Origin of the sequence: Burkholderia sp. MSMB2157WGS (assembly GCF_001532755.1) — a bacterium.
In the GTDB taxonomy this organism is placed as follows: Bacteria; Pseudomonadota; Gammaproteobacteria; order Burkholderiales; family Burkholderiaceae; genus Burkholderia.
Genome location: NZ_LPJG01000005.1, coordinates 56169 through 113207, shown reverse-complemented (window position 1 = coordinate 113207; position 57039 = coordinate 56169). Strand labels below are relative to the sequence as shown.

General features: G+C 66.0%; 53 protein-coding genes (2 of these 53 running past the window's edge). 15 read left to right on the top strand and 38 right to left on the bottom strand.

Translation table 11 applies throughout. From position 1 onward, the window contains the following. Nucleotides 1-491: the 3' portion of a transporter substrate-binding domain-containing protein gene (locus tag WT53_RS01960; RefSeq protein ID WP_060258295.1), read on the top strand. Its footprint begins 310 nt before the window's first position; 491 of the gene's 801 nt are visible here — the last part of the coding sequence; the start codon falls outside the window, past its left edge; the stop codon is at nt 489-491. Between the two features lie 746 nt (nt 492-1237). On the opposite strand, the gene WT53_RS01955 is transcribed toward WT53_RS01960, so the two are convergent. The 26 genes from WT53_RS01955 to WT53_RS01835 form a co-directional block, all read right to left on the bottom strand. Beyond that, nucleotides 1238-2965, bottom strand: a complete 1728-nt coding sequence (locus WT53_RS01955) for an AMP-binding protein (RefSeq protein WP_060258292.1) — start codon at nt 2963-2965, stop codon at nt 1238-1240. A gap of 253 nt (nt 2966-3218) precedes the next feature. After that, nucleotides 3219-3644 (bottom strand): F0F1 ATP synthase subunit epsilon, encoded by a 426-nt coding sequence (locus WT53_RS01950; RefSeq protein ID WP_006477288.1) that lies wholly within the window; start codon nt 3642-3644, stop codon nt 3219-3221. A 121-nt stretch (nt 3645-3765) separates the two neighbouring features. Next, nucleotides 3766-5160: a F0F1 ATP synthase subunit beta gene (gene atpD / locus WT53_RS01945; protein WP_011882816.1), complete on the bottom strand. Its 1395-nt coding sequence runs from the start codon at nt 5158-5160 to the stop codon at nt 3766-3768. 66 nt (nt 5161-5226) lie between these two features. Continuing rightward, entirely contained in the window at nt 5227-6102 is an 876-nt protein-coding gene (gene atpG, locus WT53_RS01940) for a F0F1 ATP synthase subunit gamma (protein ID WP_034209645.1), read from the bottom strand. Nucleotides 6103-6220: 118 nt separating this feature from the next. Continuing rightward, the gene (atpA, locus tag WT53_RS01935) at nt 6221-7762 is read right to left on the bottom strand and encodes a F0F1 ATP synthase subunit alpha (RefSeq protein ID WP_034209646.1); all 1542 of its coding nucleotides are present in this window, start codon (nt 7760-7762) and stop codon (nt 6221-6223) included. A 44-nt stretch (nt 7763-7806) separates the two neighbouring features. After that, nucleotides 7807-8346, bottom strand: coding sequence for a F0F1 ATP synthase subunit delta (locus WT53_RS01930; protein WP_034188172.1), 540 nt, complete (start codon nt 8344-8346; stop codon nt 7807-7809). Nucleotides 8347-8348: 2 nt separating this feature from the next. After that, complete coding sequence (locus WT53_RS01925) at nt 8349-8819, bottom strand: F0F1 ATP synthase subunit B (protein WP_006477283.1); 471 nt, start codon at nt 8817-8819, stop codon at nt 8349-8351. 129 nt (nt 8820-8948) lie between these two features. Next, entirely contained in the window at nt 8949-9218 is a 270-nt protein-coding gene (gene atpE, locus WT53_RS01920) for a F0F1 ATP synthase subunit C (protein WP_006482730.1), read from the bottom strand. Between the two features lie 75 nt (nt 9219-9293). Then, on the bottom strand, nt 9294-10145 hold the full coding sequence (gene atpB, locus WT53_RS01915; RefSeq protein ID WP_034209647.1) for a F0F1 ATP synthase subunit A: 852 nt from the start codon (nt 10143-10145) through the stop codon (nt 9294-9296). 109 nt (nt 10146-10254) lie between these two features. Continuing rightward, nucleotides 10255-10776 carry an ATP synthase subunit I gene (locus WT53_RS01910; RefSeq protein WP_034209648.1) on the bottom strand — a complete coding sequence of 174 codons (522 nt, stop codon included), beginning with the start codon at nt 10774-10776 and terminating at the stop codon, nt 10255-10257. 566 nt (nt 10777-11342) lie between these two features. Beyond that, entirely contained in the window at nt 11343-12473 is a 1131-nt protein-coding gene (locus WT53_RS01905) for an SLC13 family permease (RefSeq protein ID WP_034209649.1), read from the bottom strand. A 10-nt stretch (nt 12474-12483) separates the two neighbouring features. Further along, entirely contained in the window at nt 12484-13377 is an 894-nt protein-coding gene (locus WT53_RS01900; protein WP_006482728.1) for a ParB/RepB/Spo0J family partition protein, read from the bottom strand. Between the two features lie 31 nt (nt 13378-13408). Continuing rightward, on the bottom strand, nt 13409-14188 hold the full coding sequence (locus tag WT53_RS01895) for a ParA family protein (RefSeq protein ID WP_011546804.1): 780 nt from the start codon (nt 14186-14188) through the stop codon (nt 13409-13411). Nucleotides 14189-14239: 51 nt separating this feature from the next. After that, nucleotides 14240-14926 carry a 16S rRNA (guanine(527)-N(7))-methyltransferase RsmG gene (gene rsmG, locus WT53_RS01890; protein ID WP_034209650.1) on the bottom strand — a complete coding sequence of 229 codons (687 nt, stop codon included), beginning with the start codon at nt 14924-14926 and terminating at the stop codon, nt 14240-14242. Continuing rightward, nucleotides 14923-16893, bottom strand: coding sequence for a tRNA uridine-5-carboxymethylaminomethyl(34) synthesis enzyme MnmG (gene mnmG, locus WT53_RS01885; protein WP_034209651.1), 1971 nt, complete (start codon nt 16891-16893; stop codon nt 14923-14925). Before mnmG ends, rsmG begins: the two co-directional genes overlap by 4 nt. 534 nt (nt 16894-17427) lie before the next feature. Further along, the gene (locus tag WT53_RS01880) at nt 17428-18183 is read right to left on the bottom strand and encodes an ABC transporter ATP-binding protein (protein WP_034209652.1); all 756 of its coding nucleotides are present in this window, start codon (nt 18181-18183) and stop codon (nt 17428-17430) included. Continuing rightward, on the bottom strand, nt 18183-19967 hold the full coding sequence (locus WT53_RS01875; protein ID WP_059829862.1) for an ATP-binding cassette domain-containing protein: 1785 nt from the start codon (nt 19965-19967) through the stop codon (nt 18183-18185). The genes WT53_RS01880 and WT53_RS01875 overlap by 1 nt, the downstream gene beginning before the upstream one ends. Before the next feature lie 4 nt (nt 19968-19971). Continuing rightward, entirely contained in the window at nt 19972-21027 is a 1056-nt protein-coding gene (locus WT53_RS01870; protein ID WP_060258289.1) for a branched-chain amino acid ABC transporter permease, read from the bottom strand. Nucleotides 21028-21227: 200 nt separating this feature from the next. Continuing rightward, nucleotides 21228-22385: an ABC transporter substrate-binding protein gene (locus tag WT53_RS01865; RefSeq protein WP_060258286.1), complete on the bottom strand. Its 1158-nt coding sequence runs from the start codon at nt 22383-22385 to the stop codon at nt 21228-21230. 82 nt (nt 22386-22467) lie between these two features. Beyond that, a complete protein-coding gene (locus tag WT53_RS33300) occupies nt 22468-23232 on the bottom strand; it encodes a hypothetical protein (protein WP_156447846.1) in 765 nt (254 codons plus the stop codon). Between the two features lie 212 nt (nt 23233-23444). Further along, entirely contained in the window at nt 23445-24422 is a 978-nt protein-coding gene (locus WT53_RS01860; RefSeq protein WP_034209655.1) for a branched-chain amino acid ABC transporter permease, read from the bottom strand. Next, nucleotides 24422-25306, bottom strand: a complete 885-nt coding sequence (locus WT53_RS01855; RefSeq protein ID WP_012327599.1) for a branched-chain amino acid ABC transporter permease — start codon at nt 25304-25306, stop codon at nt 24422-24424. The genes WT53_RS01860 and WT53_RS01855 overlap by 1 nt, the downstream gene beginning before the upstream one ends. A 128-nt stretch (nt 25307-25434) precedes the next feature. Next, a complete protein-coding gene (locus WT53_RS01850) occupies nt 25435-26634 on the bottom strand; it encodes an ABC transporter substrate-binding protein (protein WP_034209656.1) in 1200 nt (399 codons plus the stop codon). Between the two features lie 77 nt (nt 26635-26711). Next, the gene (locus WT53_RS01845) at nt 26712-27467 is read right to left on the bottom strand and encodes an ABC transporter ATP-binding protein (RefSeq protein WP_034209657.1); all 756 of its coding nucleotides are present in this window, start codon (nt 27465-27467) and stop codon (nt 26712-26714) included. Then, nucleotides 27464-28243, bottom strand: coding sequence for an ABC transporter ATP-binding protein (locus tag WT53_RS01840; RefSeq protein ID WP_027783147.1), 780 nt, complete (start codon nt 28241-28243; stop codon nt 27464-27466). The genes WT53_RS01845 and WT53_RS01840 overlap by 4 nt, the downstream gene beginning before the upstream one ends. A 431-nt stretch (nt 28244-28674) precedes the next feature. Continuing rightward, nucleotides 28675-30360: a GMC family oxidoreductase gene (locus tag WT53_RS01835; RefSeq protein ID WP_059827090.1), complete on the bottom strand. Its 1686-nt coding sequence runs from the start codon at nt 30358-30360 to the stop codon at nt 28675-28677. A gap of 369 nt (nt 30361-30729) precedes the next feature. Here WT53_RS01835 and WT53_RS01830 point away from each other — a divergent pair, with 369 nt between their 5' ends. Next, nucleotides 30730-31629, top strand: coding sequence for a LysR family transcriptional regulator (locus WT53_RS01830; protein WP_060258283.1), 900 nt, complete (start codon nt 30730-30732; stop codon nt 31627-31629). 194 nt (nt 31630-31823) lie between these two features. Next, nucleotides 31824-32357: a class IV adenylate cyclase gene (locus WT53_RS01825; protein WP_059780430.1), complete on the top strand. Its 534-nt coding sequence runs from the start codon at nt 31824-31826 to the stop codon at nt 32355-32357. A gap of 64 nt (nt 32358-32421) precedes the next feature. Here WT53_RS01825 and WT53_RS01820 read toward each other — a convergent pair whose 3' ends face one another. Beyond that, a complete protein-coding gene (locus tag WT53_RS01820) occupies nt 32422-32907 on the bottom strand; it encodes an Lrp/AsnC family transcriptional regulator (RefSeq protein ID WP_006408082.1) in 486 nt (161 codons plus the stop codon). A gap of 138 nt (nt 32908-33045) precedes the next feature. On the opposite strand from WT53_RS01820, the gene phhA reads away from it, so the two are divergent. Further along, nucleotides 33046-33939 carry a phenylalanine 4-monooxygenase gene (gene phhA / locus WT53_RS01815; protein WP_060258385.1) on the top strand — a complete coding sequence of 298 codons (894 nt, stop codon included), beginning with the start codon at nt 33046-33048 and terminating at the stop codon, nt 33937-33939. Nucleotides 33940-34012: 73 nt separating this feature from the next. Then, a complete protein-coding gene (locus tag WT53_RS01810) occupies nt 34013-34390 on the top strand; it encodes a 4a-hydroxytetrahydrobiopterin dehydratase (RefSeq protein ID WP_257127321.1) in 378 nt (125 codons plus the stop codon). 93 nt (nt 34391-34483) lie between these two features. Here WT53_RS01810 and WT53_RS01805 read toward each other — a convergent pair whose 3' ends face one another. After that, nucleotides 34484-34714: a DUF3717 domain-containing protein gene (locus WT53_RS01805; RefSeq protein WP_006401493.1), complete on the bottom strand. Its 231-nt coding sequence runs from the start codon at nt 34712-34714 to the stop codon at nt 34484-34486. 122 nt (nt 34715-34836) lie between these two features. Here WT53_RS01805 and WT53_RS01800 point away from each other — a divergent pair, with 122 nt between their 5' ends. Together WT53_RS01800 and WT53_RS01795 are read left to right on the top strand one after the other, a co-directional pair. After that, on the top strand, nt 34837-35529 hold the full coding sequence (locus WT53_RS01800) for a response regulator transcription factor (RefSeq protein WP_006401494.1): 693 nt from the start codon (nt 34837-34839) through the stop codon (nt 35527-35529). A gap of 117 nt (nt 35530-35646) precedes the next feature. After that, nucleotides 35647-37131, top strand: a complete 1485-nt coding sequence (locus WT53_RS01795; RefSeq protein ID WP_034209861.1) for a sensor histidine kinase — start codon at nt 35647-35649, stop codon at nt 37129-37131. A 135-nt stretch (nt 37132-37266) separates the two neighbouring features. On the opposite strand, the gene WT53_RS01790 is transcribed toward WT53_RS01795, so the two are convergent. The 7 genes from WT53_RS01790 to mnmC form a co-directional block, all read right to left on the bottom strand. After that, nucleotides 37267-37797, bottom strand: a complete 531-nt coding sequence (locus WT53_RS01790) for an SET domain-containing protein (protein WP_060258280.1) — start codon at nt 37795-37797, stop codon at nt 37267-37269. Between the two features lie 177 nt (nt 37798-37974). After that, nucleotides 37975-39087, bottom strand: coding sequence for an NADH:flavin oxidoreductase/NADH oxidase (locus tag WT53_RS01785; protein ID WP_059827086.1), 1113 nt, complete (start codon nt 39085-39087; stop codon nt 37975-37977). Nucleotides 39088-39297: 210 nt separating this feature from the next. Next, nucleotides 39298-40008 (bottom strand): glutamine amidotransferase, encoded by a 711-nt coding sequence (locus tag WT53_RS01780; RefSeq protein ID WP_060258382.1) that lies wholly within the window; start codon nt 40006-40008, stop codon nt 39298-39300. A 28-nt stretch (nt 40009-40036) separates the two neighbouring features. After that, nucleotides 40037-40675: a MarR family winged helix-turn-helix transcriptional regulator gene (locus WT53_RS01775; protein ID WP_034209663.1), complete on the bottom strand. Its 639-nt coding sequence runs from the start codon at nt 40673-40675 to the stop codon at nt 40037-40039. A gap of 507 nt (nt 40676-41182) precedes the next feature. After that, nucleotides 41183-42298 carry a YbdK family carboxylate-amine ligase gene (locus WT53_RS01770; protein ID WP_060258277.1) on the bottom strand — a complete coding sequence of 372 codons (1116 nt, stop codon included), beginning with the start codon at nt 42296-42298 and terminating at the stop codon, nt 41183-41185. 14 nt (nt 42299-42312) lie between these two features. Then, nucleotides 42313-43527, bottom strand: a complete 1215-nt coding sequence (locus WT53_RS01765) for a cation:proton antiporter (RefSeq protein ID WP_034209665.1) — start codon at nt 43525-43527, stop codon at nt 42313-42315. 669 nt (nt 43528-44196) lie between these two features. Continuing rightward, nucleotides 44197-46128, bottom strand: a complete 1932-nt coding sequence (mnmC, locus tag WT53_RS01760; protein WP_060258274.1) for a bifunctional tRNA (5-methylaminomethyl-2-thiouridine)(34)-methyltransferase MnmD/FAD-dependent 5-carboxymethylaminomethyl-2-thiouridine(34) oxidoreductase MnmC — start codon at nt 46126-46128, stop codon at nt 44197-44199. Between the two features lie 388 nt (nt 46129-46516). Between mnmC and WT53_RS01755 the strand changes: the two genes are divergently transcribed. Continuing rightward, the gene (locus WT53_RS01755; RefSeq protein ID WP_006401505.1) at nt 46517-46795 is read left to right on the top strand and encodes an HU family DNA-binding protein; all 279 of its coding nucleotides are present in this window, start codon (nt 46517-46519) and stop codon (nt 46793-46795) included. Nucleotides 46796-46926: 131 nt separating this feature from the next. On the opposite strand, the gene WT53_RS01750 is transcribed toward WT53_RS01755, so the two are convergent. Both WT53_RS01750 and WT53_RS01745 read right to left on the bottom strand, forming a co-directional pair. Next, nucleotides 46927-48237 carry a GTP-binding protein gene (locus tag WT53_RS01750; protein WP_060258378.1) on the bottom strand — a complete coding sequence of 437 codons (1311 nt, stop codon included), beginning with the start codon at nt 48235-48237 and terminating at the stop codon, nt 46927-46929. A 158-nt stretch (nt 48238-48395) separates the two neighbouring features. Beyond that, nucleotides 48396-48881, bottom strand: coding sequence for a lytic transglycosylase domain-containing protein (locus WT53_RS01745; RefSeq protein ID WP_034209667.1), 486 nt, complete (start codon nt 48879-48881; stop codon nt 48396-48398). Nucleotides 48882-49261: 380 nt separating this feature from the next. Here WT53_RS01745 and gspD point away from each other — a divergent pair, with 380 nt between their 5' ends. The 3 genes from gspD to gspF are packed head-to-tail and all read left to right on the top strand — an operon-like array spanning nt 49262 to nt 54322. Then, nucleotides 49262-51604: a type II secretion system secretin GspD gene (gspD, locus tag WT53_RS01740; protein WP_060258270.1), complete on the top strand. Its 2343-nt coding sequence runs from the start codon at nt 49262-49264 to the stop codon at nt 51602-51604. Then, a complete protein-coding gene (gene gspE, locus WT53_RS01735; protein ID WP_034209669.1) occupies nt 51601-53100 on the top strand; it encodes a type II secretion system ATPase GspE in 1500 nt (499 codons plus the stop codon). The genes gspD and gspE overlap by 4 nt, the downstream gene beginning before the upstream one ends. A 4-nt stretch (nt 53101-53104) precedes the next feature. Further along, nucleotides 53105-54322 carry a type II secretion system inner membrane protein GspF gene (gene gspF, locus WT53_RS01730; RefSeq protein ID WP_034209670.1) on the top strand — a complete coding sequence of 406 codons (1218 nt, stop codon included), beginning with the start codon at nt 53105-53107 and terminating at the stop codon, nt 54320-54322. 31 nt (nt 54323-54353) lie between these two features. Here gspF and WT53_RS01725 read toward each other — a convergent pair whose 3' ends face one another. Continuing rightward, entirely contained in the window at nt 54354-54764 is a 411-nt protein-coding gene (locus WT53_RS01725; protein ID WP_034209671.1) for a type II secretion system protein N, read from the bottom strand. A 175-nt stretch (nt 54765-54939) separates the two neighbouring features. Here WT53_RS01725 and gspG point away from each other — a divergent pair, with 175 nt between their 5' ends. The 4 genes in view from gspG to WT53_RS01705 are tightly spaced (at most 39 nt apart) and all read left to right on the top strand, a layout consistent with a single transcriptional unit that may run on beyond the window. Further along, complete coding sequence (gene gspG, locus WT53_RS01720; protein WP_027783126.1) at nt 54940-55392, top strand: type II secretion system major pseudopilin GspG; 453 nt, start codon at nt 54940-54942, stop codon at nt 55390-55392. A gap of 39 nt (nt 55393-55431) precedes the next feature. Beyond that, complete coding sequence (locus WT53_RS01715) at nt 55432-56001, top strand: GspH/FimT family pseudopilin (RefSeq protein WP_034209672.1); 570 nt, start codon at nt 55432-55434, stop codon at nt 55999-56001. Between the two features lie 2 nt (nt 56002-56003). Then, nucleotides 56004-56405, top strand: a complete 402-nt coding sequence (gene gspI / locus WT53_RS01710) for a type II secretion system minor pseudopilin GspI (protein ID WP_012492988.1) — start codon at nt 56004-56006, stop codon at nt 56403-56405. A 7-nt stretch (nt 56406-56412) separates the two neighbouring features. Further along, nucleotides 56413-57039, top strand: partial view of a type II secretion system protein J gene (locus tag WT53_RS01705; protein WP_060258267.1) — the 5' portion only. It continues 42 nt past the right edge of the window; only the first 627 of its 669 coding nucleotides appear in the window; the start codon lies at nt 56413-56415; its stop codon lies off the right edge, out of view.

Genomic DNA, 57039 nt, shown 5'->3' with positions numbered 1-57039 from the left:
ACATCGCGGTGGGCGGCGTGTCGACGACGCTCGAGCGCCAGAAGCGCGTGTTCTTCACGCAGCCGTACGCGGTCGACGGCAAGACGCCGATCGTGCGCTGCGCGGATGCCGACAAGTACCAGACCGTCGCGCAGATCGACCGGCCCGAGACGCGCGTGATCGTGAATCCGGGCGGCACCAACGAGCGCTTCGCGAAGCAGTTCTTCACGCACGCGAACCTCGCTGTCTATCCGGACAACGTGACGATCTTCAAGCAGATCCTCGCGGGCAAGGCCGACGTGATGGTGACGGATGCATCCGAGACGCTGTTGCAGCAAAAGCTGAATCCGGGCCTCTGCTCGGTGCATCCGGACAAGCCGTTCCAGTTCGGCGAGAAGGCGTACATGGTGCCGCGCGGCGACGTCGTGTTCCAGCAGTACGTCGACCAGTGGCTGCATCTTGCGCTGTCCACCGGCGAATATCAGGCGATTTCGGACAAGTGGCTGAAGTAGGCGCGCCCGCGCCGCGGCGGCCGGACACGGGCACCGCCCCCGCGGCCGCCGGGCGCCGACATCTCGCGAGGCCCGGCAGCCGGCGTGCCGTCGTTACACTTTCCCTTCGCGCCGCAGCGCCCGCCCTCGGCGCAAGATTCGCGGGATTGGCCGAACGGCCGACTTTCGCGCATTCCGATCACGTTTCAAAATCTTTCCGACGAATGAATCGTCGTGCGCGGTATCGATCACGCCGTGCACTTTCTCGCGTGCAAATCGGCAATTCATCGCGCCCGATACGCGTGAAAAACGCATCGCGCGCATACCTTGAAAACGAGACGGAAAATATGGGTAAAAATGACCTTTTTCAGGACCCCGAAAACAGCAAAAAATCCCGGAAAGCCTTATCTGGCGGGCGTTACAACCTGAAACACTTTGTTACCGCGACGGGTCATTAATTCGCCCACAATGGCCTCAACGGTTTCAACACGGATGCGGTCTCGTGTGCCAAGTGTGAGCGGACGCGAAGCGCTGCGAGCCAGTCGGTCACGTACCGAAGCCCTTCCGAGGGGCATCCCTGTTGGAGTCGTTTCCGGCCCCCCGCCGGATCCGGTTTCATCTTTGGTCTCCTCGCGCTAACCCCGTAGCGTGTGGTTTTTAGCGGGCTAATAAGCCCGCTTTTTTTCGTCCATCGAAAACGTAGCGACTTGCACCGGGCGGCCCGCAGGCCGCCCTGTTTGTTCCGCACGTTCCCGCATCGTCGCGCTTCACGCGGTCTTCTGCACGTCGAGCTTCAGCTCCTCGATCATCCGCTCGCGCATCACGAACTTCTGCACCTTGCCCGTCACCGTCATCGGCAGTTCGTCGACGAAGCGGATATAGCGCGGAATCTTGTAGTGCGCGATCTGCCCGTTGCAGAACGCGCGCACGTCGTCCTCGGTCATCTGCTCGTCCGCGCGCAGCACGATCCACGCGCACAGCTCCTCGCCGTACTTCGGATCGGGCACGCCGAACACCTGCGCGCTCTGGATCTTCGGATGCCGGAACAGGAATTCCTCGATCTCCCGCGGATAGACGTTCTCGCCGCCGCGAATCACCATGTCCTTCAGGCGGCCGACGATGTTGCAGTAGCCGTCCTCGTCGAGCGTCGCGAGGTCGCCCGTATGCATCCAGCCGTCGACCAGCACCTCGCGCGTCTTCGCATCGTCGTCCCAGTAGCCGAGCATCACCGAATAGCCTTTCGTGCACAGCTCGCCCGTCGCGCCGACCGGCACGATCTCGCCGGCCGGATCGACGATCTTCACTTCGAGATGCGGCTGGATGCGGCCGACCGTCGTCGTGCGCTTTTCCAGCGGATCGTCGGTCGAGCTCTGGAACGACACGGGGCTCGTCTCCGTCATCCCGTACGCGATCGTGATTTCGGAAAGATGCATCTGCGACACGACGCGCTTCATCGTCTCGATCGGGCACGGCGAGCCGGCCATGATCCCGGTACGCAGCGTCGACAGGTCGAATTTCGCGAATTCCGGATGGTCGAGCTCCGCGATGAACATCGTCGGCACGCCGTGCAGTGCGGTGCACCGCTCTTCGGCCACCGCCGCGAGCGTCGCGACCGGGTCGAACGCTTCGCCGGGGAACACCATCGCGGCGCCCTTCGACACGCACGCGAGCACGGCCAGCACCATCCCGAAGCAGTGATAGAGCGGCACCGGGATGCAGAGCGAATCCTGCTCGGTGAAACGCATCGCCATCGCGATCGAGCGCGCGTTGTTGACGACGTTGCGGTGCGTGAGCGTCGCGCCCTTCGGGCTGCCGGTCGTGCCGCTCGTGAACTGGATATTGATCGGATCGTTGGCCGCGAGCGTCGCGCCGATCGCATCGAGCAGCGCCGGATCGACGGCCTGGCGGCCGCGCGCCATCACGTCCGCGAAGCGGAACATGCCGGCGGGCGCCACCTCGCCCATCGACACGATCGTGCGCAGGCTCGGCACGCGCGCCGCGTGCAGGTCGCCCGGCGTCGCGGTCGCGAGCTCCGGCGCGATCGTCTGCAGCATCTCGACGTACGCGGACGTCTTGAAGCGCTCGGCCGAGATCACGGCCTTGCAGCCGACCTTGTTCAGCGCGTATTCGAGTTCCGACAGCCGGTAAGCCGGATTGATGTTGACGAGCACGGCGCCGATCCGCGCGGTCGCGAACTGCGTGAGCAGCCATTCGCTGCGGTTCGGCGACCAGATGCCGACGCAGTCGCCCTTCACGATCCCGAGCGCCGCGAGCCCGGCGGCCAGCACGTCGACCTCGTTCGCGAACTCGCGCCAGGTCCAGCGCACCTGCTGCTCGCGGAACACGACGGCCGGACGGTCGGGAAAGCGGCCGGCCGTGTCGAGCAGGAACCGGCTGATCGTCGCTTCGGATAGCGGCACGTCGGTTGCGCCGCGCACGTAGGACAGTCCGTTTTCGGGCGCGATCAGCGCCCCCTTGCCAAGGTCTGCTGCCATCGATGTCTCCGTCCGTTTTTGTCTGATCGGCCCGCGCGCGCACCGCGCCCGCCGCCGCCGCAACGATCGCGACGGCCGGCCTCACCGCGGATGATGCCGCGCTTCGCTGACGATACTCTGACATCGAATCGCGGCGCACGGGTGAAATAGCACGACCGGACGATACGATCCTGCCCGCAAAAAACGGACGAAAACGACGGACGAAAAAAAGCAGCCCGAAGGCTGCTTTCTTTCGCGAGATACGCGTCGCGGCTCAGTGCCGGCTGCGGATCTTCGCCAGACGCTGGATCGCCTCGAGCTGCGCCATCGCGGTCGCGAGCTCGGATTGCGCTTTCGCGAGGTCGAGATCCGACTTCGCGTTCTGCAGCGTTTCCTCGGCACGCTTGCGCGCTTCCTCGGCTTTCGCCGCGTCGAGGTCCTTGCCGCGGATCGCGGTATCGGCGAGCACCGTCACGGCGCCCGGCTGCACTTCGAGAATGCCGCCCGCGACGAACACGAATTCGTCGTTGCCGCCCTCGACCTCGATGCGCACCGCACCCGGACGAATCCGGGTGATGAGCGGCGTGTGGCCCGGCAGAATGCCCAGCTCACCCGTTTCGCCCGGCAGCGCGACGAATTTCGCCTCGCCCGAGAAGATCTGCTCTTCCGCGCTGACGACGTCTACTTTGATGGTTGCCATATCGACTCCAATCTCATCCACGGGTTGAGCGTATTGCGACCGGCGCGGGCGGCCGGAATACGAGTCATCGCTGACTCATTGCTCCGGCCGGCACACGCCGGCTTGCGACTCACTCAAGCCCTTACTGGATCTTCTTGGCCTTTTCGAAGGCTTCGTCGATCGTGCCGACCATGTAGAACGCCTGTTCCGGCAGGTGGTCGCACTCGCCGTCGACGATCATCTTGAAGCCGCGGATCGTTTCCTTCAGCGGCACGTACTTGCCCGGCGAGCCCGTGAACACTTCAGCGACGTGGAACGGCTGCGACAGGAAACGCTGGATCTTACGCGCACGTGCGACCGACAGCTTGTCTTCCGGCGACAGTTCGTCCATGCCCAGAATCGCGATGATGTCGCGCAGTTCCTTGTAGCGCTGCAGCGTCTGCTGAACGCGACGGGTGATCGTGTAGTGCTCTTCGCCGATCACGTTCGGGTCGATCTGGCGCGACGTCGAGTCGAGCGGGTCGACCGCCGGGTAGATACCCAGCGAAGCGATGTCACGCGACAGAACGACGGTTGCGTCCAGGTGGCCGAAGGTGGTCGCCGGCGACGGGTCGGTCAAGTCGTCCGCAGGGACGTACACGGCCTGAACCGACGTGATCGAGCCCTTCTTCGTCGACGTGATGCGCTCTTGCAGCTTGCCCATTTCTTCAGCCAGCGTCGGCTGATAGCCCACTGCCGACGGCATACGGCCGAGCAGTGCCGACACTTCGGTACCGGCCAGCGTGAAACGGTAGATGTTGTCGACGAAGAACAGCACGTCGAGGCCTTCGTCACGGAAGTGCTCGGCCATCGTCAGGCCGGTCAGCGCGACGCGCAGACGGTTGCCCGGCGGCTCGTTCATCTGGCCGTACACCAGCGCGACCTTGTCGAGAACGTTCGAGTCCTTCATTTCGTGGTAGAAGTCGTTCCCTTCACGGGTACGCTCGCCCACGCCCGCGAACACGGAGTAACCGCCGTGTTCCTTCGCGATGTTGTTGATGAGCTCCATCATGTTGACGGTCTTGCCCACGCCTGCACCACCGAACAGGCCAACCTTGCCGCCCTTCGCGAACGGGCAGATCAGGTCGATGACCTTGATACCCGTTTCGAGCAGTTCGGTCGACGGCGACAGTTCGTCGAACGCCGGCGCCTTCTGGTGGATCGAACGCGTATGTTCGCTTTCGATCGGGCCGGCTTCGTCGATCGGACGGCCGAGCACGTCCATGATTCGGCCGAGGGTCGGCTTGCCGACCGGCACCGAGATCGGCTTCGCCGTGTTCTTCACGGTCAGGCCGCGGCGCAGGCCGTCGGATGCACCCAGACAGATGGTACGGACCACGCCGTCGCCCAGCTGCTGCTGGACTTCGAGCGTCAGTTCCGAGCCATCGAGAATGAGCGCGTCGTAGATCTTCGGCATGCTGTCGCGCGGGAATTCCACGTCGATAACGGCGCCGATGCACTGTACGATCTTGCCTTCTACCAAAGCAGCAGTACTCATCGCTTTTCCTTTAAATACCTGATTCTTTACTCGCGCAAAGGCGCAGTTGTCGTCCCGGGCGCGCGCTTAAACAGCGGCTGCGCCGCCGACGATCTCCGACAGTTCTTTCGTGATCGCGGCCTGACGGCTCTTGTTGTAGACGAGCTGCAGTTCGCTGATCACCGTCTTCGCGTTGTCGGACGCGGCCTTCATCGCGACCATGCGCGCCGATTGCTCGGACGCCATGTTTTCCGCGACGGCCTGGTACACCAGCGCCTCGACGTAACGCACGAGCAGTTCGTCGACGACGGCCTGCGCGTCCGGCTCGTAGATGTAGTCCCACGACGTCGCCGGCGTACCGTCATCGGCTTCGAAGTGTTCCGACGACAGCGGCAGCAACTGCTCGATCACGGCTTCCTGCTTCATCGTGTTGACGAAGCGCGTGTAAGCGATATAAACCGCCGACAGCTTGCCTTCCGAGTACAGATCGAGCTGCGTCTTCACGGCGCCGATCAGCTTGTCCAGGTGCGGGGTGTCGCCGAGGTGCACGACCTGCGACATCACCTTCGCGCCGAAGCGGTTCAGGAACCCGAGGCCCTTGCCGCCGATCGCGGTGGCTTCGACCTTCTGGCCCTTCTCTTCCAGCTCCTTGAACTTCTGCACCGTCGCACGCAGCACGTTGGTGTTCAGACCGCCGCACAGCCCCTTGTCGGTCGTGACGAGGATGATGCCGGCCGTCTGCGCGCCGTCGTTCGCCACCATGAACGGGTGGCGGTACTCCGGGTTCGCACGGCTCATGTGCGCGGCGATGGCACGGACCTTGTCCGCATACGGACGAGCGGCGCGCATGCGTTCCTGCGCGCGACGCATCTTCGATGCAGCCACCATCTCCATCGCCTTCGTGATCTTGCGCGTGTTCTGCACGCTCTTGATCTTGCCGCGAATTTCCTTCATTCCAGCCATAGCTTGCTCCTTTGCGCCCCGTGTTAGCGCTTCAGCGCTCACTCGGGGCTCATGCATCGCTCACCGAAGCGGCGCGGGCACATCAGCCCCCGCGCGGCCTCGGTGTGTCACTCGCGGATCAATAGGCACCGGACTTCTTGAAGGATTCGATCGCCGCGCGCAGCGCGCCTTCGTCGTCCTTCGAGAGATCCTTGGTGTCTTCGATGCGCTTGATGAGGTCAGCGTGGCTGGTCTTCAGGTTGTCGCGCAGGCCCTTCTCGAACGGCAGCACTTGCTTGACGTCGAGATCGTCGAGGTAGCCGTTGTTCGCGGCGTACAGCGACACGGCCAGTTCCCACACCTGCAGCGGCTGGTACTGCGGCTGCTTCAGCAGTTCCGTCACGCGGCGGCCGCGCTCGAGCTGCTTGCGGGTCGCTTCGTCGAGATCCGAGGCGAACTGCGCGAATGCCGCGAGTTCACGGTACTGCGCGAGGTCGGTACGGATACCGCCCGACAGCTTCTTCACGACCTTCGTCTGAGCGGCGCCACCGACGCGCGACACCGACACGCCGGCGTTGATTGCCGGGCGGATGCCTGCGTTGAACAGGTCGGTTTCCAGGAAGATCTGGCCGTCGGTAATCGAGATCACGTTCGTCGGAACGAACGCGGTCACGTCGCCGGCTTGCGTTTCGATGACCGGCAGTGCCGTCAGCGAGCCGCTCTTGCCCTTCACTTCGCCGTTCGTGAACTTCTCGACGTACTCTTCCGACACGCGAGCCGCACGCTCGAGCAGACGCGAGTGCAGATAGAACACGTCACCCGGGTACGCTTCACGGCCCGGCGGGCGGCGCAGCAGCAGCGAGATCTGACGGTATGCCCAAGCCTGCTTGGTCAAGTCGTCATAGATGATCAGCGCGTCTTGGCCGCGGTCGCGGAAGTATTCGCCCATCGTGCAGCCGGCGTACGGTGCCAGGTACTGCATCGCAGCCGAATCCGATGCCGAAGCGGCGACGACGATCGTGTATTCGAGCGCGCCCGTTTCTTCGAGCTTGCGCACCACGTTCATGATCGACGAAGCCTTCTGGCCGATCGCGACGTAGATACAGATCAGGTCCTTGCCCTTCTGGTTGATGATCGCGTCGAGCGCCACCGCGGTCTTGCCGCACTGACGGTCGCCGATGATCAGCTCACGCTGGCCACGGCCGATCGGCACCATCGCGTCGATCGACTTGATGCCCGTCTGCACCGGCTGCGACACCGACTTACGCCAGATCACGCCCGGGGCGATCTTTTCGATCGCGTCGGTCAGCTTCGCGTTGACCGGGCCCTTGCCGTCGATCGGGTTGCCGAGCGCGTCGACCACGCGGCCGACGAGTTCCGGGCCAACCGGGACTTCGAGAATGCGGCCCGTCGTCTTGACGATGTCGCCTTCCGAAATGTGTTCGTATTCGCCGAGAATCACCGCGCCGACCGAGTCGCGCTCGAGGTTCAGCGCGAGACCGAACGTGTTGCCCGGAAACTCGAGCATTTCGCCCTGCATCACGTCCGACAGGCCGTGGATACGCACGATACCGTCGGTCACGGAGATCACGGTGCCCTGGTTGCGAACGTCTGCGCTCGCTTCAAGGCCCTGGATCCGGCTCTTGATCAGCTCGCTGATCTCAGAGGGATTGAGTTGCATTATTCGCTCCTGATAGTCAATTCTGTTGCGTGCCGGCGTGGCGCTCAGGCGGTCAAGGCAGCCTGCATCGATGCGAGGCGCGCGCGAACCGAGGTGTCGAGCACTTCGTCGCCGACCGTCACGCGCACGCCGCCGATCAGCGACGAATCGACTTCGACCGTCGGTTTCAGCTTGCGCTTGAACTTGCGTTCGAGGCCCGAGACGAGACTGTCGAGATCCGCGCCGTTCAGCGGGAACGCGCTCACGATCTCGGCGTCGGCTGCGCCTTCACGTTCGTTCTTGAGCGCCTCGAACTGCTCGGCGATTTCCGGCAGCAGCGCGATGCGATGATTGTCGACCAGCATCTGCACGAAGTTCTTCGCTTCGGCGCCGGCCGCGAGCGGCGACTTCACCGCAGCAAGCAGCAACTCGGCTACTTGCGTGCGCGTCACCTTCGGGCTCGACGCGACCGACAGCACTTCCGGCAGACGCGCAACCTGGGCCAGCTCTTGCACGAGCGTGGACCAGGCGGCGATGTCACCGCCCTCGGCCACGCGGAACAGCGCTTCTGCGTAAGGGCGGGCGATGGTTGCAAGTTCGGCCATGATCAGAGCTCGGCTTTCAGTTGATTCAGCAGTTGGGCGTGGGCCGTTTGATCGACTTCGCGCTTCAGGATCTGCTCGGCGCCCTTCACGGCCAGCGCGGCGACTTCGCCACGCAGCGCTTCGCGCGCCTTCACGATTTGCTGTTCTGCTTCCGCCTTCGCCTGGGCGACGATGCGGGCGGCTTCAGCCTGGGCGTTGGCCTTGATTTCCTCGGCGACCGCCTGTGCACGCTTTTCGGCGTCGGCGATGCGCTGCTGGCCGTCGTTGCGGGCCTGCGCGAGTTCCTGGTCCACGCGCTTGTGCGCTGCGTCGAGTTCCGCCTTGCCCTTCTCGGCGGCGGCGAGGCCGTCGGCGATCTTCTTCGAACGTTCGTCGAGGGCGTTGATCAACGGCGGCCACACGAATTTCATCGTGAACCACGCGAGGACCAGGAACACGACCATTTGCGCAAACAGAGTTGCGTTGAGATTCACGGTGTTTCCTTATCTGCTATTCCGGAAAAATGAAACGGTAAGGCGCTCATCGAGTTGCATTCGATCAGCGCCCCAAGTCTCCGTTCCGCCCTGCGCCGGCTCACGCCGGACGCATATTTCCGAGGAACCTTAGCCTGCGAGCTTCGACAGGAGCGGGTTCGCGAACGCGAACAGCATTGCGACACCAACGCCGATCAGGAATGCAGCGTCGATCAGACCAGCCAGCAGGAACATCTTCGTTTGCAGCGGGTTGATGAGTTCCGGCTGACGTGCGCAGGCTTCGATGTACTTGCCACCCATCAGCGCGATACCGATACAGGCGCCGATTGCACCCAGGCCGATGATGATGCCGATACCGATGGCGGTCAGACCCTGGATGTTGGCGATGTAAGCTTGCATGATCACTCCTTTGTGAAAAGACTTGGAACTGAGATTTAAAAAACTAAAACGAAGACTCTTTCTTGCACGCCGCGCTTAGTGCTTGTCGTGCGCCTGGCCGAGATACACCAGCGTCAGCATCATGAAAATGAATGCCTGCAACAGAACAATCAGAATGTGGAAGATTGCCCAGACGCTACCCGCGATCACATGACCAACGAAGCCGAGGAACGTTGCGTCGCCACCGAAGCTCCACATGCTGCCGAGCAGGGCGATCAACAGGAACAACAGCTCACCCGCGTACATGTTGCCGAACAGCCGCATGCCGAGCGAAACGGTCTTTGCAACGTATTCGACGATGTTGAGCGCGAGGTTCGGGATCCACAGCAGCGGGTGGCCGCCGAACGGGGCCGACAGCAGCTCATGCGCAAAGCCGCCCGCGCCCTTGATCTTGATGCTGTAGTAGATCATCAGGACGAACACGCCGAGCGCGATGCCGAGCGTGCCGTTCAGGTCGGCCGTCGGGACGATGCGATGGTGGGAAATCACGTCCGACAGACCGAGCAGGCCGATCACGCGGCCCGGCAGGTCGACCGGGAGGAAGTCGAGGGAGTTCATCAGCGCAACCCACACGAACACCGTGAGGGCGAGCGGCGCGATGAAGGTACGATTGCCGTGGACGATGGCCTTCGACTGGTCTTCGACCATTTCGACGAGCATCTCGATCGCGCACTGGAAACGGCCCGGCACGCCCGACGTCGCCTTGCGGGCGGCCAGACGCAGCAGGATGATCGTCACGATGCCGCAAACGATCGACCAGAACAGCGTGTCGAGATTCCAGACGTGGATGTCGAAAATCGACGTCTGATGCGAGGTGGAGAAATTCTGCAAGTGGTGCGCAATGTACTCGGACGGATCCGGACCGCGCGTGCCTTCGCTAGCTGCCATATCGTTAATGCCACCCAAATTGTCGAAAATCGTTTTGCCCGTTCCGCAACACGCTATTGCGGGAACGAGCCGGTGCGGTTCGTTGTCGAACCCGCACGCTGCTTGTTCCTTACCGCCAGGCCAGCGCGATCCAGTACGTCTTCAGCACGACGAGGTACGTGACGAGGAACGGCACCCAGTGCACGCCGGCCCAGCCGAACGCCACTGCGGTGAACATTCCGATCGTCAGAGCCAGTTTCAGGGCTTCGCCCATCACCCAGCTCATCACGGTGGCCGAGCCACCGGCCTTCAGTCGCGCCACGAATACCGCACTTGGCACCCAGCCGATCGCTCCGCCCAGAAACGCGGATTGCGCAGCGGCGCCCGGCGACTTCGAAAACAGCCACCACGCCAGCGTTGCAACCAGGGACAGGACCACTTGCGCGAACACCACCTTGTAGGGGGTCACGCGCGAGGGCTTGCTCACGTTCGGGCCGAACAGCCTTTCGGCCTCTGCCCGCGTCAGCGGAACGATGTTGTTATCTTGCTGCTCGACATCCCAGTCGTCGGATTCACGCCGCTCGCAGGCCGCCGAAGCGGTGCGTTGCGTGCGCTGATCATCGTGCCTGTCGTCCGGCGCCTGACCCGCCATCGCAATCTTCCGCAGAATCCTTGAACCCGACCCCAAGCTTTCTGAAAGCTTTCAGGGGTGCCTAGCTAACAAATCCGGGCGATTGTAAGCGATAGTTGCAAGTGATTCAAGGCTTTAGACGCGACAAAACCTGCATAAAACGACGCCTCATGATGTGAAAAAACACCCGATTCGACGACGTACGATGACAGTTGTAAGGTCAGTTTTTTGCACCGGTATTTCTTGCGCGAAAAAGTCCGGCGACGAGGGGAAATCGCGGGAAACGATGCCCGATGCGGACCGGGAGGAAGCGGTGCGATCGCTGCCGCGAATTCGCTGCAATGCAACCGTCGGGAACGGCTCGGTGCGACGCTGCGGAAGGAGCACGACATCGTGACCGAACCGCCGCACGCGACGCGCGAAATTCGACCGGTTGTTCGCGCATCGATTCATCCAATCAGTTGTCGCGCCGCCACAGAGGTTCGATTGTAGATTGCAGCACTTATCAACAGCCGTCGATCACCTCGAACGCTGTGCGCCCCGCCACTGCCCGAACGATACGCCCGTGCCGCACCCACCGGCCTCGCTCAACCGTGCATGAGCAGCCACGCGCCGAGCGCCGCGCTCGCCAGCGCGAACGGAATCGAAACGAGGTGGAACGGCAGCCACATGCGCGGCTCCTTCGCGAGACGTACCGCGATCAGGTTCGCGAGCGAGCCGATCGCGAAACCGAAGCCGCCGACCGATACGCCGAATGCAAGCGCGCGCCAGTCGTGCGTGAATTCCGACAGCAGGATCGCGGCCGGCACGTTGCTGATCGCCTGTGACAGCACGGCGCCGGCGGCATAGACGCGCAGCGGCGAATCGAGCTGCGCGTGCGCAATCGCGTCGTGCACGACAGGCAGCGCAGCCGCACTGCGCAACACGACGAACATCAGCACGAAGATCAACAGCAGCAGCCAGTCGATCTTCAGGACTGCATCGCGTTTGACGGCGAGCAGCACGATCGCGACGCCGACGAGGCCCGGCAGCGGACGGTGCGCATCGGCGAGCAGCACGAACGCGGCGAACAGGACCGCCGCGATCAGCGCGTGCATGCGTTGTACGGGAAAGGCGGCAGCGTCGCCGGACAGGTCGAGCGGCTTCGCGCGAAACATCAGTGCAGTCAGCACGAGCAGCAGCGCCATCGTCGCGACGGCGAGCGGCCCCAGCGTGACCACGAAGCGACCGAACGACACGCCGCTCAATTGCCACAGGAAAAGATTCTGCGGATTGCCGAGCGGTGTCGCAACGGACCCCGCATTGACGGCCAGCGCGACGACGATCACGAGCCGCCGGAACGGCAACGGTGTCAGCGCGCGCAGCGACACCATCAACGGCACGACGACGAACAGCGCGACGTCGTTGGTGAGCCACATCGACAACACCGCGGCGAAGCCGACGAGCAGCATCGCAAGCCCGCGCTCGGAGTGCACGTGATGCACGATGCGATGCGCGAGCCACATCAGGCAGCCGGACAGCTCGAGCGCCTTGGTCAGCATCAGCAGGCCCGCGAGCGTCGCGACCGTCTGCCAGTCGACGCGCTCGGCGAGCACCGAAAATGGTTGCGGACGCACCCATTGCAGCACGATCAGGCCAAGCGCGAGCACCGACAGCACCGGTTCCTGCGCAAGCCAGCCGAGCCACCGGCGCGGCGCCGGTGTGCCCATCTGTTCCATGGATTGCCCGTTACTCTTCGGTCGCGACGTTGCCGCGCAGTCGCGCGAGAATGCCTTCGAGCGCATCGAGGTTGCCGAAGTCGATCAGCACCTGCCCTCGCCCGCGGCGGCCGAGCTTGATCTTCACCGTCGACGCGAGCAGATCGGACAACTCCTCTTCGAGGCGACGCGTATCGCGGCCGCCGTCGTCCTTCGCACGCGCCTTCACGGCCGGCGCTTCCTTCGTCGTGTGCGCGACGAGCTTCTCGGTCTCGCGCACCGACATGCGCTTGTTGACCACCTGATGCGCGAGCGTGATCTGCGTGGCCGCATCGACGGCGAGCAGTGCGCGTGCGTGCCCCATGTCGAGATCGCCGGCCAGCAGCATCGTCTGCACCGGCGACGCGAGGTTCAGCAGGCGCAGCAGGTTCGACACCGCACTGCGCGAACGGCCGACCGATTCGGCAGCCTGTTCGTGCGTGAAACCGAACTCGTCGAGCAGGCGCTGAATTCCGTGCGCCTCTTCAAGCGGATTCAGATCCTCGCGCTGGATGTTCTCGATCAGCGCCATCGCGGCGGCAGCCTGATCGGATACGTCCTTCACGAGTACCGGCACCTCATCGAGACCGGCCAGACGTGCGGCACGGAAACGCCGCTCGCCCGCGATGATCTCGTATTTGTCTGACGAAATAGGCCGTACCAGAATCGGCTGCATCACGCCCTGCGCGCGAATGCTTGCCGCGAGCTCCTGCAGGCTACCCTCGTCCATCCGCGTGCGCGGCTGGTACTTGCCGGCTTGCAGCTTGCCGAGCGCGAGCGTGTTCGGCGCCCCTTCGATCTTCACCGCTTCGGTGATATCGGCACTGCCGCCGAGCAGCGCTTCGAGGCCACGTCCCAAGCCCTTCTTCTTTGGTACCGCGTTCATGTCTTTCTTCCTCGCTTCGCTCATGTCCGGATCACGACACCTCGAACGCGCGCACGCGCTCGATCATCTCGGCACCGAACTGGATATACGCCTGCGCGCCGCGCGAACTGCGGTCGAACACGACGCCCGGCAACCCGTAGCTCGGCGCTTCGGCCAGGCGCACGTTGCGCGGAATCACCGCGTCGAACACCTTGTCGCCGAAGTGCGCCTTCAGTTGATCGGAGACTTGCTGCTGCAGTGTGATGCGCGGATCGAACATCACGCGCAGCAAGCCGATGATCTTCAGGTCGCGGTTCATGTTTGCGTGAACCTGCTTGATCGTGTTGACGAGGTCCGACAGCCCTTCCAGTGCGAAGTACTCGCACTGCATCGGGATCACGACGCCATGCGCCGCGCACAGCCCGTTCAGCGTCAGCAGCGACAGCGTCGGCGGGCAATCGATCAGCACGAAATCGTAGTCGTCGGCCACGCGCTCGAGCGCGGCCTTCAGGCGGCGCTCGCGGTTGTCGATGCTGATCAGCTCGATCTCGGCGCCGGACAGCTCGCGGTTCGCGGGAAGCACGTCGTAAGTGACGCCCTCCGGACGCACACGTGCGTCGGCCACCGACACGCCGTCGACCAGCACTTCGTACACGGTCGCTTCGCAGGCGGCCTTGTCGATCCCGCTGCCCATCGTCGCGTTGCCCTGCGGGTCGAGATCGATCAACAGGACTCGTTGCTCCTGCGCTGCAAGGCTTGCGGCGAGATTGACCGATGTCGTCGTCTTGCCGACGCCCCCCTTCTGGTTCGCAACGCAGAAGATCTTTGCCATCGTTGGTGTGTTCCCTTTACCTTCAAACAAACGGCGCGCTACCGCGCGCCTTCAATTCGCCTCGTCGACGGCCACTTCGAACAGATGCCGCTCTGCATCGAGCATCGGCACCGCCAGCCGGATCGTCTGCTTCACGCGGCTGCCTTCCGGCAACCGCGCAATCTCGTCATCCGGGTGAACGCCCTTCATCGCCCAGATCGACCCGCCCGGCGCGACCAGATGTCGAGCAAGTTTAACGAAGTCGGACAGGTCCGCGAAGGCGCGGGATACGATCATGTCGAATTTTTCCGGCACTTCGACACCCGGCTGCAGCGATTCGACCCGCCCGGTGACGACCGACAGGTTCGCGAGCTTCAGCTCCGCGCGCATCTGCGTCTGGAAGGCAGACTTCTTCTGCACGATATCGTTCAGCGTGACCTGCCAGCCCGGCTCGACGATCGCCAGCACGATACCGGGCAGCCCGCCGCCCGAGCCGACGTCGAGTACGCGTGCCGACGTCCGGCCGCGCAGATGCGGGACGATGGAAAGCGAATCGAGGATGTGCTGAATCAGCATCTGCTTCGGGTCGCGGATCGCGGTCAGGTTGTAGACCGCGTTCCACTTGCCGAGCAGCGCGACATAGTCGAGCAGCTGGTTGCGTTGTGCATCCGTCAGCGTCAGGTCGAGTGCCGCCGTACCTTCGACGAGCATCTGTTCCAGTACGTCCCGATTCACCGCCGGCGCGCGACGCGCCGTCATTGTTGCGTCGGGACGCTGCCGTCCCCCTGCTCCGCGGCTTCCGCGACCGTGCCGTTACGGCGGCCCAGGCCGCGACGCTTCAGATGCACCATCAGCAGCGAGATTGCCGCCGGCGTGACGCCGGAAATGCGCGATGCCTGCCCGATCGTTTCCGGGCGGAACTCGTTGAGCTTCTGGCTTACCTCGAACGACAGGCCTCGAACGTCGCGGTAATCGATACCGTCCGGCAGGCGCGTGTTCTCGTTCGCGTCGTTGCGCTCGATCTCGGATGCCTGGCGCTCGATATAGCCCTGATACTTGATACCGATTTCGACCTGCTCCTTGATCTGCTCGAGCAGCACCGGATCATCGGTCAACGGCTCCGCAGGGCCGCACTCGCCGCCCTTCAGCCCGCACACGCCGTCGTAGCTCACGCCCGGCCGGCGCAACAACTCGGCAAGGCTGTATTCGTGATCGATCGCCTTGCCGAGCAGCGCGGTCGCCTCTTCCGCGGGCAGCGTCTTCGGCGTCACCCACGTCGACTTCAGGCGTTCGGTTTCACGTGAAACAGCGTCGCGCTTCCGGCTGAAGGCATCCCAGCGGGCGTCGTCGACCAGTCCAAGCTCGCGGCCGATCTCGGTCAGGCGCATGTCGGCGTTGTCTTCGCGCAGGCTCAGACGATACTCGGCCCGGCTCGTGAACATCCGGTACGGCTCGGCCACGCCGCGCGTGACGAGATCGTCCACCAGCACGCCCAGATAGGCTTGATCGCGACGCGGGCACCACGCGTCCTTTTCCTGCACGTAGCGGCCCGCATTGAGGCCGGCCAGCAGCCCCTGTGCTGCCGCTTCCTCGTAGCCGGTCGTACCGTTGATCTGGCCCGCAAAGAACAGCCCATTGATCGCCTTCGTCTCGAGCGACGCCTTCAGCGCGCGCGGGTCGAAATAGTCGTATTCGATCGCGTAACCGGGGCGCAGGATATGCGCGTTCTCGAGGCCGCGCATCGAATGCACGAGCTCGAGCTGGACGTCGAACGGCAGGCTGGTCGAGATCCCGTTGGGGTAGAACTCGTTGGTCGTCAGCCCTTCCGGCTCGAGAAAGATCTGGTGCGATTCCTTCGACGCGAACCGGTGGATCTTGTCCTCGATCGACGGGCAATAGCGCGGCCCGACCCCTTCGATCACGCCTGTATACATGGGCGAACGATCGAGACCGCCGCGAATGATGTCGTGCGTGCGTTCGTTCGTATGCGTCACCCAGCACGGCAGCTGTTGCGGATGCTGCTCCGCGCGGCCCAGGAACGAGAATACGGGGATCGGATCGAGGTCGCCCGGCTGCTCGTCGAGCTTCGAAAAGTCGATCGTGCGACCGTCGATACGCGGCGGCGTACCGGTCTTCAGCCGGCCCTGCGGCAGCTTCAGCTCCTTCAGGCGCGACGACAGCGACACGGCCGCCGGATCGCCCGCGCGGCCGCCCGTGTAGTTGTTCAGGCCGACGTGAATCTTGCCGTCGAGGAACGTACCGGCCGTCAGCACGACTGCGCGAGCGCGGAAGCGGATGCCGATCTGCGTGACGGCGCCCACCACGCGGTCGCCTTCGACCATCAGGTCGTCGACGGCCTGCTGGAACAGCCACAGGTTCGGCTGATTTTCGAGCCGGTGGCGGATCGCGGCCTTGTACAGGATACGATCGGCCTGCGCACGTGTCGCGCGCACGGCCGGGCCCTTCGACGAATTGAGGATCCGGAACTGAATACCGCTTTCATCCGTCGCGGCGGCCATTGCGCCGCCCAACGCGTCGACTTCCTTGACCAGATGGCCCTTGCCAATGCCGCCGATCGACGGATTGCAGCTCATCTGCCCAAGCGTTTCGATGTTGTGGGTCAGCAGCAGTGTCTTTGCGCCCATACGGGCGGACGCCAGCGCGGCTTCCGTGCCGGCATGACCGCCACCGACGACGATGACGTCAAATTCTGTGGGAAAAAGCATGGTGGATTCCGTACGCAGAGCAGCGCACGAACCTATCTGAGAAATGTATGGGCCGAATTATAGCGGGTTCGCTTTTCGCCCGAAGGCCGTCCGAATGGTAGGGTCTGTGCATTTCGGCGATTTTTTGCTGTGGGCGCGCGAATTTGGCGTGCCGGGCGGCTTCGGCGGTGCTCACGACCGGTTAAACGCACGTCATCGTGCCTGTGCCAAACCCGGTTAATCACCACGCCAGCATGCGCGGAACCGCTGACCTGACCGATGTCTGTGCCCCCGCAATCCACCGGCCGCGACGCCCTGTGCCCTCCTCCACACAGCGTTTCCGATGGTTGTCCGGAGACTTGTCCACTGAAGCCCAACGCATCGGCGACCTGTGGAACAAGCCTGTGCGGCGTCGCACAGCGCCTCCGACTATTCCTGCGCGACTTATCCCCGGTCCCGAACCGGCGATACTTCGACACCTTGCGATCTCGCCAAACAAAAACGGCGTGTTTCACGTGAAACACGCCGCTCGTTCCCCCCCACCACCTCAAATAATCAAGCCGTCTTTTTCGCCAGGCCGAGATATGTCTCGATCACCCGCGGATTCCGGGCGAGTTCGGCCGCAGGCCCTTCCAGCGCAAACTCGCCCGTCTCCAGCACATAGCCGTAGTCGGAGATCTGCAGCGCCGCCCGTGCGTTCTGCTCGATCAGCAGCGTCGCCACGCCGGTACCGCGCAACGCGCTGATGATATGAAAGATCTCCTTCACGATCAGCGGCGCCAGCCCCAGGCTCGGCTCGTCGAGCATCAGCAGGTCGGGCTTGCCCATCAGCGCACGTCCGACCGCCAACATTTGCCGCTCGCCGCCCGACAGCGTACCGGCCGCCTGCCTGCGGCGTTCCTTCAGCCGCGGAAACAGCGCGAACACGTGATCGAGTTGATCGAGGAAGTTCGCTTCCCCCGCCTGCTTGCGCCGATATGCGCCCAATACGAGGTTGTCCTCGACCGTCATCGTGCTGAACAGCTCGCGCTTCTCCGGTACGAGACACATTCCGCGCGCGACGCGCTGCTCGACCGGCAGCGCACCGACATCGTTGCCGCGATACACGACCGCGCCCGACGCGTGCCCCGTTATCGGCAGCGCGCCCATGATCGCGTTCAGCAGCGTCGATTTACCGGCCCCGTTCGGGCCGATCACGCTGACGATCTGCCCCGCTCCGACCTTGATGGCAGCACCGTGCAGCGCCTCCACCTTCCCGTACCGCACTGCCAGGCCGCGTACTTCGAGAATCGGCATCGTCGTGTCCGTCATCACTCCACCCCGCCCAGATACGCTTCGAGCACGGCCGGGTCCTGCTGCACATCCTGCGGCAGCCCTTCCGCGATCCGCGTACCGAACTCCATCACCACCAGCCGGTCGGTGAGGTTCATCACGAAATCCATGTCGTGTTCCACGAGCAACACGCTCATGCCTTCGGCCTTCAGCCGCCGCAGCAGGTCGGCGAGTTGCTGCTTCTCCTGGTAACGCAGGCCGGCAGCCGGCTCGTCGAGCAGCAGCAACGTCGGATCGCAGCACAGCGCCCGTGCGATTTCGAGAATCCGCTGCTGGCCGAGTGCCAAGCTGCCCGCTTCGTCGTACATGTGCTTCTCGAGCCCGACGCGGCGGATCTGGCGCGCGGCTTCGGCCAGCAACTGCGCTTCCTCGCGCGCATTGAGCCGCGCGATGCTGCGCCACACGCCCGTATGGCCGCGCAGATGGGCGCCGATCGCGACGTTCTCGAGCACCGTCATCGCCGGCAACAGCTTCACGTGCTGGAACGTGCGACCGATGCCGCGGCGGACGACCTGACGCGACGTCAACCCGTCGATGCGCTCGCCACGAAACGTGATCGCACCGCCGGTCGGCTTCAGCACGCCGGTCACGAGGTTGAACGTGGTCGACTTGCCCGCGCCGTTCGGGCCGATCAGCCCGACGATCTGCCCCGCTTTCACGTCGAAGCTGACATCGTTGACGGCCACGAGCCCGCCGAACTGCTTGCGCGCGCCGTCGACGACGAGCAGCGGCTCGCCGGGCACGGGCTTCGCGCGCTGCGGCAGCGGATCGGCCTGCTCCGGCACATGCGCACGCGGCCCGCGCGGGAACAGTCTCGCGACGAACGGCCATACGCCCTGGCGCGCGTACTGCAGCAGCAGCACCATCAGTACGCCGAACACGATGATCTCGAAGTTGCCTTCCGAACCGAGCAGCTTCGGCAGCAGCGTCTGCAGGTAGTCCTGCAGCACGGTGAGGATCGCCGCGCCGAGTACCGCGCCCCATACGTGCGACACGCCGCCCACCACCGCCATGAACAGGAATTCGATCCCGTGGTTCAGGCCGAACGGCGTCGGGTTCACCGCGCGCTGCAGGTGCGCGTACAGGAAGCCCGATACCGCCGCGAGCACGGCCGCGTAGACGAAGATCACCACGCGCATCCACGCGGTGTTCACGCCCATCGCCTCGGCCATCACGCCGCCGCCGCGCAGCGCGCGGATCGCGCGGCCGGGCCGGCTGTTGAGCAGGTTCTGCACCGACACGATCGCGGCCAGCACCACGGCCCAGATCAGGAAATACAGGCTGCGGCCGCTTTCCAGCCGGATGCCGAACAGGTTCAGCGCCGGAATCCCGTTGATCCCGTCGTACTTGCCGAGCAGTTCGAGGTTGCCGAACAGATAGAACAGCGCGAGGCCCCACGCGATCGTACCGAGCGGCAGGAAGTGCCCGGACAGCCGCATCGTCACCGCGCCGAGCATGAGCGCGACGAGCGCCGTCAGCACGACGCCGACGATCAGCGCGAGCCACGGCGACACGCCGTACCGCGTCGTCAGGAACGCGGTCGCATACGCGCCGATGCCGACGAACGCGGCCTGCCCGAAGCTCGTCATCCCGCCGACGCCCGTCAGCAGCACGAGCCCGATCGCGACGATCGCATACAGGCCGATGTAGTTCAGCAGCGTGATCCAGTACTCGGGCACCTGTAGCGCGCCGGGCAGCACCGGCAGCGCGAACAGCACGACGAGAAACAGCCAGAAGGTCTTGTTGCGTACCATCGTCTTCATCGCATCACTCCTCTTCCTCTTCCGCATGCGGCGTCGCGAAGCTCCGCCACAGCAGCACCGGAATGATCATCGTGAACACGATCACCTCCTTGTATGCGCTCGCCCAGAACGACGAATACGATTCGAGTACGCCGACGAGCAGCGAGCCGGCGGCCGCGAGCGGGTAGCTGACGAGCCCGCCGATGATCGCGCCGACGAAGCCCTTCAGGCCGATCAGGAAGCCCGAGTCGTAGTAGATCGTCGTCAACGGGCCGACGAGGATCCCCGACAGCACGCCGAGCCCTGCCGCGAACGTGAACGCGAGCCGCCCGGCTTCGGTCGTGCCGATGCCGACGAGCCGCGCGCCGAGCCGGTTCACCGACGTCGCGCGCAGCGCCTTGCCGGCGATCGTGCGGCCGAAGTACACGTAGAGCGCGCCGATCAGCACGAGCGCCGTGACGACGACCAGGATGCTCTGCACCGAGACCGTCATGCTGCCGATCGCGAGCGACGCGTCCGAGAATCCGGCGGTGCGCGAGCCCTCCGCACCGAACATCACGAGGCCGAGGCCGACCATCGCGAAATGGACGGCGACCGACACGATCAGCAGCAGCAGCGTCGTGCCTTCGGCGATCGGCTGGTACACGAGCCGGTAGACGAACGGCCCCATCGGCACGACGATCGCGAGCGTCAGCGCGATCTGCGCGAGCATCGGCAACGGCTGCGCGGCAAAGCTGCGCGTGATCGCGAACACCGCGAGCGGCAGCAGCACGTAGCGGCTCGCCAGCGTCGCGAGCGTGCGGCCGAGCGGGTGACGGCGTTCGCGATGGCGGATCAGGCCGCCGACTTCCAGCAGAAAGCACGCGATGCCCATCACGAACAGCAGCCAGCAGGTGGCGGGGAATTTCTGCGCCTGCAACGCGGCCAGCGTCAGCGCACCGTAGGCGACGAATTCGCCTTGGGGAATGAAGATCACCCGCGTGACGGAAAACACCAGCACGAGCGCCAGCGACAACAATGCATAAATGGCGCCGGTCGTGATGCCGTCTTGCGCGAGGATCGCCGCAATCGAGAGATCCATACGTTTCGTGTATCGAGAGAATGCTGCGGAGAAACGAAAGGGGGAAAACGCTCGGGGCGCGCGCGAAGCGATCGGCACGTCGCGCGCCATGCGGCGAGCCCGGCGGTTCCAGGCGGCATGGGTGCGGCCGTCAGGCGCGCGACCCCGCCGACGGCACAGGCGGCGCCGTTCGCGCCGCGTGTGCCGGTTTCACGTGATGCTTACTCGGCCTGCAACTTCCACTTGCCGTCGACGATCTGCACCATCACGCGCGCACGCGTGTCGAAGCCGTTGTGATCGGTCGCCGTCATGTTGATCACGCCGTGCGAGACGGGCAGGTCCTTCACGCTTTCGAGCGACGCGCGCAGCGCTTCGCGGAACGCCTCGGTGCCCGGCTGGCCCTTCTTCAGCGCTTCCGGGATCGCCCGCTGCAGCAGCAAGCCCGCATCCCACGCATGGCCGCCGAACGTCGACAGCGAGCCCGCGCCGTAGGCCTTCTCGTACGCGGCCTTGTAGCCGAGCGCCGGCTTCTTCACCGGATTCGAATCGGGCAACTGGTCGGTCACGAGTACGGGGCCGGCCGGCAGGATCTCGCCTTCGCAATCCTTGCCGCACACGCGCAGGAAATCGTTGTTCGCGACGCCGTGCGTCTGATACACCTTACCCTTGTAGCCGCGCTCCTTCAGCGTCTTGGCCGGCAGCGCCGCCGGCGTGCCCGAGCCCGCGATCAGCACCGCATCCGGGTTCGAGCCCAGCAGCTTCAGCACCTGCCCCATCACCGACGCGTCGGTCCGGTTGTAGCGCTCGTTCGACACCAGCTTCAGCCCGTTCTTCGCGGCCGCCGCGTCGAACGTCTTGTACCAGCTGTCGCCGTACGCATCGGCGAAGCCGATGAAACCGACCGTCTTCACGCCGTGCTTCGCCATGTAGCCGGCGATCGCGTCGGCCATCAGCTGATCGTTCTGCGGCACCTTGAACATCCACGCGCGCTTCACGTCCATCGGCGCGATGATCTGCGCGCTCGCGGCAAGCGAAATCGCCGGCGTCTTGCCCTGCGACACGGGATCGAGCATCGCGAGCGAGTTCGGCGTGACGGAGGAGCCGATGATCGCGTCGACGTGGTCCTCGTCGATCAGCTTGCGCACGTTCTGCACCGCGCGGCTCGTGTCGGAGGCGTCGTCGAGCACGATGTACTGCACGCTCTTGCCCGCGATTTCCTTCGGCAGCAGCGCGATCGTGTTCTTTTCCGGAATCCCGAGCGAGGCGGCCGGGCCCGTCGCCGACAGCGTCACGCCGATCTTGACCTGCGCCGACGCCGTCGCCGCCGCACACACGAGGCCCGCGGCAAGCATGGCCTCCATCCATCGATTCATCTTCATTTACGTTGTCTCCAAACGCTGCTCGAAAAAACCACGGGTCGCTCGGGCGGCTCCCGGTCCCCAGAAACAGTTAATATCTTAATTATCCGATCCACCCGCGCCCATGCTCGTTTTCCCGTGACGCCGCGCCCATGCGCCGCATGCCGGCCGAAACGGTCATTCGGCCATCACGATGCGCAGCAGCAATGTCGTCAGGATGAAGAAGGCGAATAAAGGCGGGATCGCGCGGAAAATCGGTGCGTGCGCAACGATGGCGGAAACGGCCGCCATACCGGCCCGATGCGGCCCGGTACGCGCGCGACGAAACGTCGGAAAACCGGCGGCTCATGACGATGCGGATACGGGTGCGAGCACAACGATCGCCGGGGCGTGCATACAGGCCGCAGGACGGCTCGGGACTGCCGCGACGACCCGTCGCGCACCCGATGACGAACGAGCGGCGCCCGCCGCCTCTCCTGCCCCGATCCACCGCGCTGCGCTGCTCATCCAACCGTACTCCCTCTTCTGCATTGTGCTTGTAGGAGAACTGCCGACCGATTTTCCCGACCGCACGGTCGGCGAAAGCCGAGTGTAACGGACGCCTTTCGCGCACGCCAACCGGGTAAGCCCGAAGCGGCTGTGCAGGATTGCGCACCGTCCGTGAACGATCGCGGAAAGGGAAAACGGGGGACGCGGCGAAGCGCGGAAAAGACGCGGTGCGAATGCAAACGCGAGAGACGGCCGTCACGCGGGCCGATGCACCATCGATGGAATCCGTGCACGCAAATGAAAAAGCGCTGTTGGATTCCGTCCAACAGCGCTTTGGGGTCCGGGCACTTTGTGCCTCGATTGTCTCCTCGTTCTCCACCTGCAAATTCGTTTCGCGGTGCATCAGAACTAAGGTGAATCTTAAAGAGGCTTAAGCACCACGACAACTTAGCATTTACCCCTATGGTGCATCGCCGCACGAAAATGGGGCACCAGTCTGCCGCGCGGCGCCGGCCCGAACCTGTCGCGACGCCCTTCCCGGGCGTGCCGGATGGTGCTTCGCATCAACGCGCGGCGACGCGCACGGCCTGCTCACGACGACGCTCTCAACGGCTTGATCCGCGCGACCATCTCGCCGACGATGCCGCGCCGGAAGGCCAGCACGCATGCGATGAAGATCAGCCCGGTGACGATCGTCGCCGATTCGCCAAGCGAATGGAACCACGCGACGCCCGTCGTCGACGCGAGCCATTCGCCGATGTCGCCGAGCCGGTCTTCCAGCGCCACGATCAGCGCGGCGCCCAGCAGCGGCCCGAACAGCGTGCCCATCCCGCCGACGAGCGTCATCAGCACGACGAGGCCCGACATCGTCCAGTACGCGTCCGACAGCGTCTCGAAGCCGAGCACGAGCACCTTCAGCGAGCCGGCCAGCCCCGCGAGCGCGGCCGACAGGATGAACGCGAGCAGCTTGAAGCGGTCGGTGTCGTAGCCGAGCGAGATCGCGCGCGCTTCGTTCTCCTTGATGGCGACGAGCACCTGGCCGAACGGCGAATGGACGACCCGCACGATGAACGCGCACGCGGCGACGACCACCGCCAGCACGACGTAGTACAGCGCGACGTCGTTCGACAGGTCGAGCAGCCCGAACAGGCGGCCGCGCGGCACGCCCTGCAGGCCGTCCTCGCCGTGCGTGAACGGCGCCTGCAGATAGATGAAGTAGACCATCTGCGCGAACGCGAGCGTGATCATCGCGAAGTAGATGCCCTGCCGGCGGATCGCGAACAGCCCGACGACGAGCCCGAGCAGCGTCGCGCCGACGGTGCCGGCCAGCACGCCGAGCTCCGGCGTGAAACCGAGCGTCTGCATCGAATAGCCGGTCGCATAACCGGCCGTCGCGAGGAACATCGCATGGCCGAACGACAGCAGTCCCGTATAGCCGATCAGCAGGTTGAACGCGGCCGCGAACAGCGCGAAGGCGAGCACCTTCATCACGAACACCGGATACGCGCCGATGAACGGCGCGGCGAGCAGTGCGGCGAGCAACACGCCGTAGAGCACTTTTCTCTGCATCATTTTTCCTTGCCGAAGAGGCCCGCCGGACGGAACAGCAGCACGATCGCCATGATCACGAACACGACGGTGGCCGACGCTTCGGGATAGAACACGCGCGTGAAGCCCTCGATCACGCCGAGCAGCAGGCCCGTGACGATCGAGCCGAGGATCGAGCCCATCCCGCCGATCACGACCACCGCGAACACGGTGATGATCATCGGCTGGCCCATCAGCGGCGACACCTGGATCACGGGCGCGGCCAGCACGCCCGCGAACGCGGCGAGCGCGACGCCGAAGCCGTAGGTGAGCGTGATCATCATCGGCACGTTCACGCCGAACGCCTCGACGAGCTTCGGGTTCTCGGTGCCCGCGCGCAGGTACGCGCCGAGCCGCGTCTTCTCGATCACGAACCACGTCGCGAGGCACACCGCGAGCGACGCGACGACGACCCACGCGCGATAGTTCGGCAGGAACATGAAACCGAGGTTGGTCGCGCCGGACAACTGCGACGGCACGTCGTACGGCTGGCCGGACGACCCGTAGATCGACCGGAACACACCTTCGACGACCAGCGTGAGGCCGAACGTGAGCAGCAGCCCGTACAGGTGATCGAGCTTGTACAGCCAGCGCAGCATCGAGCGCTCGATCGCGATCCCGAACGCGCCGACGAGCACCGGCGCCAGCACGAGCATCGCCCAGTACGGCAGCCCGAAATACGACAGGCCCATCCACGCGAGCATCGCGCCCAGCATGAACAGCGCGCCGTGCGCGAAGTTGATCACGTTGAGCAGCCCGAAGATCACCGCGAGCCCGAGGCTCAGGATCGCGTAGAACGAGCCGTTGACGAGCCCGAGCAGCAACTGGCTCAGCATCGCCGGCAACGGAATGCCAAAGATGTCCATCGACTTAGCCGTCAGAATGAGTTTCGTTGCATGCGCAACGTTCATGCGTCGCGCACGCGGGCGGCGCAGCGGGCACGTCGCCGCAGCCGCCACCGTGCGGCGCGCCCGTGCGCGCCGCTACGCGATGCTTACTTCCACAACGCGCAGCGCGTTTCCTGCTTGGTGCCGAACGCCTGTTCGCCCGGAATCGTCGCGAGCACCTTGTAGTAGTCCCACGGCTCCTTCGATTCCGACGGCTTCTTGACTTCCATCAGGTACATGTCGTGGATCATGCTGCCGTCCTGGCGGATATAGCCCTTCGCGTAGAAGTCGCTGATCTTGATCTTCTTCAGCTCGGCCATCACCTTGTCGGAGTCGGTCGTACCGGCGGCCTGCACGGCCTTCAGGTACGTCGTCACCGACGAGTAGTCGGCCGCCTGCAGGCTCGACGGCATCTTCTTCATCTTGCCGAAGTAGCGCTGCGCCCACTGGCGCGACGCCGCATCGCGATTCCAGTACCAGCTGTCGGTCAGCACGAGGCCCTGCGTCGTTTCGAGGCCGAGGCTGTGCACGTCGTCGATGAACATCAGCAACGCGGCGAGCTTCATCGTCTTCGTGATGCCGAACTCCTTCGCGGCCTTGATCGAGTTGATCGTGTCGCCGCCCGCGTTCGCGAGGCCGAGGATCTGCGCCTTCGACGATTGCGCCTGCAGCAGGAACGACGAGAAGTCCGACGCGGACAGCGGGTGACGCACCGCGCCGAGCACCTGGCCGCCGTTCGCCTTCACGACGTCCGATGTGTTCTTCTCGAGCGCCTTGCCGAACGCGTAGTCGGCCGTCAGGAAGAACCAGCTCTTGCCGCCCTGCTTCACCACCGCCGAACCGGTGCCTTTCGCGAGCGCCATCGTGTCGTACGCGTAGTGGACCGTGTACGGCGTGCACTGCTCGTTGGTCAGCGTGTCGGCGCCTGCGCCGATGTTGATGTAGACCTTCTTCTTCTCGGCCGCGACCTGGTTCATCGACAGCGCGGTCGCCGAGTTCGTGCCGCCGACCAGCAGGTCGAGCCCGCCGCGATCCATCCATTCGCGCGCCTTCGACGCGGCGATGTCGGCCTTGTTCTGGTGGTCGGCGTAGACGACCTCGATCGGCTTGCCGAGCACCTTGCCGCCGAAGTCCGCGACCGCCATGCGGATCGCCTCGAGACCGCCCTGCCCGTCGATATCCGCGTAAAGCCCCGACATGTCGGTGATGAAGCCGATCTTCACGGTATCCGCCGCGTGGGCGGCGCCGGCGGTGAACGCGGCGGCCGCGAGCGCGAGACAGGCCTGTGCGAGGGTCTTCATTTTCATTGACGTCTCCTGTTGTTCTGATGCGTTGTGGTTGTTCGAGAGCCGCCACGGCTAGCGGCAACGGAAACGGGGCGGCGTCACACGCCGAGCAGGTCGTGCAGGATCGGCATCTTGCCTTCCAGTTCGGATGCACGGAAATGCTCGACGATGCGGCCGTGCTCCATCACGTAGAAGCGGTCGGCGAGCGGCGCGGCGAAGCGGAAATTCTGTTCGACCATCACGATCGTGTAGCCGCGCGCCTTCAGCGCGACGATCATCCGTGCGAGCGCCTGCACGATCACCGGCGCCAGGCCTTCGGAGATCTCGTCGAGCAGCAGCAGGTTCGCGCCGGTGCGCAGGATCCGCGCGACCGCGAGCATCTGCTGCTCGCCGCCCGACAGCCGCGTGCCCTGGCTCTGCCGGCGCGACGCGAGGTTCGGGAACATCGCGTAGATCTCGTCGAGCGACATCGCGTGTTCGTGCGGCCCGATCAGCGGCGGCAGCATCAGGTTCTCCTCGCACGACAGGCTCGAGAAGATCCCGCGCTCCTCCGGGCAGTAGCCGATGCCGTAATGCGCGATGCGGTGCGTCGCGAGGCCGATCGTCTCGTGGCCCGCGACCTTGATCGACCCGCTGCGGCGGCCCGTGAGGCCCATGATCGCGCGCAGCGTCGTCGTGCGGCCCGCGCCGTTGCGGCCGAGCAGCGTGACGACCTCGCCGCGATGCACGGTCAGGTCGACGCCGTGCAGGATGTGGGATTCCCCGTACCAGGCCTCCAGGCCCGTGATCTCCAGCGCAGGCGTACCGCTCTCGACGCCGCTCAATTCGCGTTCCTCCCGTTCGCTGTGCTTCATGCGTGCGCCCCCGCGAGCGCGGCATCGGCGCTGCCCATGTAGGCCTCGATGACGAGCGGATTCTTCGACACTTCCGCATACGAGCCTTCGGCCAGCACCTCGCCGCGTTGCAGGACGGTGATCGTGTCGGAGATCCCCGCGATCACGTTCATGTTGTGTTCCACCATCAGGATCGTGCGGCCGCTCGCGACCTTCTTGATCAGCGCGGTCACGCGGTCGACGTCCTCGTGGCCCATCCCCTGCGTGGGCTCGTCGAGCAGCATCAGTTCGGGCTCCATCGCGAGCGTCGTCGCGATCTCGAGCGCGCGCTTGCGGCCGTAGGCGAGCTCGACGGTCGGCACGTGCGCGAAATCGGTGAGGCCGACCTGCGTGAGCAGATCCATCGCGCGGTCGTCGAGCCGCTTCAGCGTGCGTTCGCTGCGCCAGAAATGGAATTCGGTGCCGAGTGCCCGCTGCAGGCCGATGCGCACGTTCTGCAGCGCGCTCAGGTGCGGGAACACGGCCGAGATCTGGAACGAGCGGATGATGCCGCGCCGCGCGACCTGCGCGGGCCGCTCGTCGGTGATGTCGATGCCGTTGAAGACGATCTGGCCGGCCGTCGGCGTCAGAAATTTGGTGAGGAGGTTGAAACAGGTGGTCTTGCCCGCGCCGTTCGGCCCGATCAATGCGTGGATCGCACCGCGCCGCACACGCAGGTTGACGCCGTTCACGGCGGTGAAGCCCCTGAATTCCTTCGTCAGTCCGCGTGTTTCCAGAATCGTGTCGCCGAGAATCATGTTCCCTTCCGTACGAAGTCAGGCGAAGCACCGGGAAGCCTGGCGCAAGCGGCCGCGAACGGTCAGCGGATCAGCGGGCTGCCCCCGGGCGCCGTGGTACGCCTCGAGGGTGGTCTCCCGCGCCGACGCGTATGCACATTGCGCAACATTGTCGCGCCGTTGGTGCAGTGCAATCATCGGGATTTGCACTTATAGGGATGGCCGCCTTGTCGGACGCGGCTGTGCACGGTTTTCACCGCGTTTTTTTGATACGTGCATCATCACGCGTTGACCGGTTGCAGGACGTGGCACGCACATGCCGAAAAAAAGCCGCGCGACGGCGCGGCTCGCACGGATCTTGCCGTTCGAGCGAAAGCGACGGCAGCTTGTTTCGCATATCGAAGCAGCGGGCAGTCGCATGACGGCCTGCCGACACGCGTGTCAGCGGGCCGTCATGCTGCCGTCACCGCGGCCTCGGTGCGCACCGGCGTCGTTTCGCGCGCCGCACGGCGGTCGGCACGAATCATGTCGCTCGCGCGCTCGGCGATCATCAGCGTCGGCGAATTGGTGTTGCCCGACGTGATGAACGGCATCACCGACGCATCGACGATCCGCAACCCGGCGATGCCGCGCACCCGCAGCCGGCTGTCGACTACCGCGCGCTCGTCGTCGGCGCGCCCCATCCGGCAGGTGCCGACCGGGTGGAAGATCGTCGTGCCGACGGCGCCGGCCGCCTCGATCAGTTCGGCCTCCGTCCGGTACTGCGGGCCCGGCAGGACTTCCTCGGGACGATAGCGCGCGAGCGCCGGCGCGGACGCGATCCGGCGCGTGAGGCGCAGCGCGTTCGCGGCGACGTGCCGATCGTGATCGGTCGACAGATAGTTCGGCGCGATCGCCGGTGCGCTGCCCGGATCGGCGCTCGTGACGTGCACGCTGCCGCGCGACGTCGGCCGCAAATGGCAGACCGACGCCGTGAAGGCGTTGAAGCCGTGCAGCGGCTCGCCGAAGCGTTCGAGCGACAGCGGCTGCACGTGGTACTGGAGATCGGGGCGCGTGAGTGCGGGATCGTCCGGGTCCGATTTCGCGAATGCGCCCAGTTGCGACGGCGCCATCGACATCGGCCCGCGCTGCAGCAACGCATATTCGGCGCCGATCATCAGCTTGCCCCACCAGTGCGCGGACAGCGTGTTGAGCGTGCGCACACCGTCGACGCGAAACGCCATCCGCAATTGCAGGTGGTCCTGCAGGTTTTCGCCGACGCCCGGCAGATCCTGCACGACGTCGATGCCGAGCGCCTGCAGCCGCCGGCCGTCGCCGATGCCCGACAGTTCGAGCAGTTGCGGCGAATTCACCGCGCCCGACGTCAGCAGCACTTCCGCCCGCGCCCGCGCGACGTAATCGGCGCCGCCGCCGCGGTACTCGACGCCGACCGCGCGCCGCCCGTCGAAGATCACGCGCTGCGCGTGCGCGCCGGTGATCACGGTCAGGTTCGGGCGCACCATCGCGGGCCGCAGGAACGCCTTCGACGTATTCCAGCGCACGCCGCGCTTCTGGTTCACTTCGAAGTAACCGACCCCGGCATTGTCGCCGCGGTTGAAATCGTCTGTGGCGGGGATGCCCGTCTGCTGCGCGGCCTGCGCGAACGATTCGAGGATCTCCCAGCGCAGCCGCTGCTTCTCGACGCGCCAGTAGCCGCCCGCGCCGTGCGCGTCGCTCGCGCCCGCATGGTGATCTTCGCTGCGCTTGAAGATCGGCAGCACGCTGTCCCACGACCAGCCGGCGTCGCCGGTTTCCTGTGCCCAGTTGTCGTAGTCCTCGCGCTGGCCGCGCATGTAGATCATCCCGTTGATCGACGAGCAGCCGCCGAGCACGCGGCCGCGCGGATACGACAGTGCGCGGCCGTTGAGCGCCGCTTCGGGTTGCGTCTTGTACAGCCAGTCGGTGCGCGGGTTGCCGATGCAGTACAGATAGCCGACCGGGATATGAATCCAGTGATAGTCGTCCTTGCCGCCCGCTTCGAGGAGCAGCACGCTGATATCGGGATCCTCGGTCAGGCGGTTCGCGAGCACGCAGCCTGCGGTGCCCGCGCCGACGATCACGTAGTCGAATTCGCCTTCGAGCGTGCGTTGAGTAGTAATCACTGTTTGTCTCCTGTCGACCAGCGTTGGCGCTTCAGCGCCTACGCTGGTCCCATGGCGTGGCCGGACGGAGTCAGCACTCCAACGCTTACTCCATCCCCACGGCGGTCGACCCGAGTTAGTGCTTCAGCCCTTACCCGGCCCCCATGACGTGGCTGGACGAAGTCAGCGCTTCAGCGCTTACTGCGCTCCATGCAAACCTCTTTGTTGTGCACCGCGCGGCGCAATACCGCGCGCATTTTCAGCATAGTGCGTCGCGCCGCGCCTGCGGCCTGCGCGCCACGACCCGATGAAGCGTACTCCCGCGCCCGGCCGCCGATCCAATGAGTTATGCTGAACTGCGTTATAAGCCGCGCTCATATCACGACGATGGATCTCACCCTGCTCCGCGCGTTCGCGACGGTCGCGCGCGAAGGCAACCTGACGCGCGCGGCCGCGCAACTGCACCTGACGCAACCGGCCGTCAGCCTCCAGATCAAGCATCTGCAGGAAACGCTCGGTGTCGCGCTGTTCACGCGCACGTCGCGCGGGCTCGCGCTCACGCGCGACGGCCAGACGCTGCTGCCGCATGCGGAACGCGCGCTCGCCGCCGCCGCCGACGTGCAGCGCGCCGCGGCCGCGCTGCGGCACGAGGTGCGCGGCCGGTTGCGGATCGGCACGATTCTCGACCCGGAGTTCCTGCGGCTCGGCGGCTTCCTGCGCGCGCTGGTCGAGACCCATCCGCAGATCGAGACCGCGCTGCGCCACGGGATGTCGGGCTGGGTGATCGAACAGGTGCGCGCGCAGGCGCTCGACGTCGGCTACTACATCGGCCGGCCGGGCGAGGACGATCCGCTCGACGGCGCGCTGTTCCACACCCTCGCGCTCATGCATTTCGAGTACCGCGTGCTCGCGCCGGCCGGCTGGAAGGAGCGCGTGCAGCGCGCGCACGACTGGAGCGCGCTCGCCGCGCTGCCGTGGATCTGGACGCCGCCGGCGTCCGCGCACCATCGGTTGCTGTCGCGGCGTTTCGCGGACGCCGGCGCGCAGCCGGTGAAGGTCGCCGAGGTCGACCAGGAACAATCGATGCTCGACCTCGTCAAATCGGGGATCGGGTTGACGCTCGCGCGCGATTCGACCGCGCTAGCCGAAGCGCACGCGCATGCGCTGACGATCGTCGAGCGCGTGACGGTGCCGACCGAACTGACGTTCGTGACGCTCGCCGAGCGGCGCGACGAACCGGCGATCGCGGCCGCGCTGCGGCTGATCGAAGCGCAGTGGGCGATATGAGCGTGGCTGATGTCGATGCGGCCGGTCGCGCAGCGGGTTTCGGTGCCCGACGCATTCCGCGGATCGCCGTTGCGGATCGATCGCCCGCCCCGCGTCGTGTCGCCGCGTGCCGTCCGCTCGTCACGCCACCATCGCAGGCTTTTTGCTAGATTGTGCGTTCGCACACCGCGAGACCCCGATTGAAGGAGACCCGCATGGCCCGCAACATCGAGATCAAAGCCCGCGCCCGTGAATTCGACCGGCTGCGCGAACAGGCGGCTCAGCTCGCGACCGAAGCGCCGTTGTTCTATCGCCAGCAGGATTTCTTCTACGACGTGCCGCGCGGCCGGCTGAAGCTGCGCCGCTTCGAGGACGGCACGCCGGCCGAACTGATCTTCTATCAGCGCGACGATCGCGACGGCCCGAAGGCGTCGTACTACACGCGCAGCCCGGTGACGAACCCCGATGCGATGCATTCGCTGCTCGCGACCGCGCTGACCACGCGCGGGATCGTGACGAAGGAACGGCACGTGTACCTCGCGGGCCGCACGCGCATCCACCTCGACCGCGTCGACGGGCTCGGCGATTTCATCGAGCTCGAAGTCGTGCTCGGCCCGGACGACGACGAAGCCGGCGGCGAAGCCGAAGCGCACGAGGTGTTCGCGAAGCTCGGCGTGGCGCAAGACGATCTCGTCGCGGTCGCGTACGTCGATCTGCTGAACGCCGACGCCCACCCCGAAACGGCCTGACCCGGCCCCGCCGACGGCGCCCCGCGCGGGCCGCCCTCGGCGCCGGCGCCGCGGCCCCTTCCCGTCACGCGGCGCCGGGCGCCAGATGCGCGAGCGGTAGCGCGCCGTTGCGCTTGAAGGTCGTCAGCACGATGTTCGAGCGCACGCTGTCGACGCCCGGTACGCGCATCAGCTTCTTCATCACGAACTGCGACAGCGCGTTGAGATCCGGCGCGACGATCCGCAGCAGGTAGTCGGCATCGCCCACCACCGCATGGCATTCGAGCACTTCCGGCAGCACGTCGATCTGTTGCTGGAACTGCTCGATGATCGAATCGCCGTGATGCTTGAGCTTCAGGCTCGTGAACGCGGTCACGCCGAGCCCGAGCTTTTCGGGCCGCAGCATCACGCGGTAGCCTTCGATCACGCCGGCCGCCTCGAGCCGCTGCAGCCGCCGGCCGATCTGCGACGGCGACAGCGGCACCTCCTCGCCCAGCTGCTGATGGGTCGCGCGACCGAAGCGCTGCAGCACGTCCAGCAGCGCGAGATCGAAGTGATCGAGTTCCAGCATGAGTATTCTCCGCATTGATTCTTGATTTAATGCGCGATTATCGCATTATCGAGCAATTCAACGCCAACTATGCGCCCAATCCGCGCGCAGCCCGCTCTACACTTGCATGATCTCAACCCCAGCGTGCAGAGCCTGATCATGTCCACCGTCGTCACCGCGAAACTGCAGGAGCAGTTCGACGCGGGCCTCGAAACCCGCGCCGATTTCACCATCGACCAGCCGCTTCAGCGCTACGGCCAGGTCGACCACGCGGTGTGGAAGCAGCTCTATGCACGCCAGTCGACCCTGCTGCGCGGTCGCGCGTGCGATGCATTCGTCGCCGGGCTCGGCAAGATCGAGCTGCCGGCCGATCGCGTGCCGTCGTTCGCCGACGTGAACCGCCAGTTGAAGCCCGTGACCGGCTGGGAAATCGTGGCGGTGCCGGGCCTCGTGCCCGACCGCGTGTTCTTCGAGCACCTCGCGAACCGGCGTTTTCCCGTCACCTGGTGGATGCGCCGTCCCGACCAGCTCGACTACCTGCAGGAACCCGACTGCTTCCACGACCTGTTCGGCCACGTGCCGTTGCTGATCGATCCGGTGTTCGCCGACTACATGCAGGCGTATGGCCGCACCGCGCTCGCGGTCGCCGACGACGAAGCGGCGCTGGCGCGGCTCGCGCGCCTCTATTGGTATACGGTGGAATTCGGGCTGATCCGGGACCCGCGCGGGGTCGACGGGCTGTCGATCTACGGCGCCGGGATCGTATCGAGCAAGGGCGAAAGCCTGTACAGCCTCGAAAGCGCGGCGCCGAACCGGCTCGGGTTCGACCTCGAGCGCGTGATGCGCACGCAGTACCGGATCGACACGTTCCAGAAGACCTACTTCGTGATCGACGATTTCACGCAGCTGTTCGCGCTCGCCGACGTCGACGGCCGCGCCCTGGCCAGCCGGCTCGCGGCGCTACCCGAATTTCCGGCCGGCGCGGTGCTCGAGACCGACCGCGTGCTGCATCGCGGCACGGGCGAGGGTTGGCCGGACGACGACGACGTGTAATGCGCCGGGTGCCGCGGCGCCCGCCGGCCGCCCGTCGCCGGCTGCCCGTCGCCCTTCCCGCAACTATGAAACAATGAACGACGCCGGCTTCGCCGCGCGGCGCAGCCGCGGGCGGACGCCGTTACCGAACGAGAGGTGCAAGATGATCCACAAGCTCACATCCGAAGAACGCAAGACCCGGCTCGAAGGCCTGCCGCTCTGGACGGCCGTGCCGGGCCGCGACGCGATCCAGCGCCGCCTGCGCTTCGCCGATTTCAACGAGGCATTCGGCTTCATGACGCGTGTCGCGATCAAGGCGCAGGAGATGAATCACCATCCGGAATGGTTCAACGTGTACAACCGCGTCGACGTCACGCTGTCGACCCACGACGCCGACGGGCTGACCGAACGCGACATCGAACTCGCGCGGTTCATCGACGGCGCCGCCGCGCACGCGCAACCGGGCGCCTGAGTATCGCCTCTACCGCCGCGCGTCCTTTCGATGCGCGGCGCGTCAACTTTTCATTTCGCTAAACGTTTTCTAGGATGTACTCAGCGAAAGCCTTCAGCTTTCCAAGCCATCCTTAAGGCGCACGTAAGTCTCGTACGCTTTCCGCGCCTTGGGGTCCAATCCTTCCAGTTGCAGCGCGCTTTCGCGCTGTACAATCAGCAGCGCATACGGCTTGGAGAGCGCGCTGGCCTCTTCGCAGAGTTTGAGTTCGTCGCCGCTCGACGGCGAGCGGGCGCGCCAGAAATTGATCGCGGCTTCTAGGTCGTGGATCGAAATATCGGACATGATTGGATCTAATCGTTCGCTGGCCGCCATGCTTGATGTCAGGCGATGCGGCGTCCCTGTGGAAACGGCTTCGTGCTGTCCGCGTGCCTGAACCGCCAACCCATTGTACTTGAGCGAACTTCATGCGACTCCTTCTGATCGAAGACGACCGCCCCATCGCACGCGGTATCCAGAGCAGCCTCGAGCAGGCTGGCTTCACCGTCGACATGGTGCATGACGGCATTTTTGCCGAGCAGGCGCTGGCACAGAACCGCCACGAACTCGTGATCCTCGACCTCGGCCTGCCGGGCATCGACGGGATGACGCTGCTCACGCGCTTTCGCCAGACCAACCGCCACACGCCCGTGATCGTGCTGACCGCGCGCGACGAGCTGAACGACCGGATCCAGGGCCTGAACTCCGGCGCCGACGACTACATGCTCAAGCCGTTCGAGCCGGCCGAACTCGAAGCGCGCATCCGCGCGGTGATGCGCCGCAGCGGCCCGCACAGCGACATGCCGCGTCCGGAAGTGTCGCTCGGCGGCGTTCGCCTGTCGGGCGTCGACCGCCGCATCTTCAACGACGACAAGCCGCTCGAACTGTCGCCGCGCGAATTCGCGGTGCTCGAGATGCTGCTGCTGCGTCACGGCCGTGTCGTCAGCAAGGCCCAGTTGCAGGATCACCTCACGCACTTCGGCGGCGATCTCGGCGACACCGCGATCGAAGTCTACGTGCACCGCGTACGCAAGAAACTCGAACAGTGCCGGGTCGAAATCGTCACGGTGCGCGGCTTCGGCTACCTGCTGCAGGAAATCCGCCAAACGGCGAGCGTCTGAGCGACGCGCGCGCCGGTCGGCCGCGTGCCGCCGGCGCATGCGCTGCTCCGCGTCGCCGCGCCCGGCGCACGACCGCGCCGCTCCCCGTGAGCGGCGCTTATCCATTTGCCCGTCGAAATGTCCCCTGATCCGGCTGTGACCACCAGCCTGCGCCGCTCGCTGCTCCGGCGCCTCGCCGCGCCGCTGTCGATGCTCGCGCTGATGAGCGGCCTGATCGCCTACTGGCTCGCGTGGCAATACACGCAGCACGTGATCGACCGCTCGCTCGCCGATCTCGCGACCGCCATCTCCAAACAGATCCAGATCGCCGGCCCCGACGCGCCGTTCACGGTGCCGCCGCTCGCGCAGGCGATGTTCTCCGATCCGGCCGAAGCGCTGATCTACCGGATCAGCGACGGCGAGCAGGAACTCGCCGGCGATCCGAAGCTGCCGCTGCAGGGCATCAACGTGCGCCGCATGCATCATGCGTACGTGTTCGAGGCCGAATACGACAACCGCGCGGTGCGGGTCGCGCAGGTGCGCGTCGACAACGTCGAAGGCGGCCGGCCGATGGTCGTCGAAGTCGCGCAGCCGGTGCGGCACCGCTACCGGATCGCGGCCGAATTCCTCGTCGCGATCATGATGCCGCTGCTGCTGTTGCTGCTCGCGGGCTGGGGCATCGTGTGGCGCGTCGTGAACCAGCAACTGGGCCCGCTCACGCATCTGGCCGATTCGCTGAACCGGCAGACCCACACGTCGCTGGAACCGGTCGACGAAACCGACGTGCCGCTGGAGATCCGGCCCCTGACGAGCGCGATGAACGCGCTACTCGGCCGTCTGAAGACCGCGCTCGACGCGCAGCGCAAGTTCATCGCCGATGCCGCCCACCAGTTGCGCACGCCGCTCACCGCGGTGAAGCTGCATGCCGAGCAGGCGGTGGTCGCGCGCGACCCGCACCAGACCTTCGCCGCGGTGCGCGAGCTGCGCGCGGCCGCGGACCGCGCGGTGCGGCTGTCCAACCAGTTGCTGTCGCTCGCGCGTGCCGAGCCGGGCGAACAGGCCGCGCGCTTCGTCGACGTCGATCTCGCGGCGATGGCGTTCGAGACGGGCGCCGAATGGGTGCCGCGCGCGCTCGCGTCGCATGTCGACCTCGGCTTCCAGCGCAGCGACGACGCGGGCGACGACGAGACGCTGATCGTGCGCGGCAACCCCGTGCTGCTGCGCGAGGTGATCGCGAACCTGCTCGACAATGCGCTGAAGTACGTGCCGCTCGCGCGGCCGGACGGCGCGCGGATCACGGTAAACGTCGCGCGCGCCGCGCTCGAGGACAGCCAGCCTGCCGCCGAGATCGTCGTCGAGGACAACGGCCCCGGCGTGCCCGCGAACCAGCAGGCCGACCTGTTCAAACGCTTCTTCCGCGGCGACGCGCAAAGCGGCAACGGCGTCGAAACGGGCGCCGGGCTGGGGCTCGCGATCGTGCACGACATCATCGCGATGCACGGCGGCACCGTGTCGTACGAGGATGCACCGGAAGGCGGCTCGCGCTTCGTGGTGAGGGTGCCGCTCGCCGCGCGCACGGAGAAGCCGGCCGGCGAAACGCCGGCTGCGGCGCCGACGCACTGAGCGATTCGCGGCGGGCGGCCGTCGGTCCGTCGACCGGGCGGCCCGCCGGAGAACGAAAGCGAACGACGGCCCGCTACAACGCGCCAACCGTCGGCCGAAACGACAGCGGCAGCGCGAAATGCGCTGCCGCCTGCATCACTTCCGGTTCTTCTTGTCCTTCGAACCGGACGCGGATTTGCCGTCCTTCTTGTCCTTCTTCTTTTTCTTCTTCCCGCCTTCGTCGGACGTCGCGAGCAACGTGCCGCGGCACGACTCCGCCCCGCAGTGGCACGCGTATTCGCGCTTGAGCTTCTTCGTCAGCTTCGCGTCGATCACGAGGCCGTAGTCGTAGAACAGCTCCTCTTCCGGCGCGATGTCGCGCAGCGCGTGGATGTACACGCGGCCCTTGACTTCCTCGGCTTCGCAGTTCGGCGCGCACGAATGGTTGATCCAGCGCGCGCTGTTGCCGTCGATCTTGCCGTCGATCACGCCGCCTTCGTCGAGTGCGAAGTAGAACGTATGATTCGGCTCGCTCGGGTCGTGCGGATGACGACGCAGCGCTTCCTTCCACGAGATTCGCTCGCCCTTGTATTCCACTACGCGCTCGCCGGCCTTGATCGCCGCCACGGCGAACACGCCCTTGCCGTGTACTCCCGAGCGGCGCACCGCGATCCTGCGTGAACTCATCGAACGAATCCTTGTGAAGACGACTTGTATGGAAGCGACCGCGAACGCGGCCGGGCGCCGCGCCAAACGAAAACGCGGCACCGGTCGGTGCCGCGTCGGGGCATGCGGCGAATCACCCGCATCCTACACGTTCAAGATTGCTTCGTTCAACATCGCGCGCAATATTGCGCGATGCGCTCAGCGCTGGCCGAATGCGACGTCGCCGAACAGCGCCTTGTGCTCGCGCGGCTGCGAGCGCCAGTATTGCGGCGGCGCCGTCACCTGCGCGCCGAGTTCGGCCGCCGCGTGCCACGGCCAGCGCGGGTCGTACAGCATCGCACGCGCCATCGCGACGAGATCGGCATCGCCGGCCTCGATCAGCCGGTTCGCATGCTCGGGTTCGTTGATCAGGCCGACCGCGATCGTCGGCATGCCGACCGCCCGCTTCACGGCCTGCGCGAACGGCACCTGGTAGCCGGGCGACAGCGGAATCTTCTGCAGCGGCGACACGCCGCCGGACGACACGTCGATCCAGTCGCAGCCGCGGCGCTTCAGTTCGTGCGCGAACGCGATCGTATCGTCGAGCTCCCAGCCGCCTTCGACCCAGTCGGTCGCGGACACGCGCACGCCGACCGGCCGGTCTTCCGGAAACGCGGCACGCACGATCTCGAAGATCTCGAGCGGAAACCGCATCCGGTTTTCGCGCGAGCCGCCGTATTCGTCGGTGCGCCGGTTCGCGAGCGGAGACAGGAACTGATGCAGCAAGTAGCCGTGCGCCGCATGCACTTCGATCGCATCGATGCCGAGCCGCGCAGCCCGCCTGGCCGACGCCGCGAAGGCTTCCCGGATGCGGTTCAGGCCCGCGGCATCGAGTGCGAGCGGCGGCGTCTCGCCGTCCTTGTGCGGCACGGCCGACGGCCCGTGCGGCAACCAGCCGCCCTCGGCGACCGGCACGAGCTGGCCGCCTTCCCACGGCGCTGCGCTCGACGCCTTGCGCCCCGCATGCGACAACTGCATCGCGACGCGGACCGGCGAATGCTTGCGGATCGCGGCCAGCACCGGCTTCAGCGCGGCTTCGGTCACGTCGTCCCACAGGCCGAGGTCGCCATGCGTGATGCGCCCGTCGGGTTCCACCGCGGTCGCTTCGATGCACAGCAGCCCCGCGCCCGACAGCGCGAGATGGCCGAGGTGAATCATGTGCCAGTCGGTCGCTTCGCCGCGTTCGGCCGAGTACTGGCACATCGGGGAGATCACGATCCGGTTCGGAAGGGTCACGCCGCGCAGCGTGAACGGGGAAAACAGCGCAGTCATGGAAGCCGCTCGCCAGGAAAGGGAAAGAGCGGACGAGCGTAGCACGCACGCTCGAAGCGTGCAGACGGCGCGATCGACAGTAAGCGGATGGTCAGGTGCGGCCGGCCGGATGCCGGCGATGCGCGGAATGTGCGGTGTCCGGCGACGCGCCGGCCCGCATCGGATGCAGGCCGGGCTCAACCGTTGCAGCGGGCGGGGCTGCCCGCGACGTCAGAGCCCGACGCTGTCGAGCCACTCCGCGAACATGCGCCGTGCGGCCGTCTCGAGCGCGGGGCCGTGCTGCGCGGTATCGGCACGCAGCTGGCGCGCGTCGATGCCGGGCGTCGCGGTGATTTCGCCGGCGTTCGCGATCAGCCACGGTTCGAACCGATCGGTACGGATCTCGGGATGACATTGCAACGCCAGCACGTGCTGCCCCCATGCGAATGCCTGGTGGCGACAGGCCGGCGTCGACGCGAGATGGATCGCACCGCCCGGCAGGTCGAACGTATCGCCATGCCAGTGCAGCATCGACGTCGCCGTACCGTCGAGATGGCGCAACGGCGACGCGCGGCCAGCGTCGGTGAGCGTCAGCGGCGCCCAGCCGAGTTCGTGCCGGGCAGCCGGATAGACGTGCGCCCCGAGCGCCCGCGCGATGAACTGCGCGCCGAGGCAGATGCCGAGGATCGGCAGCCCCGCGTCGATGCGCTGGCGCACGAGCGCCAGGAGCGGCGCGATCGTCGGATACTGCGCATCGTCGTACACGCTGAGCGGCCCGCCGAGCACGACGAGCAGCGACGGCTCGAGCACGTCGAGCACCTCGACCCGCGACGATCCGACATCGACATAGCGCACCCGTCGACCGCGTTCGCCGAGCACCTGCTCGAAGCTCCCGAGATCCTCGAAATGCACGTGGCGGATCGCCACGACTTCAGCGTTCATCATCGGCCTCCCGGTCGATCGACGGACGTCAGCCAGCGAAAATCTTCCAGGTCTTCTTCTGCGTCGCCGCGTCGGCTTCTTCCTGCACCGCGCAGTCGAGACGCAGATCGCTGTCGGACATCGAGATGTCGAGCGCCGCGCAGTGATGCACGGTCTTCTTCGACAGCTTGCCCGGCTGGAAATGCGTGCACGTGAGGCACATGCGTTGCGGCGGCGTCGCGCCGGCCACCTGCAGCTCGCGCAGCGTCTTCAGCAGCGCGCGATACAGTGTGCCCTGCTCGTCCGCGCCGAGCTTGCCGACCGCTTTCGTCAGGAATTCAGGCCATTGCAGTGCCTTCTTCGCGGCCGTGCGGCCACGCGCCGACAGGCGCACGGCCAGTGCCCGGCCGTCGTCCAGCGCACGGCGCTTCTCGACGAGCCCCTTCGTCTCGAGCGTGCTGACCGCATCGCTCGTCGTGGCCGCAGTGAGCTGCGTCTCGCGCGCGATCTCGCCGAGCCGCATCGGGCCCTTGCGCTGCAACAGCAGCACGAGAATCTCGCCCTGCGTCGGCGTGAGGCCAGCGCCTTCCGCCCAATCCCATGCCTCGCTCCGCATGGCCGTGCTCAACCGCAGCAAGCTGTGGGTCACACGTCCCGCAGCCTGGTTCCCGTAAACGCCTTCGCTCATAGTCTTTTCGCTTTTCCGCCGCCCGGTTGGCCGAGCGGCCGTAGTGTGGAGATCGAATCCCGTCTCAAAACAGACGCACGCTCTCGAATGCGTCAGCACGGCCGTCGCGAGGCACACGCGGCGGTCGCGTTCGCGGCGACCGGAGAGACACGCATCGTTTCCGGCATCCGCAAAGCCGACATTCTAAGCGAGAGCGGAAAATCGCACAGCTAAGTTATCCCCTGCACACTGTGGAAAATCACTGGATAACCGCAATTTTTCGTTGTGCGCTCAATGTCGCGTGCCCGCGAAGCAGGGTGCGCCGGTATTTTCCCGTTCGAATCGGCCCCCGGCCGCACGCGGGTGATCCACCGGGTTATCCCGCCCGCAGAGCGTTGACTTTGCAGTGGAATATCGGGTTATCCACAGATTTTCAGGACGACTGGCGACGCGTTCGGCCGGACACGGCAGCGCGCGCCATTCAGCGAATCGCGCCGCGGTCGATCCCGCAATCTGCAAAACATTTTTTCACCCGCGCCAACGTAAGCACTGCTGCCGGACCGTCTCGTTCAGCGATTTTTCCTGTTTGAAAACGGTTCTCAACCACGATGCGTCGTTCACGCGCGCCTTCGCGAGCGCGCCGATCTCGTCGAGCGCCGCGCGCGAACCGAGCGCGGCCGCATGCGGCGCGATCCGGTCGAGCGTGTCGAGGATGTCTTCCGCGATCGTGCGGCGCTCACCCGTCTGAGGATTCACGCAGGTGCCCTCGAGCCCGAAGCGGCACGCTTCGAAACGGTTGAACGTATAGACGAGGTAATCGTCCTCCGACAGCTTCAGCGGTCGGTCGGTCAGCAGGTAGCGTGCGAGCGTCTGGATGTAGCAGGCGATCGCCGCCGCGCGATCGACCGACAGCGGCGTATCCATCACGCGCACCTCGATCGTGCCGTAGCCGGGCTTCGGCCGGATATCCCAGTAGAAGTCCTTCATCGAGTTGACGACGCCCGTGTTCACCATCTTCGTGAAGTACTCCTCGAAGCCGTCCCACGTCAGCACGAACGGCGCGCGGCCCGACAGCGGGAACGCGAACACCGAATTCAGGCGTGCCGAATGGAAGCCCGTATCGACGTTCTGCACGAACGGCGACGACGCGGACAGCGCGATGAAGTGCGGAATGAAGCGCGACATCGAGTGCAGCAGGAACAGCGCGCTGTCGGGATCGGGGCAACCGATGTGCACGTGCTGGCCGAACACGGTGAACTGCTTCGCGAGATAGCCGTACAGCTCGGAGATGTACTGGAAGCGCGGCGCATCGTAGATCTGCCGGTCGCTCCATTGCTGGAACGCATGCGTGCCGCCGCCGGCCAGCCCGACGTTGAGCTGGTCGGCCGCCTTCACGAGCACGTCGCGGATCGCATGCAGCTCGCTGACGGCCTGCTCGTGCGAATGGCAGATGCCGGTCGACAGCTCGATCATGCTTTCGGTGATTTCCGGCGTGATGTTGCCCGGAAAGGTCTCGTCCTGGATCAGCCGCATCAGGTCGGATGCCGCTTTGGTCAGATCGTAATTGTGCGTGTTGACGACCTGGATCTCCAGTTCGACGCCGAACGTGAACGGTTCGGAATTGACGAAGGTTTCGAGTGCCATGGCAGGTTCCGGAATCAGTTGCCGTCGCTGCGTTCGCCGACCGCCGACAGGCAGCGGTAGACGACGAACGGGCTGACGAGCTGCAGGATCACGATCGAGCACATCACGATCGCGCGCAGGTGCGGGTCGAAATTCGGATAAAGCTGGTAGGTGTCGTCGACGAGCAGGTACGACAGCGCGGACATCGGCGTGAGCGCGATGCCGAGCGCGACGCCCTGCTTCATCCCGAGACCGCTCGGCTTCGCGAACGCGACCACGCCGGCCAGCTTCGCGGCGAGCCGCGTGACGATCAGCACGATCGCGAGCAACCCGCCGAGCGCGATGTCGCCCCACGTGAACGACGTGAGCGTCAGCACGAACAGCACCACCGTCAGCAGCCAGCCGGCCGTGCCGAAATGCTCGGGCCACAGCTGCGGCCGCGCTTCGAGGTTCTTCACGATGATGCCGGCGAGCAGCAGCGTGAGCAGCGTCGACAGCTTCAACGCCTGCGCGACGGCAATCGCGAGCATCACGAGCCCGAACAGCGCGACGAACGAATGCTCGTCGCGCATCGTCGCGGTCATGTGGCGGAACAGGTAATTGCACGAACGCGCGACCAGATACGCGACGATGAACGAACCGGCGAGCAGGTAAAGCGGTTGCAGGATCGTCGCGAAAACGTTGCCGTACGCTTCCTGGTGCAGCCAGCTCGTCACGAGCTTGGTCAGCACGATCGCGTACACGCTGTTGAGCGCGGTGAGCGTGATGAGGCGTTGCGACACCTGCCCTTCCGCGCGCAGTTCGGTCTTGAGCTGGATCACCATCGACGGCGACGTCGCGATCGCGATCGCCGACAGCACCAGCGCGACCATCCCCGATACGCCGAGCGCGAGCATCACGAACAGCACGAGCACGAACGTGAGCGTGGCTTCCGCGAGGCTCGACGCGACGAGCCACGGATTGCGCCGGATCCAGCGCAGGTCGAGGCGGCTGCCGAGTTCGAACAGCAGCAGGCCGAGCGCGACGTCCATCAGCAGCCGCGAGGTTTCGTCGGTGCTCGCGTCGATCACGCCGAAGCCGAACGAACCGGCGATCAGGCCGATCACGGCATAGCCGGTGATGCGCGGCAGACGCCACGCGCGATAGCACAGCTCGCCGCACAGGCCGGCTGCAAACAGCGCGAGCCCGGCCCAGAACACGGCATCCGGCGCGAGCGGCCAGTTGGGCAGGAATGAGAACGCCGACTTCATCGTGGTGACTTCTCCTTTGGAAGCAACCGCCAGCGACGCGGGGTCAAGCGACAGGAATGGATACGCGCCGGCTGGGTATTGCCCCGAATGTGATTGTTGTGCTCGACGACGGCGGTACATGGGGTCCGCCTGTTCCGCCACAGGGTGGAACGTCGTTCAGGTTGCCGATCTGGATTGTCGGCCTGGTGTGTGAACGGACTGGCGGACTCGAAGATTCAGATTCGAAATCGTGCCGACCGTTCCGTTGAAGCATGTCCGGCGCCTGGCCGAACGAACGCGAAGGAAACCGATTGTGCCACAGCTTTTTCGTTCCGGAACCGACCGAATCGACTCGCGGCGCTGTGCGGCACCACAGGTTTTTGGTTTCAAAGGTTTACTCGTATATATACGTAGTAGAAGTTAACAAAGGACGCACAGTTCTGTGGATAACTCCAGTTTACGCTGTTGGATCAATGCGTTGGCGAAACCATAACCGGTTGCACAGGCTGTTCGTGCACAGACGTTTGAGTTGAGCAACTTTCGGGCCGCTTCACGGCTGTGCGGAGTTGCCCAGTTTACGTCCACTGTGATTACACACGAAGTGCGCGCGGATTCCGCGTGGTTATCCACAGCATTGCGTGGATAACCTTGCGCGGGAAAATCGGGAAACTGTGAGGAAGACGCGGCCGGTCAGCCCGTCGAACCGACGCGGCGTGCGCGCAGCGCGCGGATCAGGAAGCGGGCGGGATCGACCGCGTCGGCGAGTTCGCGCTCGAGCGGCCACGGCTCGCCTTCGAGTTGCGAGGCGATCAGCTCGGCGCCGAGCGCGGCCCACACGAGGCCGCGCGAACCGAAGCCGAATGCGCCGTAGAGGCCGGGCAGGCGCGGCAGGTCGCGCGCCTGCGCACCGCCGAGCGCGCGGGCGTTCGCGGTGGCCTGCGCTTCGTTGGCGAGCGGGCCGACGAGCGGCAGGCGGTCGCCGACGACCCAGCGGAACGCCACGCGCCCGCGCAGCGTGGCGGGGTCCGGCAGATCGCCGATCAGGCCCGGCAGCAGATGTCGCACGCGTTCGAGGTTCTCGACGTGGCCGGCCGTACGCATCGCGGGATCGGTGTCGTCGGGTTCGAACGTCGCGCCGATCAGCAGCGTGCCGTCGGCGAGCGGGACCGCGTAACCGTCGCCGATCGCCGGGCACGGCAGCGGCGCCGTCGTGCCCGGCGGCAACAGCGTGAGCTGGCCGCGCACCGGTTGCAGCGCGACATGCCGCAGCCCGGCAAGACGCGCGGCGTCGCCCGCGTTCGCGAGCACGACGACGGGCGCATCGGCCAGCGTGGCGCCGGTATCGTCGAGCGCATGCCAGGTGTCGCCCCGTCGTTCGAGCCGCGCGACGCAGGTGGACGCAAGCAGGCGCACGCGCTCGCCGGCCGCCGCATATTGCGCGGCGCACAGCCCGGCCGGCCAGACGGCGCCGCCTTGCGGAAACAGCAGGCCGCCATGCGCGACCGGCAGATTCAGGTGCGCACGCGCGGCATCGGCATCGAGCAGCGTCACGTAGTCGGACGGCGCGCCGAACGCATCGAACGCATCGCGCATCCGCGCGAAATCGTCGGCCGATTCGGCCAGATGGATCATCCCGTGCGTGCTGCGTGCGAACGCATGCCCTGCGCGTTCGAGGGCGTGCCAGCGTGCCAGTGCGTGCAGGAAGCCGCCGCGCGTGAGCCGGCTCGCGACGTTGTCGTCGCGCGTCATCAACGGATGGAAAACCCCGGCCGGGTTGCCCGACGCTTCGCTGGCGATCCGTTCGTGCCGCTCGATCAGCGTGACGTCCCAGCCGCGCGCAGCCAGGCGTTCGACCACCGCGCAGCCGGCGAGGCCCGCACCGATCACGATCGCACGGCGCGCTGCAACGGGCAGTGCACGCGGTGGCTCGTGCCGGCGCGCGCGCCAGCGCGGCGCATATTCGCCGACGAGACGATCGTCGACTTCGCGGAACGTGAAACCCGTTTCGCCGAGCGCGTGTTTCACGTCGTCGGACTTTGCATGGGTCGCAAACGTCGCGTGTTCGCCGGCGATTTTCGCGAGTGCGCGGATCCCGTCGGCCGAGGCCGCGGCGCCATCGAGAAAAAACGCGTCGGCGCGCGCGACGAGCTTCTTCGACAGCTCGATCGCATCGCCGAACGCGAGCGTGAGCACCACGCGCCCTTCGTCGAATTCGAGCCGGTGCAGGCCCGGCACGAGGATCGGCCAAGCATCGATCAATGCATCGGCGTCTGCCGATATGGTTGTGTCTGCAACCATATGCGAAACCGCGCGGCGCAGGTCGTCGCGCGAGAACGGGTGCGGCTCTAGCGCGACGACATGCAGCCGTTCGCAGCGCGCAGGATCGTCGCGCCACGCGGCCCAGGCTGCGAGGAAGCCGGCGCCCGCGCCGAATCGGGTCGTGACGATCGTGAACGTTCGACGGCGCTGCCAGCGCGCGGGCAGCCCGTTGCCCGCGACGAATGCGCGATGCGCGTGCGCGAGCGTGCCCGATGCGCCGCGATGGAACTCGCCGAACTCGGGCGAGACGAGCGTGCCGTCGTCGCGAAGTGCGAGCGTGGCGTAAACAAGTCGGTCGGGCATGCGAAACAAAAAACGTGGCAGCCAAGCCTGGCAAGGGATTGCGGGAGGCCGTCCGACCGGCCGTTGGAAAAGGGCAACGGGGCGACGGACGGGCGGACCCCGCTGCGTATCCTGTCCGGTTGGCGCAGGTCAAAAAACGGGCAATCGACGATTCATTCGGCGAAATACCGATGAAAATCTTTGAAACCCTTGTCGTTATTGGGTTTGCGCTGCGCTATCATAGCAACGCCGTACCGCGGGGTGGCCGCCGGCAAGCCGGAGGGCGCGTCGCGCGGGCCAGGATTCGGCGCTGTGTCGTCGGAGTCTGACTCTCGACGGCACGGTTCGCGCACGTATAATCGGCGCGTTCGCGCTGTTCGTGTCAACCTAACCTGATAAAGGAACCTTAATGAACAAACAGGAACTGATCGACGCCGTCGCCGCCCAAACGGGCGCCAGCAAGGCTCAAACCGGCGAAACGCTGGACACGCTGCTCGAAGTCATCAAGAAGGCCGTGTCGAAGGGTGATGCGGTTCAGCTGATCGGCTTCGGCAGCTTCGGTTCGGGCAAGCGCGCAGCACGTACGGGCCGCAACCCGAAGACGGGCGAAACCATCAAGATCCCGGCAGCCAAGACGGTCAAGTTCACGGCCGGCAAGGCGTTCAAGGATGCCGTCAACAAGCGTTAAATCCGCGCCTGTTCCAGAAAAAAACCCGCCTCTCGGCGGGTTTTTTGTTGGACGCGCGCGGCATTTTCGCCACAGTTCGCGCCGCTCTTGCAAAAATTAACGGTTATTTTTACGAGCCGTTACCACGCGCTTCACGCGTGCACGATCTGCGTGTCGCCGTGATCGTCGTCGTGCGAATCGACGTCCCACGCCGGGAACGGATCGTCGAACGCCGCCCATCCCGTCGCGCCGAGCGCGAACTCCGCATCGGTCAGCAGGCATGCGTCGAGTTTCGCGCGCCACGCATCGGCGTCGAGTGCGATGCCGATCAGCACGAGTTCCTGCCGGCGATCGCCGACCGTGCGATCGTCGAGATCGCCCAGCCATTCGGCGCGGATTTCAGCGAGCAGCTCGTCGTCGTCCGGCCATTCCGCGCGATCCTGCGCGGCCCACCACGAACCCGCCGGCCCGTGCCGGCATACGCCGCCCGCCTGCGACAGCGAACCCGCGATGTCGTTGCGCGTCGCGAGCCAGAAGAAACCCTTGCTGCGCAGCACGCCCGGCCACTCCTGATGCAACAGCGCCCAGAGCCGTGCCGGGTGAAACGGCCGGCGCGCGCGGTAAACGAAATTGCCGATCCCGAATTCGTCGGCTTCGCCGTGCACGTGCGCATGATGGTCGTCCTGGCAGTCGGGGTCGTCGCAATGCGTGTGAGCACGGTCGAGCGACGCGAGCCAGCCCGGCGCATTCGCGGCTTCGTCGAAATCGAAGCGGCCGGTGTTCAGCACTTCGTCGAGCGGCACGTTGCCGAACGTCGACACGACCTGGTGCGCGCGCGGATTGAGGCGCGCGAGGATGTGCTGCAGGCGCGCGAGATCGTCCGCGCCGACCAGGTCGGCCTTGTTGATCACCAGCACGTCGCAGAATTCGATCTGCTCGATCAGCAGCTCGACGAGCGTGCGGTCGTCGTCTTCCGACGCGGCGATGCCGCGCGTCGCGAGCGCGTCGTCGGAGCCGTAGTCGCGCAGGAAGTTGTACGCGTCGACCACGGTGACGAGCGTGTCGAGCCGCGCGATGGCCGACAGCGACGTGCCGTCGTCGTCGACGAACGTGAACGTTTCGGCGATCGGCATCGGCTCCGCGATACCGGTCGATTCGATCATGATCGCGTCGAAGCGGCCTTCGGACGCGAGGTTGCGGATCTCGACGAGCAGGTCGTCGCGCAGCGTGCAGCAGATGCAGCCGTTCGACATCTCGACGAGGCGTTCCTCGACGTGCGACAGCGCCTGCGCATCGCGCACGAGCGACGCGTCGATGTTGACCGCCGCGAGATCGTTGACGATCACCGCGACTTTCAGGCCCGCGCGGTTCGCGAGCACGTGGTTGAGCAGCGTGGTCTTGCCGGCGCCGAGGAAGCCGGACAGCACGGTGACGGGCAACGGCTGTTTCATTGCCGGATTCATGATGATATGCACCAACGGAAAAGATGAAAAAGCGGCCGCGGCGCCCTGCGGGGGCGCGACCGGCCCGCACGCGGGCGAAACGGCGGCGTCAGCCCGCATTGTGCATCAAACGCGCGCCGGCCGGCCGGCGCGGCGTCGGCCGGCGCCGCCGCGCGGCATCACTGCGCGGCCGGAGTAGCCTGGGCGGCCTGAGCGGTCTGCTGGGGCGGCAGCAGCTTCCATTGCGTCAGGATGCCGGCGATCTGCCGCGCGTACTTGTCGCGCAGCGACGGCGTTTCCGAATGATAGGCGCCGACCGCCTGCCACGTGTTGCCGTAGCGGTTCATCTTCTGCCGGAGATGCCACGCGGCGATGTACACGTTCTTGCACGGTTCCATCAGCGTGTCGCGGCCGATCCCGTAGCGCGACAGCGTCGGCAGGTGGATCGAATTGATCTGCATCAGGCCGTAGTCGACCGAGCCGTTCGTATTCTTGTTCAGCGCATCGGGCCGGTTGCGCGACTCCTGCCACGCTATCGCGCGCAGGATCAGCGGATTGACCTGCTGGTATTTGGCTGCTTCGTCGAAACAATCCGCGCGTGCGTTGCCGCTGGCGAACCACGCGCCGGCGGCGATCAACGCGATCGAAGCGAACCGTCTGTTCATCGTGCGGAAACGAAAAGGAATTGCGCGGGGCTCGGGGAAAACCCGTGCCCGTTATTAGTGCGACGAGAAACGCGCCGCCCGTATCATACCGGCAGACCGTCGGAGTGCGACAGGCAGGAATACGAGAGCCCGGTTATACCGCATTTCCGTGTCGGTTCATCGCGAAACGGGAGCGACGACGGAGGCGACGGCCGGCATGCGGAGTGTGACATCGATCCTTACATCTTGCATACGACATGCCGGATACATGTCGTATGTGAGACAGTCTTCGGATCAATGTGATATTTCGGACATGAAAAACTGCTAATGTCGCCTCTTTCGGACCTGGATCCCAGCACTACCGCCGGAAGTGGCCTGAGCCGGCATCGACCCATTCATCCATGACAAGAAATCGCTTCGTTATGCGGCGTATCGCCACGACCCTGCTCGTGGCCGGCATCATCGTCTCGCAGGCCGCCTATGCTCAGGTCACGCTCAACTTCGTGAATGCGGATATCGACCAGGTCGCGAAAGCGATCGGCGCCGCGACCGGCAAGACCATCATCGTCGATCCCCGCGTGAAGGGGCAGCTCAATCTCGTGGCCGAACGGCCGGTGCCGGAAGACCAGGCGTTGAAGACGCTGCAGTCCGCGCTGCGCATGCAGGGCTTCGCGCTCGTACAGGATCACGGCGTGCTGAAGGTCGTGCCGGAAGCCGATGCGAAGCTGCAGGGCGTGCCGACCTATGTCGGCAATGCGCCGCAGGCGCGCGGCGACCAGGTGATCACGCAGGTGTTCGAGCTGCACAACGAATCGGCGAACAACCTGCTGCCCGTGCTGCGGCCGCTGATCTCGCCGAACAACACGGTGACCGCCTACCCGGCGAACAACACGATCGTCGTGACCGACTACGCGGACAACGTGCGCCGCATCGCGCAGATCATCGCGGGCGTCGACAGCGCCGCGGGCGCGCAGGTGCAGGTCGTGCCGCTGCGCAACGCGAACGCGATCGACCTCGCCGCGCAGCTGCAGAAAATGCTCGATCCGGGCGCGATCGGCAACAGCGACGCGACGCTGAAGGTGTCGGTCACGGCCGACCCGCGCACCAACTCGCTGATGCTGCGTGCGTCGAGCGCGTCGCGCCTCGCGGCCGCGAAGCGCCTCGTGCAGCAGCTCGACGCGCCGAGCGCGGTGCCCGGCAACATGCACGTCGTGCCGCTGCGCAACGCCGATGCGGTCAAGCTCGCGAAGACGCTGCGCGGGATGCTCGGCAAGGGCGGCAACGACAGCGGCTCGTCGGCATCGTCCAACGATGCGAACAGCTTCAACCAGAACGGCGGCTCGTCGTCGAGCGGCAACTTCTCGACCGGCACGTCGGGCACCCCGCCGCTGCCGTCGGGCGGCCTCGGCGGCTCGTCGTCTTCGTCGGCGTACGGCGGCGGCTCGTCCGGCGGCGGCGGGCTCGGCACGGGCGGCCTGCTCGGCGGCGACAAGGACAAGAGCGACGACAACCAGCCGGGCGGGATGATCCAGGCCGACTCGGCGACCAACTCGCTGATCATCACCGCGTCCGATCCGGTTTACCGGAACCTGCGCTCGGTGATCGACCAGCTCGACGCACGGCGTGCGCAGGTCTATATCGAAGCGCTGATCGTCGAGCTCAATTCGAATACGTCCGGCAACCTCGGCATCCAGTGGCAGGTGGCGAGCGGCCAGTTTCTCGGCGGCACGAACCTGAATCCGTCGGGGGGTCTGGGCAACAGCATCGTCAACCTGACGGCCGGCGGTTTGACCAATGCCGCCGGCGGGATCACCGGCGGCGGGCTGGCCGCCAATCTCGGGCAGTTGTCGCAAGGGCTCAACATCGGCTGGCTGCACAACATGTTCGGCGTGCAGGGGCTCGGCGCGCTGTTGCAGTACTTTGCGGGCGTGAGCGACGCGAACGTGCTGTCGACGCCGAACCTGATCACGCTCGACAACGAGGAAGCGAAGATCGTCGTCGGCCAGAACGTGCCGATCGCGACCGGTTCGTATTCGAACCTGACGAGCGGCACCACGAGCAACGCGTTCAATACGTACGACCGCCGCGACGTCGGCCTGACGCTGCACGTGAAACCGCAGATCACCGACGGCGGGATCCTGAAGCTGCAGCTCTACACGGAGGATTCGGCGGTCGTCAGCGGCACCACGAACGCGCAGACCGGGCCGACCTTCACGAAGCGCTCGATCCAGTCGACGATCCTGGCCGACAACGGCGAGATCATCGTGCTCGGCGGCCTGATGCAGGACAACTACCAGGTGTCGAACAGCAAGGTGCCGCTGCTCGGCGACATCCCGTGGATCGGCCAGTTGTTCCGCTCCGAAACGAAGCTGCGTCAGAAGACCAACCTGATGGTATTCCTGCGCCCGGTGATCATCTCCGATCGCAGTACCGCGCAGGAAGTGACGGCCAACCGCTACGACTACATTCAGGGCGTGACGGGCGCATACAAGTCGGACAACAACGTGATGCGCGACAAGGACGACCCGGTCGTCCCGCCGATGCCGATCGGCCCGAGCCAGGGCGGCACGGCCGCGGGCAACCTGTTCGATCTCGACAAGATGCGTCGCCAGCAGCTGCAGCGCCAGGTGGCGCCGGTGCCGGCCCAGCCGTTGCCGGAGGCGACGCCCGCGCAGCCGCAGAGCGTGCCGCAGCAGGCGGTGCCGCAACAACCGCTGACCACCGCGCCGGGAGCCTCGCAGTGAGCGACGTGCTCGCGTCTTCCACTCACGACGGCGCGCCGGGCGAACGCCAGCCGCCGTCGCCGCTCGCCGCGCGCCTGCTGCCGTACGGCTTCGCGAAGAGCGGCCAGGTGCTGATCGCGCATCAGCTCGACGACACGCTCGAGGTGTGGATCAGCGAACGCACGAGCGACGCCGCGCTCGCGGAAATCGCGCGCAACTTCGGCTCGATCGCCGTGCATCGCGTGCCGGCCGACGAGCTCGCGCAGGCGATCAACCAGGCCTATGCGCGCCAGGACGGCAGCGCCGCGCAGGTGGTCGGCGAGGTCGAGGGCGAAGTCGACCTGTCGCGGCTGATGCAGGACATCCCCGAGGTCGAGGATCTGCTCGAATCGGAAGACGACGCGCCGATCATCCGGATGATCAACGCGCTGCTCACGCAAGCGGCACGCGAACAGGCGTCGGACATTCACATCGAGCCGTTCGAGAATGCGTCGGTCGTGCGCTTTCGCGTCGACGGCACGCTGCGCGACGTCGTGCGCCCGAAGAAGGCGCTGCACGGCGCGCTGATCTCGCGGATCAAGATCATGGCGCAGCTCGACATCGCGGAGAAGCGCCTGCCGCAGGACGGCCGCATCACGCTGCGCGTCGGCGGCCGGCCGGTCGACGTGCGCGTGTCGACGCTGCCGACCGGGCACGGCGAGCGCGCGGTGCTGCGTCTGCTTGAAAAGGATGCGCAGCGCCTGAACCTCGAAGCGCTCGGGATGGGCCGCGACACGCTCGTGCAGTTCGACAAGCTGATCGCGCGCCCGCACGGCATCGTGCTCGTCACCGGCCCGACCGGTTCGGGCAAGACGACCACGCTGTACGCGTCGATGTCGCGGCTCGAAACCGCGACGACCAACATCATGACCGTCGAGGACCCGATCGAATACGACCTGTCCGGCATCGGCCAGACGCAGGTGAACGAGCGGATCGGGATGACCTTTGCCCGCGCGCTGCGCTCGATCCTGCGCCAGGACCCGGACGTGATCATGATCGGTGAAATCCGCGACCTCGAAACCGCGCAGATCGCGGTGCAGGCGTCGCTGACGGGCCACCTCGTGCTCGCGACGCTGCACACGAACGATGCGGCGTCCGCCGTCACGCGCCTGACCGACATGGGCGTCGAGCCGTACCTGCTCGCGTCGTCGCTGCTCGGCGTGCTCGCGCAGCGCCTCGTGCGCCAGCTCTGCCCGGTCTGCAAGGAGGAGCGGCACGAGGACGGCCGCACCGTGTGGCATCCGGTCGGTTGCGACAAGTGCGGGCATTCGGGCTACGCGGGCCGGCGCGGGGTCTACGAACTGCTGCTGGTCGACGAGTCGATCCGCACGCTGATTCACCGCAACGCGGCCGATGCCGAGATCCTGGCCGCCGGCCGCGCGCAAGGCATGCGCACGCTGCGCGACGACGCGGAGCGTTGGCTCGCGGCCGGCGCGACGTCGCTCGAGGAAGTGCTGCGCGTGACGGGAGGCGCATAGCGCGATGCCGGCATTCCGTTTCGAAGCGATCGATGCGGCGGGACGCGCGCAGAAAGGCGTCATCGATGCCGACAGTGCGCGCAGCGCGCGCGGCCAGTTGCGCACGCAGGGGCTTACCCCGCTCGTCGTCGAGCCGGCCGCGAGCGCGACGCGCGGCGCGCGCTCGCAGCGGCTCGCGTTCGGCCGCAAGCTGTCGCAGCGCGAACAGGCGATCCTCACGCGCCAGCTCGCGAGCCTGCTGATTGCGGGGCTGCCGCTCGACGAGGCGCTCGGCGTGCTGACCGAGCAGGCCGAGCGCGACTACATCCGCGAACTGATGGCCGCGATCCGCGCGGAAGTGCTCGGCGGCCATTCGCTCGCGAATGCGCTGGGTCAGCATCCGCGCGATTTTCCGGAAATCTATCGCGCGCTGGTCGCGGCCGGCGAACACACCGGCAAGCTCGGCATCGTGCTGTCGCGCCTGGCCGACTACATCGAGCAGAGCAATGCGCTGAAGCAGAAGATCCTGCTGGCGTTCACGTATCCGGGCATCGTCACGCTGATCGCGTTCGGCATCGTCACGTTCCTGCTGAGCTACGTCGTGCCGCAGGTCGTCAACGTGTTCGCGAGCACGAAGCAGCAACTGCCGATCCTCACGGTCGTGATGATGGCGCTGTCGGAATTCGTGCGGCACTGGTGGTGGGCGATCCTGATCGCGGTCGCGCTCGTCGTGTGGTTCGTGAAGGCGACGCTGTCGCGCGCCGGGCCCCGGCTCGCATTCGATCGTTGGGTGCTGACCGCGCCGCTCGCGGGCAAGCTCGTGCGCGGCTACAACACGGTGCGCTTCGCGAGCACGCTCGGCATTCTCACCGCGGCGGGCGTGCCGATCCTGCGCGCGTTGCAGGCGGCCGGCGAGACGCTGTCGAACCGCGCGATGCGCGCGAACATCGACGACGCGATCGTGCGCGTGCGCGAAGGCTCCGCGCTGTCGCGCGCGCTGAATAACGTGAAGACGTTTCCGCCGGTGCTCGTGCACCTGATTCGTTCGGGCGAAGCGACGGGCGACGTGACGACGATGCTGGATCGCGCGGCCGAAGGCGAAGCGCGCGAGCTGGAGCGCCGCACGATGTTCCTGACGAGCCTGCTGGAGCCGCTGCTGATCCTGGCGATGGGCGGCATCGTGCTCGTGATCGTGCTGGCCGTGATGCTGCCGATCATCGAGCTGAACAACATGGTGCAGTGACGCGGCGGCCCGCTTGCCGGGCCGCCGCCGTTCAGCGCATGTAGATCGCAGGGGACGGCGTGTTGGCCGGGAGCTGGATTTCGGCGCGGGCGCCGTTGCGGTCGACGACGATCGAGCGCGGGCGCACTTCGGCGAGCTTCGCGCCGGGCGTGACTTCCGCGCCGAGCGACACGGCGCGCGGCGGTTCGCCGCCGATGCCGACGATCGCCGCGCCGCCGTGATCGAGCGCGAGAATGCCGAACAGGTGGATGTCCTGGACGGGATTCTTGTCGAGCTGACCGCCGAAGAGCGCGGCGGCGTCCTCGGTGCGGATCGGCAGCCGCGCGGCGGCGGCGGGCAGCGGCGCTTCGCGGGCCGACAGCGTGACGACCCAGTAGGTGGCCGTCGCGCACAAACCCGCGAAGAGGGCGAGGGATAGGATCCGGATCGAGAGCGCGTTCATGCGCGCTATTGTACGGATGTATATGAAATTTGCGTTGGGTGAAAGCCCTCGGCGATGCGCGCCTTACAATGCGTGCTCCGCGCCCGCCGGTCCGGAAGGTTGCCGTCAGGCAATCGTCCGGTGCGCCGGGTGCGTCACTCAATCGACGACATTTTTTGGAAAGAGGTAGTCAGTCATGCAAACGTGGATCACTCGCCGCAACGCGGCCGTGCGTCGTCAGCGCGGTTTCACGCTGATCGAGATCATGGTGGTGGTCGCGATCCTCGGGATCCTGGCGGCGCTGATCGTGCCGAAGATCATGAGCCGTCCGGACGAGGCGCGCCGCATCGCCGCGAAGCAGGACATCGGCACGATCATGCAGGCGCTCAAGCTGTACCGTCTGGACAACGGCCGCTATCCGACCCAGGAGCAGGGCCTGAACGCGCTGATCCAGAAGCCGACCACCGATCCGATCCCGAACAACTGGAAGGACGGCGGCTATCTCGAGCGCCTGCCGAACGATCCGTGGGGCAACGGGTACAAGTACCTGAACCCCGGCGTGCACGGCGAGATCGACGTGTTCAGCTACGGCGCCGACGGCAAGGAAGGCGGCGAGAGCAACGACTCCGACATCGGCTCGTGGCAATAAGCCGGCGCTGATCGACCCGACGTTTCGTTTCCGCTCTTCATGCTCGCCATTCGCACGACCTCCCGCTGCGGCCGCGATCGCCGTGTGCGTCGCGGGGCGGTGCCGTCCGTACCGGCCGGCGCCGATGGCGGCTTGACGAAGCGCCGTGCGGCGCGGCGTCGCGCGCGCGGCTTCACGCTGCTCGAAATGCTGGTCGTGCTCGTGATCGCGGGGCTGCTCGTGTCGCTCGCGTCGCTGTCGCTGACGCGCAATCCGCGCACCGACTTGCGCGAGGAAGCGCAGCGCATAGCGCTGCTGTTCGAGACGGCCGGCGACGAAGCGCAGGTGCGCGCGCGTCCGATCGCGTGGCAGCCGACCGCGCACGGTTTCCGTTTCGACGTGAGCTCGCCCGACGGCTGGCGCACGCTGCGCGACGACCTGCTGCGCCCGCGCGACTGGGACGGCGGCGTCACCGGCGCCGACATCGATTACCCGGGCTCGGACACGCACGCGAATCGCGTCGTGTTCGGCACCGAGAGCATCGACACGCCGGTGCGCGTGACGCTGCATTCGGCCGCCGGTAGCGCGACGATCGTCGGCACCGGCAACGGCCGCTACGAGGTGCAATGACGATGCGTCGTCGCCTGCCCTTCCCCGTTTCTTCATCCCGCGGCTTCACGATGATCGAGGTGCTGGTCGCGCTCGCGATCATCGCGGTCGCGCTCGCCGCGTCGATCCGCGCGGTCGGCACGATGGCGACCAACGCGTCCGACCTGCATCGCCGGCTGCTCGCCGGCTGGAGCGCCGACAACGCGCTTGCGCAGTTGCGGCTCACGCATGCGTGGCCGGAGGTCGGCGAACAGAGTTTCGACTGCTCGCAAGGCAACGTGCAGCTCGTCTGCACGCAGCGCGTGAGCACCACGCCGAACCCGGTATTCCGGCGCGTGCGGATTTCGGTGAGCATGCCCGGCCGCGCCGGCGTGCTCGCGCAGATGGTGACGGTGGTCGCGAATGAAACCAGCCGTCCGCTCTGACGCGCCGATGCGCCGCCTGTCCGCTCCCTCGGGCCGCCCTGCCCGCGGCTTCACGCTGATCGAGCTGATGATCGCGATCGCGATTCTCGCGGTGGTCGCGATCCTCGCGTGGCGCGGGCTCGACCAGATCATGCGCGGCCGCGACAAGGTCGCGTCCGCGATGGAGGACGAGCGCGTGTTCGCGCAGATGTTCGACCAGATGCGCATCGACGCGCGGCTCGCCGCCACCGACGACGAGGCCGGCCAGCCGGCGATCGGCGTCGCCGGCAATACGCTGCAGATCGTGCGCGAACTCGACGTGCCGGGCGTCGCGCCGCGGCTGCAGGTGGTCCGCTACCGGATCGCCGGCGGCCGGGTCGTGCGCTATGCATCGCCGCCGATCGACGACACGAACCGGCTGCGCACCCTGCTGAAGGACAGCAGCGTCGAAGGCTGGAGCTGGGTCGCGCTGATGGGCGGCGTCGGCGCGATCGACGCGAAGCTGTACGTGCCGCGCGTGGGCTGGACCACCAACCTGCAGACGGCCGACGAAGCGCTCGCACAGAACAACGACGCGCTCAAGGTGCCGCAGATCGGCAACGCACCGCCCGCGCGCGCGGTGACCGGGCTGCAGGTCAGCATCGGCGCGACGTCG

Bases quoted from the DNA above. Each gene is read 5' to 3' on its own strand.
- WT53_RS01955 (WP_060258292.1), bottom strand. From the start codon at position 2,965: ATGGCAGCAGACCTTGGCAAGGGGGCGCTGATCGCGCCCGAAAACGGA.
- WT53_RS01950 (WP_006477288.1), bottom strand. From the start codon at position 3,644: ATGGCAACCATCAAAGTAGACGTCGTCAGCGCGGAAGAGCAGATCTTC.
- atpD (WP_011882816.1), bottom strand. From the start codon at position 5,160: ATGAGTACTGCTGCTTTGGTAGAAGGCAAGATCGTACAGTGCATCGGC.
- atpG (WP_034209645.1), bottom strand. From the start codon at position 6,102: ATGGCTGGAATGAAGGAAATTCGCGGCAAGATCAAGAGCGTGCAGAAC.
- atpA (WP_034209646.1), bottom strand. From the start codon at position 7,762: ATGCAACTCAATCCCTCTGAGATCAGCGAGCTGATCAAGAGCCGGATC.
- WT53_RS01930 (WP_034188172.1), bottom strand. From the start codon at position 8,346: ATGGCCGAACTTGCAACCATCGCCCGCCCTTACGCAGAAGCGCTGTTC.
- atpE (WP_006482730.1), bottom strand. From the start codon at position 9,218: ATGCAAGCTTACATCGCCAACATCCAGGGTCTGACCGCCATCGGTATC.
- atpB (WP_034209647.1), bottom strand. From the start codon at position 10,145: ATGGCAGCTAGCGAAGGCACGCGCGGTCCGGATCCGTCCGAGTACATT.
- WT53_RS01910 (WP_034209648.1), bottom strand. From the start codon at position 10,776: ATGGCGGGTCAGGCGCCGGACGACAGGCACGATGATCAGCGCACGCAA.
- WT53_RS01905 (WP_034209649.1), bottom strand. From the start codon at position 12,473: ATGGAACAGATGGGCACACCGGCGCCGCGCCGGTGGCTCGGCTGGCTT.
- WT53_RS01900 (WP_006482728.1), bottom strand. From the start codon at position 13,377: ATGAACGCGGTACCAAAGAAGAAGGGCTTGGGACGTGGCCTCGAAGCG.
- WT53_RS01895 (WP_011546804.1), bottom strand. From the start codon at position 14,188: ATGGCAAAGATCTTCTGCGTTGCGAACCAGAAGGGGGGCGTCGGCAAG.
- rsmG (WP_034209650.1), bottom strand. From the start codon at position 14,926: ATGACGGCGCGTCGCGCGCCGGCGGTGAATCGGGACGTACTGGAACAG.
- mnmG (WP_034209651.1), bottom strand. From the start codon at position 16,893: ATGCTTTTTCCCACAGAATTTGACGTCATCGTCGTCGGTGGCGGTCAT.
- WT53_RS01880 (WP_034209652.1), bottom strand. From the start codon at position 18,183: ATGACGGACACGACGATGCCGATTCTCGAAGTACGCGGCCTGGCAGTG.
- WT53_RS01875 (WP_059829862.1), bottom strand. From the start codon at position 19,967: ATGAAGACGATGGTACGCAACAAGACCTTCTGGCTGTTTCTCGTCGTG.
- WT53_RS01870 (WP_060258289.1), bottom strand. From the start codon at position 21,027: ATGGATCTCTCGATTGCGGCGATCCTCGCGCAAGACGGCATCACGACC.
- WT53_RS01865 (WP_060258286.1), bottom strand. From the start codon at position 22,385: ATGAAGATGAATCGATGGATGGAGGCCATGCTTGCCGCGGGCCTCGTG.
- WT53_RS01860 (WP_034209655.1), bottom strand. From the start codon at position 24,422: ATGCAGAGAAAAGTGCTCTACGGCGTGTTGCTCGCCGCACTGCTCGCC.
- WT53_RS01855 (WP_012327599.1), bottom strand. From the start codon at position 25,306: ATGGACATCTTTGGCATTCCGTTGCCGGCGATGCTGAGCCAGTTGCTG.
- WT53_RS01850 (WP_034209656.1), bottom strand. From the start codon at position 26,634: ATGAAAATGAAGACCCTCGCACAGGCCTGTCTCGCGCTCGCGGCCGCC.
- WT53_RS01845 (WP_034209657.1), bottom strand. From the start codon at position 27,467: ATGAAGCACAGCGAACGGGAGGAACGCGAATTGAGCGGCGTCGAGAGC.
- WT53_RS01840 (WP_027783147.1), bottom strand. From the start codon at position 28,243: ATGATTCTCGGCGACACGATTCTGGAAACACGCGGACTGACGAAGGAA.
- WT53_RS01830 (WP_060258283.1), top strand. From the start codon at position 30,730: ATGGATCTCACCCTGCTCCGCGCGTTCGCGACGGTCGCGCGCGAAGGC.
- WT53_RS01825 (WP_059780430.1), top strand. From the start codon at position 31,824: ATGGCCCGCAACATCGAGATCAAAGCCCGCGCCCGTGAATTCGACCGG.
- WT53_RS01820 (WP_006408082.1), bottom strand. From the start codon at position 32,907: ATGCTGGAACTCGATCACTTCGATCTCGCGCTGCTGGACGTGCTGCAG.
- phhA (WP_060258385.1), top strand. From the start codon at position 33,046: ATGTCCACCGTCGTCACCGCGAAACTGCAGGAGCAGTTCGACGCGGGC.
- WT53_RS01810 (WP_257127321.1), top strand. From the start codon at position 34,013: ATGAACGACGCCGGCTTCGCCGCGCGGCGCAGCCGCGGGCGGACGCCG.
- WT53_RS01805 (WP_006401493.1), bottom strand. From the start codon at position 34,714: ATGTCCGATATTTCGATCCACGACCTAGAAGCCGCGATCAATTTCTGG.
- WT53_RS01800 (WP_006401494.1), top strand. From the start codon at position 34,837: ATGCGACTCCTTCTGATCGAAGACGACCGCCCCATCGCACGCGGTATC.
- WT53_RS01795 (WP_034209861.1), top strand. From the start codon at position 35,647: ATGTCCCCTGATCCGGCTGTGACCACCAGCCTGCGCCGCTCGCTGCTC.
- WT53_RS01790 (WP_060258280.1), bottom strand. From the start codon at position 37,797: ATGAGTTCACGCAGGATCGCGGTGCGCCGCTCGGGAGTACACGGCAAG.
- WT53_RS01785 (WP_059827086.1), bottom strand. From the start codon at position 39,087: ATGACTGCGCTGTTTTCCCCGTTCACGCTGCGCGGCGTGACCCTTCCG.
- WT53_RS01780 (WP_060258382.1), bottom strand. From the start codon at position 40,008: ATGAACGCTGAAGTCGTGGCGATCCGCCACGTGCATTTCGAGGATCTC.
- WT53_RS01775 (WP_034209663.1), bottom strand. From the start codon at position 40,675: ATGAGCGAAGGCGTTTACGGGAACCAGGCTGCGGGACGTGTGACCCAC.
- WT53_RS01770 (WP_060258277.1), bottom strand. From the start codon at position 42,298: ATGGCACTCGAAACCTTCGTCAATTCCGAACCGTTCACGTTCGGCGTC.
- WT53_RS01765 (WP_034209665.1), bottom strand. From the start codon at position 43,527: ATGAAGTCGGCGTTCTCATTCCTGCCCAACTGGCCGCTCGCGCCGGAT.
- mnmC (WP_060258274.1), bottom strand. From the start codon at position 46,128: ATGCCCGACCGACTTGTTTACGCCACGCTCGCACTTCGCGACGACGGC.
- WT53_RS01755 (WP_006401505.1), top strand. From the start codon at position 46,517: ATGAACAAACAGGAACTGATCGACGCCGTCGCCGCCCAAACGGGCGCC.
- WT53_RS01750 (WP_060258378.1), bottom strand. From the start codon at position 48,237: ATGAATCCGGCAATGAAACAGCCGTTGCCCGTCACCGTGCTGTCCGGC.
- WT53_RS01745 (WP_034209667.1), bottom strand. From the start codon at position 48,881: ATGAACAGACGGTTCGCTTCGATCGCGTTGATCGCCGCCGGCGCGTGG.
- gspD (WP_060258270.1), top strand. From the start codon at position 49,262: ATGACAAGAAATCGCTTCGTTATGCGGCGTATCGCCACGACCCTGCTC.
- gspF (WP_034209670.1), top strand. From the start codon at position 53,105: ATGCCGGCATTCCGTTTCGAAGCGATCGATGCGGCGGGACGCGCGCAG.
- WT53_RS01725 (WP_034209671.1), bottom strand. From the start codon at position 54,764: ATGAACGCGCTCTCGATCCGGATCCTATCCCTCGCCCTCTTCGCGGGT.
- gspG (WP_027783126.1), top strand. From the start codon at position 54,940: ATGCAAACGTGGATCACTCGCCGCAACGCGGCCGTGCGTCGTCAGCGC.
- WT53_RS01715 (WP_034209672.1), top strand. From the start codon at position 55,432: ATGCTCGCCATTCGCACGACCTCCCGCTGCGGCCGCGATCGCCGTGTG.
- gspI (WP_012492988.1), top strand. From the start codon at position 56,004: ATGCGTCGTCGCCTGCCCTTCCCCGTTTCTTCATCCCGCGGCTTCACG.